The organism is Capnocytophaga periodontitidis (assembly GCF_016126015.1).
Classification (GTDB): domain Bacteria; phylum Bacteroidota; class Bacteroidia; order Flavobacteriales; family Flavobacteriaceae; genus Capnocytophaga; species Capnocytophaga periodontitidis.
Genome location: NZ_JAEFDB010000001.1, coordinates 173,015 through 230,685, shown reverse-complemented (window position 1 = coordinate 230,685; position 57,671 = coordinate 173,015). Strand labels below are relative to the sequence as shown.

Sequence of the window (57,671 nt, the reverse complement as noted above, 5' to 3'; positions counted from 1 at the left end):
TTTCTAGGGAAGAAGTAGGAATCATATAAGGCTGTATGAAATAGGTGTGAATACCCGAAGCTGCTACCACAGCAAAGAGTACAGCACTTACCCACGACGATACATTTTTCTTGATTACCTCTACATCCTTACCTACATATTGTGTAGAGGGCAAATAAGTTACATAGGCAGCAAACAAGCCTAAAGTAACTACTGAAAGCAAGGTATAGCGTTTTTTGCGATAGTTAAACACGTGTAACCATTCGTAGGTCATCACTACTACCATAATATTGCCTATTACAGGTAAGTACAACAAGAAGACCCACCACCACGGACGTGAGATGATACGCAAAAAAATGACAGTATTATAAAAAGGTACAAAGGCTTGCCACGCTCTGTAACCTGCTTTTTCATAACCTTTCCAAAAAAATAGCCCATTGATGAGTTGTGCAATAATTAAAATGTATAAATATATCATCTTTAATCGTTAATTATTAATTATTTAATTGTTTTAAAAATTCGGCTACACCATCTTTTGAGTGGTGTAATGTTATATGTTTGGCAACGGCTTTCACCTCATTGCGTGCATTATCTACTGCTACGCCACAGCCAACGCCTTCTAACATTTCTAAATCGTTGTAGTTATCACCAAAAGCAATTGCTTCACTCAGCGGCAAATGGTATATTTCGTCCAAAACTACTTTTACCCCCGTGAGTTTAGAAATACTGATATCTGATAGTTCGATATAAGTTTCTTTTCCACGATAAATTTGCATTACCTTAGTATATTTCTCATTTAATAGTTGGAACATACGCTCAATAAGAGTTTCTTCCCCCATTAGCATCAGTTTGTGAGCTCCGTGCCCTGCTTGTTGCCACATTGTGAGCACTTCTCGGTTAGGACGTACTACAGGAGTTACTTTGGTAATAGTTTCTTCACGTTGTGCCCATTGATCGTATTGAGGTACATACCACTCATCGTTGTAATAAAAACTAATATGTATTTCTGAAGCAAACTCTTTTTCGTTGAGAGTAACCACCTCTTCCAATATCTGAAGAGGAATTGCTACTGAGTGCAGTACTTTTTCACCATTGAGCACTAATCCTCCATTATAAGCGATAAGGGGTAAACCTGCTATACCTAAATCTTTTTGTATGTGATACATTTGCTGAGGCATACGTGAAGATACTAAAATGAAAGGCATTTTGTCTTTCAGTTTTTTCACTTCGTGAATGGTATTTTGAGTAAGAGTACGTGAACCGCTTAAAAGAGTTCCATCAATATCAGAAAATATAATTTTATACATTCTTTAGTTATGAGTTAAAAAATTATGAGTTATGAGTTTGCAAAGATAATGCCTTTTTCTTAAAGAAAATAAGTTTCTTGCATTTTAGTTATGTAATGTTGTTGCTTGAACTAGATAAAAATACTGATTACTATATTCTATAATCATCATTTTCAATTGCTAAATCCAAGTACATCACTCATCGTGAAGACCCCTTGTTTATCTACAATCCACTCCGCTGCCATCACAGCGCCAAGAGCAAAACCATTGCGATTGTGAGCAGTATGTTTAATTTCTATAGTATCCACCTCACTGCTATAAGTGATGATGTGAGTACCAGGGGTATTATCAATGCGTTTGGCTACGATGGGAATTTCGTTTTCCCCAGCGGTATCTAAATGCCAGCCAGCTTTATCTGTCTCTGCGATGATACCTTCAGCCAAAGTAATTGCCGTACCACTAGGAGCATCGAGTTTTTGGGTATGATGGATTTCCTCAATAGCTACCTCATACTCCTTAAGTCCTGACATTAGTTTAGCTAAAGTTTTATTGAGAGCAAAAAATACATTCACCCCTATACTGAAATTAGATGCATACAAAAAAGCGGTTTGTTGTGCTTTACACAATGCCACCGCCTCGTTATATTGGGATAACCACCCTGTAGTACCTGCTACCACAGGTACTTTATGTGTCAAACTATTGCTGATATTTGCAAAAGCACTATTGGGCGTGCTGAACTCTATAGCAACATCGGCTATAGTAATGTTGTAAGGAGTTTCGGCATTATCTATTTTCAAAACAATCTCGTGACCACGCGCAACAGCTATTTGTTCAATGGTTTTACCCATTTTACCATATCCTAATAAAGCAATTTTCATATAATTAATAAATTAATAGTCAATGTTTTATTTTCTTATTTCTTATCAAATACAACTCTTTTTAAAAGTCGCAACTGATGTGTATAGTTTCTAAGTTCATTATTGAATATTCCTATATGATCCAAACGATCAATTCGCACTTTCCCAAAAGAATGAATAATTTTATTATCGCCTAACAGAATTCCTACGTGAATGATATTTCCTTCTTCATCATCAAAAAAAGCCAAATCGCCTGCCTCACATTCTTCTATAAAACTAATGAGTTCCCCGCATTTTGCTTGTTTCTCAGCAGTGCGAGGTAGATGTATATTGTTGAGTTTAAAGACCATTTGTACCAAACCAGAAGCATCTATGCCAAAAGGAGTTTTTCCTCCTGCCAAAAAAGGTACATTGAGATATTCTAAAGCGGTGGAAACTACGCCTTGATGAGAAGTTCTTTGGGTAGATTGAAAAGTATGTAAAAGATGATTATGAGAGAAAGTTGCCCCTTTGGGTATGTGCAAAAAGAGATCATCTCCTGTTTTCAAACGGAGTTTAGTAAGCCATCGATGTGCGTATTTCTCTTTCTTCTTAAGACATTTTTTGTAGTCCTTATCCGAAATTTCTGTAAACTGACTGTTATCTACCCAGCCTTCTACATTGTCGAATAACAAGCGCACATAGCTCCAATGTTCTTCTTTATCAATCACTTGCAGCAATTCACCGAATAGTAATTGCGTAATCATCTCGGCTCCTTCAAGGGGCTCTAAGCGTACTGGAACAACGCTCAAATGGCATATTCCATAAGGGGTTTCTAATATTTTCATACTCATCACGCGCGCAAAGATACGAATAATTTGTCAATTAGCAAATTAGCAAACTATAGAATTAGTAAATATGATGATTCTACTACAAGAGTTCACCTTCTCTATCAAATATACTATTTAAGTTAAAACACACAATTAACAAAATTTTAACATCAACCATTTGGTTAATACAAACGTTTAATATAATTTTGCCCCCGAAATCAAACAACAATGAGTAACACTAAAGACACATCCACCGAAGAACGCATCAAAGCCGCTGCTCGCAAAGTCTTTCACCAGAAGGGCTACGCAGGCACTCGCACCCGTGATATTGCTGAGGAAGCAGGTATCAATCACGCGATGCTCAACTATTATTTCCGCAGTAAAGAAAAGCTTTTTGAGATTGTAATGATGGAAACAATGGGGCAATTCTTTAAAGGTGTAGGTGTTATCCTCAATGATGAAAGTACCTCTTTAGAGGAGAAAATAAAGCAAGTTGTGGCTAACTATATTGATTTGCTCTTGGAAGAACCTGACCTGCCGACCTTTATACTCAACGAGGTACGTCCTAACCCGCAATTTTTTGTAGAGCAAAGTCCTATAAGGGAAGTACTTACTAACTCGGCGCTCACCCGTCAATATGCTGAAGCTGTAGCCCGCGGTGAAATTAGCGAGCCTAACTTAATACAAGCTATTCTCAATGTCATTGGGTTGGTGATATTCCCTTTTGTTGCCAAGCCTATATTAAGTGCAATTACCAACCTACCCGAGGAACAGTATAAAGCCTTAATGCTTCAGCGCAAAACCCTTATCCCACAATGGATTAGAGCGATATTGTTCCTCCCAAATAGGGCTGAATAAAGAGGAGATATATTTTTTATCCACAACCTAACCAAATGGTTAAACATATTGTATAAAATAAACAACAATTATATATGAGATTTATAGCATTACTTTTACTCTTCCCCATAATAGGTATCGCACAAGAAACGATTACCTTGGAGGATTGCTATCGATTGGCACGAGAGAATTACCCTGCTGTCAAAAAGCTCGATTTGGTAGCCAAAACCGAAGGCTATACCCTTACCAATGTCAATCGTGCTTACCTTCCACAGGTCTCTATCCTAGGGCAAGCCACTTACCAGTCGGAAGTAACCGACCTCTCTAAAACCATTGTAGGAGCACTCCCACTGCCTCCTAATGTCTCTTTGCCTACGATTGACAAAGAGCAATACAAGGTCGTGGGCGAGGTAAGCCAGCTTCTCTACGGAGGTGGTACGATTCACAGTCAGAAGGCTATTGCCAAAGCTCAAAGTGCCGTGCAAGCACAAGCGGTCGAAACCCAATTGTACACCCTGAAACAACGCGTGAGCAACCTATATTTTGGGGTGCTCCTCATCAATGCGCAACTCTCTCAAAACCGCCTCAATATCGAAACGCTTGAGTCGCAACTTAAGAAGGCGGAAGTAGCCCTAAAAAACGGTACGACCTTCCCCAGCAATGTAGACGAGCTTAAAGCCGAAATCCTCCGCGTGACAATGCAAACCACTGAGTACGAAGCTACTCAAGCTACCTACTTGCAAATGCTGTCTACTTTCATAGGTAAAGAGCTCTCCAACGCTTCCCAGCTTGCACAGCCTGCGTCCCAATCCCAGTCTCAAACCCTAAGTACCGAAATTTTTCGTCCTGAACTCAAAGGATTTCAGCTACAGGAATCGTTACTTAAAGCCCAAGAAAAACAGCTCAGTAGCGAATATATACCTAAGCTCAGTGCGTTTTTTCAAGGTGGTTACGGGCGTCCCACACTCAATATGCTCAGCAACCAAGCGGATTTCTACTACATCACAGGGCTCCGTTTGCAGTGGAATCTAAGTCCGCTATACAACTTATCGAGCAAGAGACACATTTTGCGCCTCAATCGAGAAAGTCTCACAACCGACCGCCAAGCCTTCTTGCTCAACACAAAACTCGAACTTACCCAACAGTCCGAGCAACTCAAAAAGCTACAAAAGCTCATAGAACAAGATGAAGCATCGGTAACTTTGCGCCATTCCGTCGCCAAAGCAGCCGAAGTACAGTTGGACAATGGGGTCATCACCACCCACGAATACCTGCAGAAAGTCAATGCTTGGCATCTTGCCCAGCAAACTCTTATCCTGCACCAAATACAACTCTTGCAAGCACAAGAGAACCAAAAACTAATTACTGGACAATCCTCCCCCAGCCCCTCCCAAGGAGGGGAGTTATAGCGAGGCTAACAATAAAACAGAACAAGAATACCATTTATTGGATAATAACTGAACAACAAAACAGAACAAGAATACCATTTACTGAATAATAACCCAATAAAAAACGCCCCTATTGCCTTTATGGCTTGCCCCCTCTCCCAAGGAGAGGGGGCAATGGGGGTGAGGAACTAAAATGAAAAAGATAACACTTATTACCACATTGATAGCTTTAATAGCTTGCAATAATAAGAACAAATTCGACGCTTCTGGCAACTTCGAAGCCGACGAAGTCATTGTTTCTGCCCAACAGACGGGGCAACTCATCGACTACGATGTAGAGGAAGGCAAAACTCTTACCGAAGGTCAAAAGGTCGGTCAGATAAACGTCGCCCTTCTCAAGATACAGAAAGAGCAAGTGGAAGCCACTATCGCCTCACTCAAAGAGAAAACCCAAAACCCTGCCGACCAGGTGGCACTCATTCGTAGCCAACTCGAAGTACAGCGCGCACAACTCGCCCAACAGGAACGTGAGCTTATGCGTACGCAGAACTTAGTACGTGGTGGGGCTGCCACACAAAAGCAATTGGACGACCTCTCCGCCCTCATCGACCAGCTTCGCAAGCAGATAGCTGTAACCGAGAACCAACTCAAGGTGAGCCTGACCAATATCAACACCCAGAACCGCAATGTGCTCAGCCAAGAAGCTCCTCTGCAAAAGAATGCCGAAGCCGTTCAAGAGCAAATTAATCAGGGTGATATTATCAACCCCATTGCGGGCACTGTGCTTACTAACTACGCCCTAAAAGGAGAAATGCAGACGTTCGGGAAGCCACTATACAAAATCGCCAATACCGATGTACTAACTCTAAAAGCCTACATCACCGGTGACCAACTATCCCAAATCAAATTAGGACAGCAAGTTACCGTGCGCACCGATGCCGGAAAAGGCGAATACCGCACCTATCAAGGCGAAATTATCTGGATATCTCAAAAGAGCGAGTTCACCCCCAAAACAATTCAAACCAAATCTGAACGCGCTAACCTTGTATACGCCATCAAGATAAAGGTTAAAAACGACGGCTATCTCAAGATAGGAATGTACGGTGAAGTACTATTCAAATAACCTCGCTCTACACCCCCCCGCTGGCGCGAACCTGTGGCTTGTGCCTATTAAGAACAGAGCTTGTAACTCATACTCTTAGCACATTTTTTGTAGCTTACTAACAAATACAACCCTATGTTAAAGAAATACGACAAAGTAATAGCAACGGTTTTCGTCCTGCTTACCATAGTTTTTATAGTAGTCTTTCTCACTAATGACTCCTTTTTTGAGTGGACTTTTGCACGGCATCACAATATATTGAGCTGGTATGTGCGCCCGCTCTTTATCGTGCCTATGGTGTATTTTGCTTTGAGGAAATCGTATGCAGGAGTGTCATTGAGTATCTTTTGCCTATTTACTAGTATGTTTTGGTTCTCCATCCCACAACAAACCGACCCTAAAGTGCTCGGCTTCTTAGCCTACGAAATGGACTATCTCAAAGGCACGTGGGACACAAAAAAGATACTTTTCTCACTAACGGTACCGCTCTTTTTCTATCTGCTGATAGTCTCAGCGTGGAAGAGAAAATGGCGCTTATTGCTCTACACCGTAGTGTTAGCAGCGCTTTTAAAACTGTTATGGAGCGTGGTGAGCAGTGGTGCAAGCGGTTGGTCAGTAGCCAAACCCGCTCTTGTAGGACTGGTAATATGCGTAGTATTTATTTTGATAACAAGAAAAAAAGAGGAAAAATAAAAAGAAAATCAGTGTCCGCTCGCTTTTGAAAAAAGGTTGATAACCAACACCCCTGCGATAATAAGCAGGGAACCCAATACAAAAGGCAAGTCTATTTTGTTCTTAAAAACAAGAATACTCACAATAGCAGTCAGTACAATCCCTACCCCCGACCAGATAGCGTAGGCTACCCCCAACGGAATATTCTTGAGGGCTAAGGATAAAAAATAAAAACAAACTCCAAATGAAAATAGAGAGCCAACGGTAGGTAACCATTTAGAAAACCCTTCCGATTTGCCCAAAAGAGAAGTGCCCAGCACTTCAAAAACAATAGCTAAGGTTAAATACAAATAGTGCATATAAGTATATTATTTATTAATTTGCGGCAAAAATACAACTTTTTTAACAATAAAAAAAACAGCCTGCGTGGCTCACACCTAATTAATAAAATGACAAGCATCACTATACATAATCTCAGCAAGTCCTACGGCGATATCCACGCCGTCCAACACCTTTCCTTAGAAGTTAAAAAGGGCGAACTCTTTGGGCTTATCGGTCCCGATGGGGCGGGCAAAACCACCGTCTTTCGTATGCTCACCACTCTCCTCTTGCCTGATGAGGGTACAGCAAGCATCGAGGGCTGGGATATCGTCAAAGATTATAAGGAGATCCGCAAGCACGTGGGCTATATGCCTGGGCGCTTCTCTCTCTATCAAGATCTCACTGTCGAGGAGAACCTCTCCTTCTTCGCTACTGTTTTTGGTACGACTATTTCTGAGAATTACGACCTTATCAAGGATATTTACGAGCAAATAAAGCCGTTTAGCAACCGTCGCGCGGGCAAGCTCTCAGGGGGTATGAAGCAGAAGTTAGCCCTTTGTTGTGCCCTCATTCACAAGCCCAAAGTCCTTTTGTTAGACGAGCCCACCACAGGGGTAGATGTGGTTTCGCGCAAAGAGTTCTGGGAGATGCTGAAAAAACTGAAGGCGCAAGGCATCAGCATACTCGTTTCCACCCCTTATATGGACGAAGCCAGCCTGTGCGACCGCATTGCCTTAATACAATCAGGCAAGGTGCTTTCCACCAGCACCCCCGAGCAAATCATAGCCCAGTACCCCACTGCACTCTATGCTATCAAGGCTCCCAATTTGTACGCACTGCTCCAGCACCTGCGCGAGCACCCCAACATTGATAGCTGTTACCCCTTTGGCGAGTACCTACACATTACTGTCAAGGAAAACACCAACATTCCCATATTCGAGCAACAGCTGAAAAACACCTTCCCCCACCTCGAATGGAAAGCCATTGCCCCCACCATCGAGGACAGTTTTATAAGATTAATGGAAGCAAATTGAAACAATATTTATCACCTTTCCAGATTGTCCCCCTTCGGAAAGGTCTGCGACAGCAGAGTATGTGTGGGGGTAATTTGCTAATTTAATAAGATGTACGCAATACACTGTCATAACCTAACAAAGCAATTCGGCGATTTCAAAGCCGTAAACAACATTTCCCTTACCGTTGAAAAAGGCGAAATCTTCGGCTTCCTCGGTGCCAATGGTGCGGGGAAAACCACCGCTATACGCATCTTCTGCGGACTCTCCTATCCTACCTCGGGCGAGGCACAAGTAGCAGGCTTCGATGTCTATCGAGAGCAAGAGCAGATAAAAAAGCACATCGGCTATATGAGTCAGAAGTTTTCGTTGTATGACAACCTCACCGTGCAGGAAAACATCACCTTCTACGGAGGCGTCTATGGCTTGAGTCGCAAGGAAATCAAAACCCGCAGTACCCAGCTTATCACCAAGCTCGGCTTGGAGGCTGAAGCCAACAAACTCGTAGGGTCGCTACCTCTTGGCTGGAAGCAGAAGCTCGCCTTTTCGGTGGCTATCTTCCATCGTCCCGAAATCGTATTCCTCGACGAGCCTACCGGTGGTGTAGACCCGATAACGCGCCGTCAGTTCTGGGATATGATATACGAAGCCTCCGCGCAGGGCATCACCGTATTCGTTACCACCCACTATATGGACGAAGCCGAGTACTGTCACCGCATCAGCATAATGGTAGACGGCAAAGTGGAAGCAATGGATACGCCCACTCGCCTTAAATCACAGTTTAATACCCATTCAATGGACGAGGTGTTCTACCAACTCGCCCGTAAAGCAAAACGTTCAGCAGACTAAACAATGAAACAGCTTATCGCCTTTATACGCAAGGAATTCTATCACGTATTCCGCGACCGTCGCACGCTACTGATACTCTTCGGTATTCCCATAGCGCAGATTATCCTTTTCGGTCAAGCCCTCAGCAGCGAGGTCAAGAATATCGGTATCGCTGTATTAGATCAGGCAAACAATACCTATAGCCAAGAAATCACACACCGCTTGCAGGCAAGTCCGTATTTTAAGCTGAAAGACCCTTTGTTTCGTTACGATCAAGTAGAAGACCAATTCAAGCGTGGCACCATAAAAGCTGCGCTCATCTTCCCTCTCGATTTCGGCAAAGACCTCTACACACCCAGTGGCACCTCGCTACAACTCATCACCGATGGGAGCGATCCCAACACGGCTAAAACGGTGCAAAACTACTTCTCAGCTATGGTAGCCAGCTATCAGCAAGAGCTGAACCCTACTGTGCAACTACCCTACCAGATAACCGTTGAAAACCGAATGCTGTATAACGAGGAGCAGAATGGCTCTATGAACTTCGTACCTGGGGTGATTGCGCTCGTCTTTATGATAGTGAGTACTGCCCTCACCTCGGTAGCGGTGGTGCGCGAAAAAGAGTTAGGCACTATGGAAATCCTTTTGGTATCGCCTTTCAAACCTATAATGATACTCATTGCCAAAGCTGTGCCTTACCTTATTCTCTCGCTCATCAACTTCACCGTGATACTCCTGCTATCGGTCTATATGCTCGATGTCCCGATACGTGGCAATCTGCTGTTGTTGTACGCCGAAAGCACCTTGTTTATCATCATCTGTTTGTCGTTGGGGCTACTCATATCCACCATTACCGCTTCACAGCAAACGGCTATGCTCATCGCTATGATGGGAATGATGCTCCCTACGGCTTTCTTTACCGGCTTTATGTTCCCCATAGAGAATATGCCTCTTATCTTTCAGGGGATATCTAAAGTCTTCCCCTCAAGTTATTACTACAGTATCGTGAAGAAAGTAATGCTCAAAGGATTGGATTTTACTTATGTATGGAAAGAAACGCTGATATTAATAGCAATGGCAGTAATTTTCTTAAGCCTTGCAATGAAGAAGTTTAAGATTAGATTACAATAAAGAAGAAATGAAAACCTTATCATTTATACTCCAAAAAGAATTTAAGCAGATATTCCGAGATAAGACCATCTTGGCAATGATGCTTGTGGCGCCTATGATGCAGCTGATTATATTGCCCTTAGTTGCCAATTTCGATGTGAAGAACATTAACCTTGTGTATATCGATCACGACCAAAGTACCTATTCTCACCAACTGATACAGAAGATTACTGCCTCGGGTTACTTTAAACTCGTAGAGGCTCCTTTCTCTTACAAAGAAGGCATCGCCCTGATAGAAGACGGTAAAGCTGATGTAGTTTTAGAAGTCCCCGAAGGTTTTGAGCGCAACCTCGTACGCGAAGGAAAGCAGACACTTGGTCTCTCTATCGATGCGATTAATGGGAGCAAGTCGTCTTTAGGAGGAGCGTATTTGCTTTCGGTAATACGTGACTTCAACACTCAGCTCGATATAAATGTGAAAACACCCCAACGGATAAGCAATATAGCCAAATTCAGTGTGGCGAATACACACTGGTACAACCCACAAATGGAGTACAGATATTACATAGTTCCAGGCATTTTAGCCTTATTACTCACTATTATTGGGGGATTTCTCTCTGCTTTGAATGTAGTCAAAGAAAAGGAAATAGGCACTATCGAGCAGATTAATGTAACGCCTATCAAGAAGTGGCAGTTTATCTTAGGCAAGCTCATTCCCTTTTTGGTAGTGGGGCTCATTCTCTTTACCTTGGGGCTTGTGGTGATGTATGTAGTATATGGTATCTTCCCCGCAGGCAGTTTGCTCACCTTGTATGCCTTTGCGATAATGTACCTCATCGCGATTCTCGGCTTCGGACTTCTGGTCTCCACTTATGCTAATTCGCAGTTGCAAGCTATGTTCATCGCCTATTTCTTTATAATGATATTCCTATTGATGAGCGGTTTCCTCACCAGTGTAGACAGTATGCCCGCTTGGAGTCAGCAAGTGAGTAATGCTATTCCGGTAACCCACTTTGTCAATGCAATGCGCCTTATTGTGCTCAAAGGCAGTAGTTTTGCACAACTCAGTACTGAGTTCTTATATTTAGTAGGCTTTGCAATACTGCTGAACAGCTGGGCAATTTGGAACTATAAGAAAACGAGTTAATTACGAATAACGAATTACAAATGACGAGTATACTTTTCATACTCAAATAGGTAATATTCTTCATCTGAAAAATACTGATAACATCCTTTAGTTTCGTTGCTATAACCTATATCCCAACCTACAAATTCAGCTTCACATTGGGCTATTTCGTTAAGAAAAAATGAAGACACTTCAGTTAAGCACAATCTTATACCAAAATCGAGGAATGGAAGTATAATTACATCCCCTACTGTAGTAATAGATTGTATTTTAGAGAGTATCCATTCTTTCTTTTTAACTGAAGTTAGTTCTTCATTTAACAACAACCTATCATTATAGGGGGTATTGTTCTCATATCGTATAGCCTCCCGTACAAAATCATAAAAAGACATTAGTGCTTCGGTATTTACCAATCCTAATACTTCACAGTAAGGATTAGCTTTATAAGAAATTATTTTTGCTTTTTGAGCAAGTTCTATTAGCTTTTGCTCAATACGATCTTGTAACATCTCAATATATCAATTTTAACTAAAAAAAAGGAAGAATTATACGACAAACAATAAAGATAATGCCATAAAATAAAGGAGGAATGAACATCAATAGAAATCCTTTTTCTGTTTTAAAAATTCTTTCATAATAGTTTATCACAAGCACATTTAACAAAAACACAGCATAGTTGACAAAAGTTTCATAAAACTCCATAATTTCCACGAAGAGGTGATGGTAACTTACGGGCTTCCCTTCTGTAGCAACACCTATGAGTTTAGGCCTATCAGAAAGACTTGTCTTATAGACAAAATCATCTTCTAACTCGTAATAGGTAATTTTATCTCTAAACTTTATTTCAGGGATGTCTACAAAGTTGAACTTCTTTAACCTTAAACTAATGTCCGCATCACCCTCTCTGCTAGGCTCTTTCATTTGTTTTACCTCCTGTTCTGAAGCCAAATAAATATTTAAATTTTTCTTTTTCCCCATTCCCCAGTACTCATATCCCTTTACCCAACCTGTTTTTTTAGGTAGGGAATCAAGGTTGTCTAACACATTAAAAGTCTTATAAAGAATGAAAATATTGGGCAAACAGAAAATAATAACAACAAGATAGATAAGTAGTTTTTTCATTCTTATTTTTAACTTTTGAAATTACTCATTCCACTTTCTAGCATTGATGCTATCGAGTAGCGGTTGGAAACCGTCAACAAGGTCGAATTGAGTGCCTATGGCATCAAAAATAGCATCTTGGGTGAGTACCCATTGTGGTACCTCATCTGGCATTTTACCGTCGTTGCTATCGAAATAGTCTTCGCGCCATTGAGGGCTGTCGTAATACGCCTCCAAAGCCTCATACTCGGGTTGTATGGCTTTCCATTCTTCTAAAAGAGTTTCAGCTTTGCTAAGAATACCCTCTAATCGTAAGAGGATATCGTTCATTTTCTTGATGTTTTCGTATCGTTTATTCATTTTAATATTATTTTTAGCTATATTCTACTTCAAACTTATTATTTCTATATCACAGAAAGACTATTTAAAAAGTCTCAAAATCGTATTTGTATCGCTACACTTTGCCAAAATTTTTAGACTTTGGCAAAGTTAAACCTAAAAAGAACACATTTTCTTATTAAACTCATATTAAAGACTAAATTTCAGGAAAAATAATCTCTTTAGGAATGAAACTATAGTCTTCTTTATTGATAACTTGAACCTCTTTTAAGTAATTTTCTTTAGAAAACTTAAAACAATAAGGTTTGTCCCTCAAAAAATCCCATTGAACAATAGCTTCTGAATGTACTACCTTAATTGTTGCCCATCCTCCATCGTCTGCAACACCACAAGCACAAGTAAACAATAGATATTCACCACTTTGTAAGCTACTTTTGTATAATTCAGTGGGGACTATCAGTATATCTTCAAAATCAGGATAAGTAGCTATATCCTCATCGTCAATGAAAAGCTGTAGATAACTACAATTTTCAAAACGAATACTATCGCGAATAAGGTATTCATCTTCTTTTAGTGTAACTACATTGATTTTGAGTCTATTCATTGCTATTTTTCAGCAAATGTATATTCTGATATACCTTTCTAATCTCGTCTCTTACTTCCATTAGCGCAAAGCCCAAGAGGTTCTTGCCACGCCACGAGGCGATGTTATGTGCTTTCTCATTGTCTTTCCCCAAGCCTATCCCCCAAATAGTATCCATCGGACTTGCCTCTACTAATATTTTATCACCAGTAGAGAGCAAAAAGTCCATCATTTCCTTATTCTGAGTGAATTTGTAGTAATTTCCATTCAGCACGATGCTGTATTTGAGTTTGTCCCACACCTGAGGGTCAAAGTTGCGCACTTTCCTTCCCAAGGCTTTCATCAGTTTAGGGTCAGAAGTGTTCATTATCTCCTTTTCTACTTCTTCATCACCAAACAAACGCGCTTTTTCAGCCATCATATACTGTTCAGCACAAGAATAGTGATAAGCATTCAACTGAAAAGGAGAAGGTTGCCATTGCGAAAAACAAGATTCATCTATCACCTGAGCATTAGGTTTCCAAAAGAATAGAAAATTGAGTTCTTTTGCTGAGTTTAAAAAAAATGTCAGAGAGTATCTGTAGGTTCCTTTAGCCTGCCAAAAGGGAATACGATTATCCCCATAATAGTAATCATTCTTCCCAGAACTTAATTCTTCTATCGTAACTCTTGGCTTCCAAGTATTTAAATGCCAAAAGCAAGGACGAGGATATAGCTCTTGATACTCTTGCTGTTGTGCAGGGGTAAGTGCCCTATACCATTTCCAAAAATCATAAGCATAGGCTTCACCATAGCCCATACGCCAGCCTATGGTAAACTCTGAAAGCTCTGGAAACTTAATCCAAGGAGGGGTCTTAAGTTCAAATGTAGGTTTCATTTTTTCTTCTCCCAATTTTTGCCATATACGGCATAATACATCGCCTCTTGGTAGTAATCCTCTTTGTCTTTCAAAAAGTCGTTGAGGAGTGCTTTGTTTTCAGGATTTTTCATCGCCTCTGTAAGCGACTTGAATATCACATCATCTTGTGAAGAAATCACTCCCTCATATATCGTAGGCAAGGTCTCTACGTTAAACCCATGCCTTTTTATTAGCGCATTCACAAAATTTATGTGTATCATCATCTGGTCCTCATCATCTACTAGCTTAAAGTATTGCTCAACCAAAGGAAAATACTTCTTGCTGGTGAGTCCTAAGCCAAATATGGCATAACTTCCTGTTACACAACTATTTTCAATATATTCCGTATCGGTATACCATTCAAGCTCTTTTATCGCTACCTTCGCATATTCCTCTAATTTAGGATGCAAGGTCTCATATTGCAATGCCTGTGCAAAAAAGCGATGAGTGCTTGATTTTACAAGACCTTTTATATCCAAAAACTGTTTAGGAGCTTTAGAACTCAGCTTGATTTGATAACTATGGTGGAATCCTGCTTTAAGCAGCGCAATGATAAAATCCAATGCCTTACCATAAGCCTCAGCAGTCTCTTGCTTGATTTTAAGGCTAATGGTAGCAAATACATCATTGGCATCAGCTTCCAATTGGCTATCTTTGTAGTGAATAAGGTCATCGGGTATCTCGCCCGTACCTTTTTTAAGGTATTGCTTAGCTTTCTCCGACCCCAGTTCATTAGCAGCTCGTTCTAAATCTTCTTGAGCAGACTTTACATCCCAACTGTATTGTTTGTATTTGATTTTCCAAAGGGCTTGTTGTATATAGAGGTTTAGTTTGTCTGTATCAATTTTTTCAGGGGTGATACCTTCTTTGAGTGTATATTTAGTATTCCATTGAGATCCTTTTTCATCATAGTACAATGGATAGAAAACTTCATACTTCCAATATCTAGCCTTAAAAGTAAGCCATCTTGCATTTTCTTTTAGCCAATCTTTTTTACCAGCATAAAGTTTTAATGTTTTTTCAGCAATAGCTATGATTTGGCTCGCTGTATAGCCATTGAGCTCTGTATCAAATAACTTATCTAAAAAGCTAACTATCTCTCCATCCTCCATTTCTCTACTGGGGTGGTTGATTACCTCTTCCATAAAAGTATCAAAACGATTCTTAAGCTCTGCTTTGCGTGCTTCGTGTACCAGTTTGAACTGTAGTGTGTAATCTTCAAATTCAATATTTACCGATGTTTTGTACCTAAACTTTCCAAAAAAAGCTTCTGTAAAAAATATCTTAGTAATTTTCTCCTGCAAAGTATTAGCAATAGTTTTCTTTTCTTCTTTAGAAAGTGTAGAGGAATTGGTAATAACTATTTCTTGAGGGGTACTATACCTTTTGAGTGAAGTATAAAAGAGGATGCTATTATCACGATTTTCATCTTGCTCAATTAAAATATAGTTAGCAGAGCCTTCCACAAGGTAGCGATACTGATAAGGAGTTTTTATTTCACTTCCTATCTTTTCTAATATGCCTTGTAGAATTTCTTTAGCGTATTTTTCTGCTGTATTCATTTCTATTTTTTCAGTAAATGTACATTCTGATATACTTTTCTAATTTCATCCCTTACTTCCATTAGCGCAAAGCCTAAGAGGTTCTTGCCACGCCACGAGGCAATGTTATATGCTTTCTCATTGTCTTTGCCAAAGCCTATTCCCCAAATGGTATCCATCGGACTTGCTTCTACTAATATTTTATCACCAGTAGAGAGCAAAAAGTCCATCATTTCCTTATTCTGAGTGAATTTGTAGTAATTCCCATTCAGTACGATGCTGTATTTGGCTTTGTCCCACACCTGAGGGTCAAAGTTGCGCACTTTCCTTCCCAAGGCTTTCATAAGTTTAGGGTCGGAGGTGTTCATTATTTCTTCCTCCACCTCTTCATCTCCAAACAAACGCGCTTTTTCAGCCATCATATACTGCTCAGCACAATAATATTTATCACCATCTACAGAAAAAGGTGAGGGTTGCCATTGCGAAAAACAAGATTCATCTACTACCTCTGCATTGGGTTTCCAAAAGAAAACAAACTTGAGCTTCTTTGCCGAATGGATAAAGGTCGCTTTAGAATACTTATAAGCGCCTTTGGGTTGCCAAACCGGAATTCCTTCGTAGTAATAATCCTCCTCGTCATCTATATCTTGGTCATCCTCTTCCCATCTGTTGTAATGCCAAAAACAAGGATACGGAAAAAGTGCTTGGTACTCTTTTTGTTGTGCTGGGGTAAGGGACTCATACCAGTCCCAAAACTTGGATTTATAATCTTCGCCAGCGCCCATACGCCAGCCTATCGTAAATTCAGTATAAGCAGGGAATGCAATCCACTGCGGTGCCATATAATTCATAACTAAACTATTAATTATTAATGATTAACAATGGGGCAAAAATAACAATAATTAGTCAATTAGCCAACTTTCTGATTAGCAAATTAGTAAAAATTTGTCATTCGTTATTCGTATTTCACAATTATTTTCTACTTTTGCCTCACCTAAACCCTAATACCTGAAACTTAACACCTAAACTATGGCAGCACATAATGATTTTGGAAAAGAAGGCGAGCAAGATGCTGTAAACTTCCTTATAGAAAATGGTCATACTATTTTAGAACGCAATTTTAGATTCGGTCACGCCGAGATTGATATAATTTCTCGAAAGGACAATATTTTGCATATTGTAGAGGTAAAAACTCGTAATTCAAGTGCTTATGGCGAACCCGAATCGTTTGTGAACCAACAAAAAATCGACCTTTTAGTAAGAGCAACCAACTACTATATGCAAAAAACCGATTTAGATTTAGAGGTTCAATTTGATATCATTTCAATTGTAAAAAACAATGTTGAGTTTACTATCAACTATATTGAGGATGCTTTTTACCCATTCTAAAAATGTTAAATAAATATAATTTTTTGCCCTATATTGTTATAGAATTATTTTTTTTAGTACTTTTGTAACAATTTTAAACCTCAGCAAAATGAAAACAGTAGCCTCAGCCGTTGAACAATACATCAAATCAAAACCTTTTTTGCAAACTGCCCTCTCTCAAGGGATTATCAACCTCACATCGCTCGCAAGGGTGATTCGCAAAGATATACAAAGCGAAACTACCACACGCGAAGTCCGTAATGGGGCTATAGTAATGGCTCTCAAACGATTATCGGTAGATATGGAGTTCCGTTCTACGCATCGTATCGTAAAAGTATTAAAAAATATAGGCGATATTATCGTTCGATCAAACCTTATTGACTATACTTTCTTACTATCGGATACTTTTATGAACAATCAGGCTGAATTGCTTCAAAAGATTCAAAACAACAAAGATGTGTTCTATGCTGCTACTCGTGGGGTAAATGAAACAAATCTCATTGTAAGTAGTACAATGGAGAGTATTGTGGAAGATATTTTCAAGAAAGAACGCTTATTGCACAAGTTTCCTAATTTAGGGGCTATCAGTGTGAAATTACCTGAAGAAAATATTTCGGTACCAGGAATTTATTATTTCATCTTCCAGCGTTTGGCGTGGGAAGGTGTGAGTATGAACGAGGTAATTTCTACTGCAAATGAGTTTACTATAGTAATTCCTGAATACCACGTGGACATTGCTTTTAAAGTGATTAAAGATTTAAAATTATTATAAAAATAAATGGTTAGAGTTAGATTTGCTCCAAGTCCTACAGGAGCATTGCATATCGGAGGCGTACGTACCGCCTTATTCAATTATTTATTCGCCAAAAAACACGGTGGCGACTTCTTACTTCGCATTGAAGATACCGACCAAAATCGCTATGTACCAGGCGCTGAGCAGTACATCATCAACTCACTGAACTGGTTAGGGCTTACTTACAACGAGGGAGTAGGCAAAGAGGGCAAACACGCTCCCTACCGCCAAAGTGAACGCAAGCCGCTCTACAAACAATATGCCGATGCTCTTATTGAGAATGGTTGGGCGTATTACGCTTTTGATACTGCTGAGGCACTTGATATTGCGCGCAAAGAGGCTGAAGCCAAAGGAGAAACCTTTATATACAATTGGGCAACACGCGATACTTTGCAAAACTCTCTATCGCTGAGTGCTGAAGAGGTACAACAACGCCTGCAACGAGGTGATGAGTACGTAATTCGCTTCAAAATGCCCCACAACGAACAGTTGAAAATGAACGATATGATTCGTGGGGAAGTAACTATCGATACGAGTACCTTAGACGACAAAGTGCTCTTCAAAAGTGACGGAATGCCTACTTACCACTTAGCAAACATCGTAGACGACCACCTAATGGAAATTACTCACGTAATACGCGGTGAAGAATGGTTGCCTTCTATGGCTTTGCACCTAATACTCTACCGCGCTTTTGGTTGGCAAGCTCCTGCTTTTGCTCATTTGCCTCTTATCCTCAAACCTGTAGGGAATGGCAAACTCAGCAAACGCGATGGTATCAAACTCGGTTTTCCTGTCTTCCCAATGGATTGGACAGAGAATAGCGAAACGCTAAAAGGATTTAGTGGAGAAGGTTATTTTCCTGAAGCTCTTATCAACTTTTTAGCACTTTTAGGGTGGAATCCAGGGAATGATGAGGAGATTTTTTCAATGGAACAACTCATTCAACTATTTGATTTAGAAAAAGTACACAAGGCTGGGGCTCGTTTCGACCCTGAGAAAATCAAATGGTTCAACCACCAATATTTACAAATGAAACCCAATGATGAATTGGCTACCCTTTTCCAAAAAGACCTTACCGAAAGAGGTGTAACTGCCCCAATTGCTACAGTAGAAAAAGTAGTTGGACTCATCAAAGAGCGCGCTTCCTTTGTAAGTGATTTCTGGGAACTTAGCAAATTCTTCTTTGAAGCACCTACCCAATACGACGAAAAGGCAATTAAAAAACAATGGAAAGAACAAACTCCTACCATTGTGAAAGAAGTAGCTGAAGTACTCCAAAATACTGCTAATTTTACTTCAATTGCCTTAGAAGAGGCGGTAAAGCAATATATGGAAACAAAGGGCTTAGGCTTTGGTCAAGTAATGCCTCCATTGCGCTTGGCATTAGTAGGTGAACTCAAAGGTCCTCACATATTTGATATTATAGAGGTTATAGGTAAAGAAGAAACACTATGCCGTTTGGACGCAATTCTTTCTGCTGAAAAATAAAAAAATGAAATAATTTTTCACTTTTTATTTGGTAGTTAGAAAAATATTCTTACCTTTGCCCCATCAAATAGAACAATATTATATGACATTGTACACTTTAAACATAATGACGATGTGTTGCACACTCAATTTGAGCAGTGCAAGGCTCGTTATTTCTTAAAGATATGTCAGTTACTATATTTTAACAAATGAAATAACAACCCCCACCGCTTTATAAAGGTAGTGGGGGTATTTTTTTATAACGATGACAAAAATAAATTGTACTGAGAGTCTTATTAATGAACTCTATCACGAAAGTAAAAACATCAAACACCACGTAAGCAAACAGCGTATTACACGCTTTGTAAACGACCTTTTTCAGTTCTTATTTCTTATTGATGAACGCACTTGCTTATCAAAAGTGAGTATAGAAGCCCGCTATGAGGAATTGCGTTGGGATTTTATCAATATTGTAGACGATTTTCTGCTAAACGAATCTCAAAAAGCAAAAACAACCGATTATTACGATTGTATTTTGCCTAATATCTATCAGCAATTGCGAGAAGATGCTCAGTATTTTATTGATAGCGACCCTGCAGCAACTTCTATCAGAGAAGTACAAATCACCTACCCTGGTTTCTTTGCTATTATGGTATATCGCATTGCTCACGAATTGTGGTTGCGCAAAGTACCTCTCTTGCCGCGTATGCTCACTGAATACGCTCATAGCAAAACGGGTATCGACATTCACCCAGGGGCAAGCATTGGAGTCCCTTTTATGATTGACCACGGTACAGGTATTGTAATTGGAGAAACTACAGTAATAGGTAACTATGTAAAGATATATCAAGGAGTTACCTTGGGGGCTCTATCGGTATCAGTAGATAAGGCTCATACCAAGCGCCACCCTACCATTCAGGATAATGTGGTGATATACTCTGGTGCTACTATTTTAGGTGGTGAAACCGTAATAGGACACGATAGTATCATCGGCGGGAATGTATGGCTCACCAATAGCATCGAACCTTTTACTAAGGTTTTCCACAAAAGTCAGATTATTGTAAAGGACAACGAAGTATATGAAGAACCGATTAATTTTGTTATCTGATTCCTAAACACGTAACTAATAAATAATTTATATAATGGCGTACAAAAATGTTTTAGAAGTCATCGGGCATACTCCCGAGGTAAAAATCAACAGATTGTTTGGCAATGATGCCAACGTATTCATCAAATTAGAGCGCTTGAACCCTGGCGGTAGTATCAAAGACCGTATTGCGCTCGCTATGGTTGAAGATGCCGAAGCTAAAGGCATCCTTAAAAAAGACAGTGTGATTGTAGAGCCTACCTCTGGCAACACGGGAGTGGGCTTGGCATTAGTAGCGGCTGTAAAGGGCTATAAACTCATCGTGGTAATGCCTGAATCAATGAGTATTGAACGCCGCAAGTTGGTAGCCGCTTATGGCGCCGAAGTAGTACTCACGCCTAAAGAAAAAGGTACGGGGGGAGCGGTCGCTAAAGCTCTGGAAATAGCTGAAGGCAAACCTAACTATTGGGTACCTCAACAGTTTAAAAACCCTGCTAATCCTGATGTACACGAAAAAACAACTGCTCAGGAAATACTAAAATCTTTCCCCGAAGGTTTTGACTATTTCGTAACGGGAGTAGGTACTGGCGGACATATCTCTGGGGTATCAAAAGTGCTTAAACAACACTTCCCTAACCTCAAAACTGTAGCTGTAGAACCCGATCAATCGGCGGTGTTGAGTGGTGGTGCTCCAGGTCCTCACGCCTTACAAGGATTGGGCACTGGCTTCATACCCGATAACTATAACCCTGCTGTAGTAGATGAAGTTATCCCTATCTCTAAAGAAGAAGCCTTTGATTACGCTCGCCGATTGGCTAAAGAAGAAGGTATTTTAGGAGGTATCTCTACTGGTGCTGCTTTAGCTGCCGTTGCTAAAGTACTCAAAAAAGACCCCAAAGCGCGTATCCTCACCATAAATTACGACACAGGAGAACGCTACTGGTCAGTAGAAGGACTTTTTTAGTGAAATGTGAAAAATGAAAAGTCTTAATAATTAAAAAGCAGTTGGATAAAATAAGTATCCAACTGCTTTTTTGTAACTCATCATTCGTATTTCGTCATTACAAATTTCCGATTACTTCATTCTTAGGGTATTTTACCTTATAGCTAATGCGGAATTTCTTAGTTTCACCTGCTTTGAGGTTGGTATCCCAAGTGAGTATACCCGTTTCCTTATTCACTTCAGCTTTTGAGGTATCTAAGAGTTCTATTTGTATCTTATCATCAGTGGTAAGTGGGTATTGGTCTTTTAGTTTCAGGTCTATAGCCTCTTTTTTATTGGCTGAATTCAAGTTCCAAATGCAACGGAATTCATATTAATAATTTGTTTAAATTTTTCGTTTGGTGTGAGGTATCCAAGTCTTTTACGAGGTCTATTATTTAGATTGTTTTCAATCCATTTAATACGCTTGTTGGTTACTTCACTAAAGTCCGTACCCTTTGGGATATACTGCCTGATAAGACCGTTAGTATTTTCATTGGCACCACGCTCCCAAGAGTGGTATGGCTTACAAAAATAGAAATTAATATCTAATTTTTGTGCTATATCCTCGTGTTTTGCAAATTCTTTTCCATTATCAGCCGTTATTGTGTGTATTAAGTTTTTTACTTTTCGTAATGCCCATACTGTAATCTTTGCTACAGGGATGGCTTCTTTCCCTGATAGCTTACGTATCCATACTCTGCTTGTTGCTCTATCATTAATGGTTAGAATAGCACCTTTGTGATTCTTTCCAATAATTGTATCTATCTCTAAATCACCAAATCTTTCTTTTTGCTCTACAATTGAAGGTCGCTGATCAATCTCCACTCTATTCGGAATAAATCCTCTACCTGCGTTTTTAGAACCACGCTTTGAATATTTGCGTCCTTGCCTTCTAAGAGATTTATGAAGATCCCCACCTTGTCGTTTATCTTGCCATATCCAACAATATATAGTTTCGTGAGATACCATAGCTATATTTTCTACTTGGCTTCTGCCCACTATCTGCTCTGGGCTCAAGTCCTTTCGTAGAAGCTTTTTTACACGCTTCTTCATAGCTTGTGTAAATACCTCCTTTCGCTTCTTTTCAACCTTACGTTTATCTGCCTTTCTTTGGGCAAGATCAGGGTTGTATTTTCCACTACGACTATCGCAATTGCGTTTTATTTCTCTATAAATATTACTCCTATCAACTCCAATAGCTTCAGCTATATCTTTTTTACTCATCGGAACTTGCAACATCTTAGAAATTGCATACCTTTGCTTTTCGGTTATATGTTTACTCATCTACAACTTTTATTTCTTTGGACGGACAATAAAAACAAAGATAGTAACATTTATCCATTCAGCAGAGAACAGAGGGAATTGTCTCTCTTTTCTCTCTGAAAAAAATATTACTTATGCAGCTATTAATCCTTTTCTTTAAAAGTTGCATTTATAACTTGAACTCAAGAATGAATAAAATTTAAAGGAGACAAAAATGCCACAAATTCTTATAGACAGAAAAACATGTTCTAAATGCAATACTTGCGCAACTGTATGTGTAATGGGAATCATTGATAAATCGACAGCCTTAAATTATCCAACCATACCTGAAGAAAAATTGGATTATTGTTTAAAATGTGGTCATTGTGAGTCTTTTTGTGCACAGAAGGCTCTTACCTTAGATTTCCTTCTTGACGAAAAAATTAATACGTCTTTTTTGGATAGTCAGATTGAACCACAGAATATAGCATTGTATATAAAAAGTCGACGTTCTGTGAGACATTATTCTTCAAAGACAGTTAATAAAGAGTTAATTGCTAAAGTTATTGATATAGCCCGTTATGCTCCATCTGGAGGGAATGGACAACCAGTAAAATGGATTGTTATTCATAAACCATCAGAGGTAAATCGTGTTGCAAGTTTAACCGTTGATTGGATGCGAACTATTCAAAACACATCACATCCTCTAGCAGATTATGTACCTGCAATAATTTCAACTTGGGATAGTGGTTTGGATTTGATTTGCCATAATGCTCCCCATTTACTTTTTGCACATGTTCCTATTGAGCCAATTGATGACCCTACCGAAGCAATTATTGCTTTGACTCATTTTGATATTGCTGCGCCCGCTTTTGGTATCGGTACATGTTGGGCTGGATTCGTAAAGTTGGCTATAGACAATTATAAACCATTAAAGGATTTGTTATCAATACCAGAAGAACGTAAAGCGGCTTGTCCAATGCTATTTGGATATTCAAGTTATAAAATAACTTCTATTCCGAGACGCAATCCTGTGGATATTACATGGAAGTAAAATAGAAGTTACTTAATGACTAAAATGGTGTATTAAACAGTTAATCTTGATTCAGTAAAAAAAATAATTTTGTTTTACTGAATCAGACTCTAATCAACTAACAATTAAGAGGGATGGTTTTTTTCAGGAACTCTCTCCAACATTTCCAAAAAACAACATTCCCATTGTTTTGCAGCCAAACTAACAATTTGACAATTAAGATTTATTCCATATTTATCAGCAATAACTCTGACTTGACTTTTTCTGAATATTGTCTTTAATACAGTTCTGGCTGGCAAATCGGGTTTTTGCAACAAGAAAGTGAGAAAATTCAGATATTTTCTTTTCAATTCATAACTTATTGACATTTTTTTTCTTTCAATCTTTAAAAGTGCTGACTTGACTTTTGGTGGTGGCAAAAAACTCTCATGAGATATTTCATACATAAGTTTTAAATCAAAAAAAGTATGATAAAACACAATATATGGATTGAAAACTTTTTTTGAAAATAACTTTTGGGCAGGTTCAAGTTGCATTATCAATGAACCACCCATAAAATGCTCAACACTATCAAACATCAAGGATTTTAAAATTTCAGAAGTTATTCTGAAAGGGATATTAGACACAACTTTAAAATTTCTTTTTGGTATGGTGTAACATCTAAAATCACAATCAATAATTTTGACATTCGTGTTGTTAGAAAACTTGTTTTTTAGAATGGACAATAGCGATTTATCATTCTCTATTGCAATTATATTTGTGCATTGACGAACTAAATGAACAGTCAAAAATCCTTTTCCGGCACCAATATCTATAACAGTGTCGGATTCATTTATTTTCGCAATTTTAATTGCATCATCTATCAGCACTTTATCTATAGTAAAATGCTGTCCCGTGTATCTTACGGGCAGTTTATTTTTTATCATTACTTATTTCTTGCTGAATTCAAGTTCCAAATGCAACGGAATTCATATTAATAATTTGTTTAAATTTTTCGTTTGGTGTGAGGTATCCAAGTCTTTTACGAGGTCTATTATTTAGATTGTTTTCAATCCATTTAATACGCTTGTTGGTTACTTCACTAAAGTCCGTACCCTTTGGGATATACTGCCTGATAAGACCGTTAGTATTTTCATTGGCACCACGCTCCCAAGAGTGGTATGGCTTACAAAAATAGAAATTAATATCTAATTTTTGTGCTATATCCTCGTGTTTTGCAAATTCTTTTCCATTATCAGCCGTTATTGTGTGTATTAAGTTTTTTACTTTTCGTAATGCCCATACTGTAATCTTTGCTACAGGGATGGCTTCTTTCCCTGATAGCTTACGTATCCATACTCTGCTTGTTGCTCTATCATTAATGGTTAGAATAGCACCTTTGTGATTCTTTCCAATAATTGTATCTATCTCTAAATCACCAAATCTTTCTTTTTGCTCTACAATTGAAGGTCGCTGATCAATCTCCACTCTATTCGGAATAAATCCTCTACCTGCGTTTTTAGAACCACGCTTTGAATATTTGCGTCCTTGCCTTCTAAGAGATTTATGAAGATCCCCACCTTGTCGTTTATCTTGCCATATCCAACAATATATAGTTTCGTGAGATACCATAGCTATATTTTCTACTTGGCTTCTGCCCACTATCTGCTCTGGGCTCAAGTCCTTTCGTAGAAGCTTTTTTACACGCTTCTTCATAGCTTGTGTAAATACCTCCTTTCGCTTCTTTTCAACCTTACGTTTATCTGCCTTTCTTTGGGCAAGATCAGGGTTGTATTTTCCACTACGACTATCGCAATTGCGTTTTATTTCTCTATAAATATTACTCCTATCAACTCCAATAGCTTCAGCTATATCTTTTTTACTCATCGGAACTTGCAACATCTTAGAAATTGCATACCTTTGCTTTTCGGTTATATGTTTACTCATCTACAACTTTTATTTCTTTGGACGGACAATAAAAACAAAGATAGTAACATTTATCCATTCAGCAGAGAACAGAGGGAATTGTCTCTCTTTTCTCTCTGAAAAAAATATTACTTATGCAGCTATTAATCCTTTTCTTTAAAAGTTGCATTTATAACTTGAACTCAAGTTGTTCTTAACGGTAATTTCGTAAGTAAAAGTCTGCTCTTTATAGCTGGAAATAAACTTAGTTGCCGATTTATCAGCTATTTTTTCGCGTTTTACACTTATCTTCTTATCATTACCCATAGTGAGTTGCATACTCTCTGAGGTTTGATTAGGATCTATCAGTGTTTTACCTACATACATATCTTCAAAAATCACATTTGCCTGACCTGTAAGCAGGTTATACTGCGAATAATCGTCAACGGAAGCCACCAAATACACTCCATTATCTATACGCGGTGCGGTGTAATACTCATATTTAGCTTTGATTTTAAGCTCTTTGAGTGATACACTATGCTCTTTGTTGTTAGAGAGTATATCATAAGGCGTAGTAATCTCAAACGAGGTATTGAGTTGATTTTCGTTTAGATTTGTATAATCGGAAATAGTAGCTTCTTCTTGTATCTGTTCTACCATTGCTTCTTTTTTTACTGCTTCTGAACGATAGACATTAGCTCTCACGTAGTTGTCGTCGCTATCATATCGCCTGCCAAAATAGAGATACCACGCTTTTAGTAGCGTAAACTGATTATTCTGATTAGGATTACCACTAGAAAGACTCAGTTTGATATGCTTCCAATCTACCCCAGTATTTTGTCGCACTTGCGCCTTATACACCAAATTGATAGGTTGAGAGATATTGTCAGCACGCAAGTCATAAAAAGGCACCCACGACGCATTGGGGGTTATATAACTCACACTGAAATCAGCTTTAACAGGAGCATCAACCATTACTTGCAACACCAATTTGCCATCAGAAAGCGTTTCTTCTTTAGTAACTTCTCCTTTAAGACGTTGTTCCAAATTGTAACGAAGACTGCGCAATTTGTTTTGCTTATCAGTCATCGTATCTATTTTGTCGAGAGAAGTGGTCATCTTATCCTTTGAATAGTCGAGAAACTTAGCGTACTCAGCTACATTAAGTCCCGTACCACCTCCTAACACCGATTTGTTTTCTTTAATCAAATCTACTACTTGCTTTTCAGCAGCAATCTGGTTATTGAGCTTATCAATTTGAGAAGTCAGCAAGTCGATACTATCTTTCACTTGTTTCGATTTGGGCAAGAGGTTCTCACCATCAGTAGTATACTGAGTGGTAAATTGAGCCGAAAGTACCGTTACATTTTTAGGAGCTACAATGCGAAGTGTATTCTCATTTAGTCTATTAGCAACGTTTTTCACTACAATTTCATTCGTACCCTTGTTGAGGTTCGCACTAAAATAATGAGTAAGTTCAGCCGAATTGAAATATACTGTAGCTGCATCGAGTTTAGCATTAGCAAATTGTGCTTTTTGCGCTAACACAAAAGCTGAACTAAACAATAAAATATAGGTAATAAACTGTTTCATCTACGCATTATTTGTTTTTTGTTTCTCGTCATTCGTAATTCGTCCCTCGTCATTCGTAATTTGTTTCCCTTCTTTAGCCAAGTAGGTAGGGAGGTTCAATCCTGCCATATTGAAGAGGTCGTTGAGAGGTGGGACAGTTTTCATCATCCCCGATACGAAATTGGCAGTAGAGTTATTGCCATCTTCACCTTTGCCAGAATCCCATACTGTAATCTTATCGATTTTGATATTCTTAACGGCTTCCACTTGGGTTTTAACGAGTTCAGGCAACTTCTCGATAAGGAGCAATTGGAATGCTTTGGTAGGGTCGCCCCCTGCTGCACTAACCACATCTTTATAACCTTCAGCTTGTTTGGTAAGGATTTGGAAGAGACCTTTTGCTTCAGCTTCCATTTTAGCGTAAATAGCATCGGCTTCCCCTTTAGCTTTCTCGCGAAGGCGTTCAGCTTCGGCTTGTGCCTCGATAATAGCGCGCTGTTTGTCAATTTCAGCAGGGACAATGATATTTGCCACCTGGGTAGCACGTTCGCGTTCAGAACGAGCAGTTTCAGCTTTTTCTTCAGCTGAATAGGCTTCTTCTAAAGCTTTAGCTTGTTGTACTTTTTCAGCTGAAATAGCAATACGCAACGATTCGGCTTCTTTTTCACGACGTAGCGCTTCAGAGTTGGCAATCGCAATTTTAGCCTCGTTTTCCCCTTTGATAGCCAAGGCATTAGCTTCTGAAATTTTGATACGACTATCACGGTCGGCTTCTGCTTTACCAATAGACTCAAACTTCTTAGCTTCGGCAATCCCTACAGTTTCATCTTTCTTAGCCTCGGCGATGCTAATCTCTTTATCTTTTTGAGTGATAGCGATTTTCACATCTCTATCGCGGTGTGTTTCGGCTATTTGGGTATCTTTCTCACGGTCGGCAAGGGCTTTACCAGTTTCCCCTATTTTCTCTTGTTCAGCCACACTGATTTTTGCCTCGTTGATAGCTTTCGCAGCCGCTTCTTTACCAAGAGCTTCAATATAACCCGACTCGTCTTTGATATCGGTTACGTTTACGTTGATGAGTTTTAAACCTATTTTTTTGAGCTCACTATCTACGTTTTTAGAGATGTTTTCGAGGAATTTATCACGGTCGGAATTGATTTCCTCAATAGTCATAGTAGCGATGACCAAACGCAACTGACCGAAAAGAATATCTTTTGCCAACTCTTGAATTTGCTCAGGTGAGAGCCCTAAGAGGCGTTCGGCAGCTGCATTCATATTCTCGTGTTCGGTAGAAATCGCAATCGTAAAGCGACAAGGTACATCTACCCGAATATTCTGACGGCTCAGCGCATTGGTAAGGTTTGCTTCGATAGAAAGCGGACGCAAATCTAAATAGGCATAATCCTGAATCACAGGCCATACAAAGGCACCACCCCCATGGATACACTTGGCAGATGAACCACCGGTTTTACCGTAGATTACGAGAATTTTGTCGGACGGACAGCGTTTGTAACGCGCCACAAGCGATGAGATAGTAACAAAGAGGACAACCGCCAAAATAACGATAAGTCCAATTGGTGAAGTGAATGTTTCCATTAAAATATTGTTTTAAATTAATAATTAACAAATGTTGCGACAAAGATAAAGAATAAGTTACGATTTACCAAATTTTCTAAAGGCTTGAATGGTTTGGTAATAGCCATAACCTATAAATATACGACCTATGAAAAGTAGTAAATATGGAAATCCTTCTAATCTTATATCAATAATCTTTAAATCACCCCACTTGGTTAGATTAAAAACATCAACTAATGAGGTTATGAAGTTTGAAATTCCTTCTGTATTTGTATCAAGTTCTATATCATTATTCATAAATAAAAGAACCATAAAATATGTTATAAACCCTACTAGTATAGAAAAATTAACCCCTGCGATCCAATTAGTGTCAAACTTATTAGAGTTTTTATTAAACCATAGTGTAATTTTGTCGTGTTCCCTAAGTACTACGATAAACAGCATAGCAAAACTCATTAAAGCAATGATTATTACAATGCTTAATCCGAGTTGATCATTTAATATTTTTGAAATTTGTAATAAAAACCAATGAATAGTTTTATATGCCCAATCATTTTTAAAATCTTCTTGTCCATATATAATTACAAGAAAAATTATTGTCATAATAAACAATAATAAAGGAGATATATAATTATTTTGCTTTACAATTTCTCTTGTACTTTTTCTATTTTCATAGAATTTTAGAAGAACTAATAAAATCAATGCTAATGCTAATAGCCAAAACCAATAATAGCTTTTTTCAATCATATATAAGGAAAGAGATACTACACTAAAAAAAAGTAATACGTATTTTATTCCCATTCTTGTTTTTCTGTCAATAATTACAGGAATAGTATACACAAACAGGTTTGAGATTATTATATTATTTTTGAGTTTAGTAAAAAATGGCTGTAGATTGTAGGATGCTTTTTTAATTTGATCTTTAATTTTTATTACTTTAGTAGATACATCACTAAAAAAACCTTCTGTTTTTTCATCTTCAGCACGTTTCTCTTCTAAGTAAACACTCATTTCTTTTTCATAAAAACGAAGTCCTTCAACCTTATTATTTTGTTTGTAAAAATTATCTTTAATAATGCGATAGGTCTCACGAATTTGGTTATAAATAAGTGGCGTCTTATCCTGAACTTCAAAGTCATTTTTATATTTTACATTATCACGATTATTAAATATATATAGAACTCCCTCTTCTTCTATTTTTATATCCCAAAGGTTGATATTATTGTTAAAATTACTCCGAGATATATCTAACCCTCTTCTAAAAATTGTACTTTCAAATCGTATATAGGACACTCTTGTCTCTACTCTACAATGTAGAAATTGAACTTCTTCATCAAATTCTGTATTTGAAAAAATTGCCCTATCCAAAAAATCTGTAAAGTGAAACTGCTGCGCTTTATGAAAATGAGCACTATAAAAGTCTGCTAATTTATTGAATGAGGTATTTTCAAATCGAACAGTATTATGAAACTTACAATGGTGAAAACGTACTTTTTTACAAAACTGAGCATTTTCAAAATTGATAGATTCTTTTTTATACTCTTTTATATCAGTACAAAACTCTGTTTCTGAAAAATAAATAGTATCATAAAAAATAGCTTGAGAGAAGTCTATTTCTTTTTGAAATTTAGCATTTTCAAAAAGAAATTTAACTTCTGAATTATTCTCATTTAAATTGTCCTCTTGCTTGATCCCAAATTTTGCACCTGAAAAATTAACAGTTTCTTTAAAAATAGCCTTAGAAAAGTTTACTCCCTTTTCAAATATAGAAGCTTTAGCAATTATTTTTTCTTGATTGTTTTTAATATATGAAAATGAAATTTTTTTATTAAATGTACAACCTGAAAAATCCACATCTTTCTTAAAAATACAACCTGAAAAATCCACATCTTTCTTAAAAATACAATTTGAAAAGTTAACCTCTTTATCAATAGTTTTCCCTATAATATTAATCTCTTCTGTAAAAACTAAGGTTTCTTCCTTATAAACTTCTCGTAATTTATCAATAACATCAAACAAAGTTTCTTTTTTTGGCAATTTGTGTAGCCAAATTTTCTTACCATTGCTTTTAGATCGATTGATGTATTTTTTTAAATCCATAGTGTTTTTATTTTCTAAATTAAAGTTTTCTACTGAAAGCGTCCGAAAAGTTCTATCTGTGAGGGCGTTTGCAAAACGCCCCTACATAACATACTCTAAAAGTAATTGATTTTTAGAGTAATCAACTTTGGTAAAGTGTGAAACTTTGCCAAAGTGTAGCGACTCATTTTCTCTTACCATAGTGCTTTTCATAGTAATCTCTAAATTCTTTTACTTGATCTTCAGTATAATGAAATAAACCATAACCTTCTTTTAGAGGGCGTTCTACTATGTAATAGTAGGTGTTTTTATCTAAATCTTTTACTAAATGAACTGAAATAAAAAAATCATTACTCCCTGTAATACATATTTCATAGTTCGTGAGTTTTAAGTATTGCGAAGCGTAGTTATCAGCGCGCTGTTGCCAAGTCAGCGTAGAAGGCAGTGTTATATTTCCAAGACTACTATAGTTTTTGTTAAGGATTATCTTAAAGTAATCGGCTAATACTTTTGCATAAGTAGCTTTTTGTAAATCTTTTGAATGGTCGCCTGTAGTTTTGAGAAGATGGATTTCACTTTCTGATTTTTTATACACATAATAAGTGTTAGTCTCATTCTTTTCTACCTCCCCTTCATCACGGCAATCACCCCAATGTTCTACTTTTTGAATGTGAAAACTAATATATTCCTCACTGATTTTTTTATAAGTACCATAAGAGGTGGTAAAACAATCATTCCCACACGGGGCTGAATACCACGATTTAAAATTTCCATCGGTAGATAACTGTAGGTGATTACCATAACTCCAATCGGGATTTTCGGGTTTTGTAAGGATATAAAAATCTTCCTTATTAACATTATCTCCTAATATGTTGTTAATCTCCCATTTAGCACCTATAAGGTCTTGGGCGGAAACCATTCCTATACAGAGAAAATTGAGTATTATAAAAAGTGTTTTCATCATTGTTTTTTCTTCTTTGTTTTACAATTAATTTCAAATACTCCCCAAATGCCCTTGAGTCCGTATTTTTTTATAGCTTTAGCACCTTCTGAATAGTAGGCTTTGAATTTGCCTTTATCATATTTTTCCAATAGATTTTTTATTTCCTCATTATCTTCACTGAGTAACTTGCCATTCAGATAGAACAAGCTCCATATTCGGGGATAGTCGTTGCCAAATACTGCTTTGATAGCACTCTCGGAATAATAAGGTCGGTCTTCCCCCGTTAGTCGCAATTCATCTTTGGAGACAACTTCAATAGGGTGATCGAGAAAGAGCGCTACAAGTTCGTTGTTATGTAGCTTTATCCCTACTACTTTATCAGGTTGAGATTTATTGTCGTTGTTAAGCAAGCGTATTTTCTTCCCTTCTTTTACATAAGGAAAACAATAAGTTCGATCGAATATTAATGGTTCTACAATACATAAGGTATCTTGCTTTAACACAAGTTGGTGAGGGCTATTGATCACTTTCCTTTGCTCTTTTTTGTCTCTAATAACATAAGTGTAATAAGTCTCTCCCTTAGATTGCGAAAAAGTGTAAAATGGCAAAAAGAATAGCAAAAATAGATATTTCATTGTATTATTGTTGTTTTTTCTGTTCTTTAGCACGTTGTTTTAAGTCTTTTTCAGTAAAGTAATAAACTGTTACTTTATCTTTATAATATTCCTCTCGCAAGTAGTAATAAGTATTGGTTTTCAGGTCTTTCACAAGGTAAAGAGTGCTATCATCGGTAGGGTAACCTTTGAGGATTTCGTAAGAGATAAGGTGAAAGAGTTTGCGCACAAGTTTGCCAATGCGCTCGTCCTTAGGCACATCACTTTTCAGTTGGAAAGAAGGATTGGGCGATTTACCATTTCGGCTATATATTTTCATAAAACGTGCTAAAGCCTCCGCATTTTTAGCCTTTTGTTTATCGGTAATGAGGTTTCCTGTACTTTTGATAAGATAAAATTCATCATTAGATACTTTATGAATGTAGTAACTGCCAATAGCTACCTTCAGATAGTTTTCTCCTACCATTTGGTATTGACCATCATAATGATCTTTATCTATTATACAAGGTGGAAAAAAAGTACTATCAGGGCGAAATAGAATCGTATTATCAGCTACACAAGGATTTTTCTGGCGTGGTTTTTTTAGAAAATAAACATCCGTTACATCGGGGAATTCTCCTAAGAAATTATCAATATCCCAATCCTTGCCTATAAATTCTTGAGCTGAAAGACAAGTGATAGAAAATAAAGCGATTAAGAGTGTTTTCATTTTTAGATTTTTTAGTAATCAAAATTTGTAATACAAAATGCTCATCGTGCCACGATTGTACTATGACCCTGTGCGAATGGCTTCTACAGGATTGAGTCGCGCTGCTGAGGAAGCAGGAATGATGCCCGAAAGCAAGCCTACTACAAACGAGATACTCAAACCTATGGCTACATTTTTAAACGATAGTATAAAAGTAAAACCTTCTTCACTGCTTGGGATTACAAAGGTGAGCAACCATACGAATAGCAACCCAAAAAGTCCGCCGATAATCGCCAAAAGTACTGCTTCAAACAAAAACTGAAATAAAATAAACTGATTTTTAGCGCCTAACGACTTTTGTACCCCGATGAGGTTGGTGCGTTCTTTCACGCTCACAAACATAATGTTGGCAATCCCAAAGCCCCCTACCAAGATAGAAAAGCCCCCAATAATCCAACCTACTACATTCATCATTCCAATGGTTTCGTCTATCATATCAGTAAACGACGAGATTTTGTTGAGGAAAAAATTGTCGATATCCTCAGGTTTGAGTCCGCGATAAGTACGGAATTTCTGGCGCAATACGGCTTCATATTCTGCCATATCCACTCCTTTTTTAGGTTTGAGTACGACCCCACTGGGCATCCCTTGTGGACCTGTATTCATAAAACTGCGGACGAAATTAGCTGTTACATAGGCATTATTATCAGGACCTCCCCCTAATTCTCCGTATTTTTTCAGTACTCCAATAACCGTGAGTCGCCTGCCAAACACGCGTATTTCTTTATCGAGAGGATCTTCTTCTCCAAAGAGTTGTTCGGCAGCTTCATAGCCTAATATCGTTACTGCCGTTCCTGCATTAGCTTCCGCATCGTTGTAAAAACGCCCTTTGCCCATACGAATGTCGCTAATCTGTTCCACCCCCGCTGAGGTAGCCTGTACCGACATTGAGGGAATAGTTTTACCGCCGTACTTCACCGCCGAATTGAGTCCGAATAACTCGTACACCACTGCTTCGGTATTAGGTAATTCACGTTTGAGAAATTCGTATTCCTGATAGGTAACTTGCGGAAAGCTCAGGCGTTGCCACTGAGGCACAGAAGAAGGCGCAAAAGAATATTTGGAAAGGTTGATCATATTCTTATCCAAACCCGAAAGACTCTCCTGAATACTCCTATTCAATGAATCAACCGCTGCTAACACCGAGATAATAGAAAAGATGCCCACCGTTACACCTAATAGCGATAGGAAAGTGCGGAGCTTGTTGTCGCGCAGTGACTTGATAGCAAAGTTAAAACTCTCTTTTAATAGTTGTAGATAAATGAACATATCGTATTTTTTACATTAATTTCTAAATGTCTTGTTTTTCAATAGAGGGATAGGAGCGTATAAAACTGCTTTCTTCATAGGATATAGGATTGATTTAAGAATTTGCCAATTTGCTAATCTGCTAATTAACAAATTAGCTCATTAACAAATTTTAATCTCTTTTGTTTGCTTCGTATTAGTAAAAAGTAGTATTTTTGTAGCCAAAAATAAAACTTTTTTTTCAAATGAGCACTACAAAACAAGCAAAATCTGCTTTAATATCTGTTTTTGACAAGACAGTATTAGAACCTATCATTCACAGAATGAAAACTTTAGGTATTACTATCTACTCTACTGGGGGTACTGAAGATTTTATCAAAAAATTGGGTGTAGAAGTGATTCCTGTGGAAAGTATTACCGATTATCCCTCCATTTTTGGAGGACGTGTGAAAACGCTCCACCCTAAAATTTTTGGAGGCATCCTCAACCGTCAGGACAATGTGCAGGATACTGAAGAAATGAAACAATATGCTATCCCTCAAATTGACATAGTGATTGTGGATTTATATCCTTTTGAAAAAACAGTAGCAAGCGGTGCTAATGAACAAGAGATTATTGAAAAAATTGATATAGGTGGTATTTCGCTCATCCGCGCTGCTGCTAAAAACTATAAAGATGTGCTTTGTGTAGCCTCAGTTGATGAATACAGTGACCTTTTGCAAATTTTAGACGAACAACACGGCAGCACGACTTTAGAACAGCGCCGCCACTTTGCTGCTAAAGCCTTCCGCGTATCATCTCACTACGATACTGCTATCTTCAACTACTTCAACCAAACCGAAGAAATTCCTACTCTGGCTATCAACGAGTGCCACGGACAAGTGTTGCGCTATGGCGAAAACCCTCACCAAAAAGGAGAATTTTACGGTAATTTCGATGCCCTTTTCGATAAATTACACGGCAAGGAGCTCTCGTATAATAACTTGTTAGATGTAGATGCTGCTGTGAATCTAATGGCTGAATTTGTAGGCGACGATCCTACTTTTGCTATACTAAAACACAACAATGCTTGTGGCGTAGCAACTCGCAAAACGATACACGAAGCCTATAAAGATGCGCTCGCCGGCGACCCCGTTTCAGCTTTTGGAGGTATCCTCATTTCTAATACAAAAATTGATTCGGCTACTGCCGAAACCATTCACTCACTTTTCTTTGAGGTAATCATTGCACCTTCTTATAGTGATGAAGCTCTAAAAATACTCGAACAGAAGAAAAATCGTATTATTTTAGTACAGAAAAAAGCCAAAATGCCTACAACAAGTGTGCGTTCGTGTCTCAATGGCTATTTGGTGCAGGAAAAAGACCTCAAAACCGATAGCATAGCCGATGTACAATACGTAACTGCTGTTAAACCTTCAGCTGAAGTGCTCGACGACCTTTTCTTCGCTTCTAAAATATGTAAAAACACCAAATCGAATACCATTGTATTAGCTAAAAACAAACAGCTCATCGCCAGTGGTACAGGACAAACCAGCCGCGTTGATGCACTCAAACAAGCTATCGAAAAGGCTAAAGAATTCAAATTTGATCTCAACGATGCCGTAATGGCAAGCGATGCCTTCTTCCCCTTCCCCGATTGTGTGGAAATTGCTCACAACGAAGGTATTCGCTCTGTAATACAACCTGGTGGCTCTATTAAAGATCAAGCCAGTATCGACTATTGTGATGCTCACCAAATGGGAATGGTATTCACAGGAATACGACACTTTAAACACTAATTAAACGCTATTTAAACAACGTATGAAACACATTGCAGCCGTAGGAGGCTATTTTATAATGCTTTATGATATCTTTCGCAAACGCACCCGCTGGTCGATTACTAAAGACCTCATATTGCGTGAGATAGATGACCTCATCTTTGGGTCTATAGGTATCGTAGCTTTTATCTCTTTCTTCGTAGGAGGGGTAGTAGCTGTACAAACCGCTTTGAATATCGACAACCCTTTTATCCCCAAATACCTTATAGGTTTCGCTACTCGACAATCTATTGTATTGGAGTTTGCACCTACCTTTACAGCAGTAATTTTAGCAGGGAAAATTGGTTCGTTTATCACTTCCAGCATAGGTACAATGCGCGTAACCGAACAGATTGATGCCCTTGATATTATGGGGGTAAACTCAGTGAATTATTTGATATTCCCCAAAATAGTAGCCCTAATGTTAATGCCGTTCCTCATCGCCTTAGGTATGTACTTAGGGGTATTAGGAGGTTGGGCTTCTGCGGTAATGAGTGGCTATACCACCTCTGCCGAATTTGTACAAGGAGTGCAGTACGACTTCAAACCTTACAGTATGGTGTACGCCTTCACTAAAACGGTTGTTTTTGCATTTTTCTTGGCTACCATTCCGTCCTATCACGGTTATTATATGAAAGGAGGCGCTTTAGATGTTGGAAAAGCCAGTACGGTTTCATTTGTATGGACGAGTATAGTGATTATCCTTGCTAACTCAGTGCTTACGCAATTGTTCTACGCTTAAAATGTATCAAGAAAACAAACCACAATATCGCATTTTACTACTGATAGCTTTAGCACACGGACTCAATGACCTCATACAAGGGGTCATTCCGTCTATTTACCCCACCCTACAAAGCAAATACGCTCTCACTATGACGCAAGTAGGGGTAATTACACTCTGTTACCAACTTTCAGCCTCTATATTACAACCCTTAGTAGGCAACTACACCGATAAACACCCCAAACCTTACTCACAAGTATTAGGAATGGCGTTTACCACTATAGGAATTGTGAGTTTATCGTTGGCGAGTAGTTATGCAGCTATACTGTGCTCGGTAGTGTTTATAGGGGTAGGTTCATCGGTATTTCACCCCGAAGCATCTCGAGTAGCCTTTTTAGCCTCAGGTGGTAGACGCTCATTTGCTCAAGCTATCTTTCAATTAGGTGGGAATTTTGGCACAGCCTTAGCCCCTCTGTTGGTGATATTGTTGTTATTGAGTAAAAAAGTAATCGATGGGAAAGTTGTAGAAGAGAGTCATCAAGGTAATTTGATATGGTTTGCGAGCTTTTCTATTTTTGCGATGTTCATTTTGCTTCTCATAGGCAAATGGCGCAGCATCTTGCTTAAACTACTCAAAAAGAAGGTTAAAAAACCAGTAGTTTTGCCCAATCTCACCCGTGCGCAAATACGCAACTCTATGATTATATTGATGTTGCTGGTATTCTCCAAAAACTTCTATACAGCAGCTATCAACAATTACTTTCAGTTTTACACCATTAAAAAGTTCGGATTTAGCAATGCTGAGGCACAGGTATACCTATTTTACTTTTTAGGAGCAGTAGCAGCAGGTTCACTTATTGGAGGATTTTTGGGTGATAAAGTAGGAAGAAAATTTATCATTTGGTTTTCAATCTTAGGGGCTGCCCCCTTTGCGCTTTGGTTGCCTTACGCCGATGCTACCACTACGGCAATACTCATCGTACTGATAGGCTTCATCATCTCATCAGCTTTTGCTTCTATCTTAGTCTATTCACAAGAATTATTACCCCAGAAAATAGGGATGATTTCAGGATTTTTCTACGGTTTTGCCTTTGGTATGGGCGGCTTAGCCTCAGCTGTATTAGGCAAATTGATAGACATAACCGATATCGATTTTGTTTATAAACTCTGTTCATTCCTCCCCCTAATGGGACTTATTGCTTATTTCTTACCTAATTTATCAAAAAAAGTTAGGAGTTAGTAATTAGAAATTTAGACAGTGATGAAATATAGTCTATTGATTCTTTACTTTTGGGTGTTTTCTATAAACGCACAAGAAGCGCTTACTGTTGCTCAATGGCGCGATATACTTTCGGGAAGCATACCTACTTATAAAAGGCTTTCCATAAAAAATATTGCGCTTTATCATCAAGGACAATTATTATATACTTACCAACTTTTATCTACTCCCGAAGGCTATTTAAAAATTACTACTCCTGAAAGAGAATGTTCGTATGATGATAATGGTAAACTGCTCTCAGCCTATTTTTTGCAGATATAAAAAGGGTATGAGGCTACTTATAACTCTTATGGAAAGATTGCTTCTTATACACTTACTGTAGACAAAGATTCAGTGATTGAAAAGAAAACTTTTAGCGATTTGTTTTATAAAGAAGAGTTTTTGGATAAGAATGGTAAAGAAAAGAGTAGTTACATCAGTAGAAAGAGTGGACTCAAAGAAGAAACTGTTTTTACACAAGGTAATTATCAAGTAATACATTCTTACTACAAAAATAATATTTCTGTTCATAAAGAATTGAAGAATGAGGTCATTCATAAATACGATTCTGTTGTGAGAAACCAAGATAGAAAAGAGCTTTATAGGCTTTTTTACTATCGTTACCCTGATTCACTTTATAAAAGAGAATCTTTTGGAGAGGTGGATTCGATACGAGAATACGTATTTAAAAAAGACCTTCTTTTTTCTGAAAAGTTCTATTGCAAAGGGCTTGACCCTCTTCAAAAGGGATATATCCCTTTTTTACAGTATTTTTATACTACTGAAGGGAGCCTTGAAAAGAGTATACGATGGTTCTATTATCCTCAGAAAGAAAGTAATTACTTAGTATTAGATAAAATTTTGTATATAAACCATCTCACAGGTGCTCAAAAAATAAAACGTGTAAAAGGTAAAGGAAGAATAAAAGCCATAATAGAGGATATAGGTACTTGGAAATTTTGGAGAAAGATAGAATTTAAAAAGAAAATTACACCCTTGAATTGCGGTACACCTTCTAATAATAGAAAACATTACCACTACAAGGCTTCTTTTTTGTCTCCTTCAGTGCTTATTGACAATTCGTCATTAAAAACTGCTTTTTTTGAAGATGAGCTTTTAGAATATTTTACAGGTTGGGAATTTAAAGATAACCCCATATCACTTCATATTTCTCTTAAGAAAGACACATTTACAGTTTCAGATAAAACCATCATACCCGAGAAATATTTAGAAAAATTGCACCAATATTATCAGAAAGAACTCTTCAAAGATAAAACTGCTATTGTTACTTTTGCTGATGGAAGAAGTGAAACACTTAATTTGAATATTATAGAAGTAATACCTTTAGAGATAGATTACTTAGAAATACCTGATGACATGTAAACAAGAGCTTTAACAACAAAAAATCCAGTATAGTGAGTTACTATACTGGATTTTTTGTTTAGTAAATGATATCAACATCTCCTTTGCCTTCCCGCAGCACAACAGGAGTGTCACCTGAGAGGTCGATGACGGTGGAGGCTACATTGTCGCCATAACCACCATCAATAACGATATCCACGCGGTTTTGCCATTTCTCGAAGATAAGCTCTGGATCGGTGGTGTACTCAATCACATCGTCGTCGTCGTAGATAGAGGTAGAGACTATAGGGTTACCTAACTTTTCTACAATAGTACGCGCAATAGTGTTATCGGGGACACGTATCCCTACGGTTTTCTTCTTTTTAAAATCCTTAGGAAGATTGTTATTTCCTTGCATTATAAAGGTATAAGGACCTGGTAAAGCGCGCTTCAACAGTTTGAAAGTGCTCGTATCTATCTGTTTCACATAGTCAGATAGATTTTTTAAATCGCAGCACACAAATGAAAAGTTTGCTTTTTCGAGTTTTACCCCTTTGATGCGAGCAATTTTCTCAAGGGCTTTGGTATTTGTAATATCACAGCCCAAACCGTAAACGGTATCAGTAGGATAGATAATGAGTCCGCCGTGGCGAAGCACTTCCACTACCTTAGCAATCTCCTTTTCGTTGGGATTTTCGTTGTATAATTTAATAAAATCAGCCATTGTTCTAAGTGTTAGGGTTAATTCTAATCGTGGTGAATTTGCAATAAGAAATGAGTTTTTCCTCCTGATTTGTTACTTTTATTTCCCAAAGTTGGAGCGTACGTCCTGCATTCACACATACAGCTTTGGCGTAAAGGGTATCCCCTACTCTACCCGCTCTCAAGTGATTAGCACTGAGTTCAATACCTCGAATCTGTTCATCATCATTGCGGTAAAGTAAATACGCCCCTATGCTACCTGCTGTTTCAGCTAAAGCTAAAGTAGCCCCTCCGTGTAACACCCCATCTACCTGAGTAACTTTCTCGGTAACAGGCATCGTTATAGTAACACTATCTTCGGTTACTTCGGAAATTTCCATTTGCCAATCGCGCATCAAGTTGTTTGGAGGTAGCGCCTGCCACTTCTGTAATAAAGTTTCTTTGTTGAACATAGCATATCCTTTTTGTTATTTCAACCCACGTGCTTTGAGTAGTGGCTCAATAGCAGGAGCTTTCCCTCTGAAGGCTAAATACATTTTTTCGTAATCCATTGTATTGCCTTTGGAGAGTATCAAATCTCTGAAACGTTGCCCATTAGCGCGAGTAAGCCCTCCATTTTCTTCAAACCATTGGTAGGCATCGTGGCAAAGCATCTCTGTCCATTGATAAGAGTAATAACCAGCTCCATAACCTCCGCCAAAAATATGTGCAAAGTAAGACGAACGGTATCTTGGAGGTACTTCTTTCACCCATAAACCTGTTCTTTCAAGGGCTTTTTTCTCAAAATCACTTACATTATTGATGATAGTATCCGAAGGGATAGTATGCCATTGCAAGTCTAAATTGGCAGCAGCCAAAACTTCGGTAAAAGCATACCCCTCATTGAAGGTACTCGCTTTTTTTATCTTATCAATAAGTGCTTGTGGAATAGGTTGTTTGGTCTCGTAATGTACTGCATAGTTTTTAAGTACCTCAGGATACAAAGCCCAATGCTCATTGAATTGCGAAGGAAACTCCACAAAATCGCGTGCTACTGCTGTTCCTGATAAACTTGCATACTGTTGGTTAGCAAAGAAACCGTGCAATGCGTGACCAAACTCGTGGAAGAGCGTAGTGAGTTCATCGTAAGTAAGTAAAGCAGGTTTACCTTCGGCAGGTTTCACATAATTGCACACATTGTAGATAACAGGTTTAGTGCCTAATAACTTCGATTGGTTTACAAAGTTGCTCATCCACGCACCACCGCGTTTGCTTTCACGAGCAAAGAAATCGCCATAGAAAAGTCCTAATGGCGTACCGTCTTCTTCAAAAAGCTCATACACTAATACATCGGGGTGATATACGGGTATATCTTTGCGTTCTTTGAAGGTAATGCCATAAAGTTTGGTAGCTGCATAGAATACACCATTTTCAAGAGCATTTTTCAATTCGAAATAAGGTTTGATTTCGTTCTCATCGAGGTCGTATTTAGCTTTGCGAACTTGTTCGGCATAGAAGTTCCAATCGTAAGGCTCTAAAGTAAAATTACCTCCCGTTTTGGCGATTTGCGCTTGTATTTCTTTAGCTTCTGCTTTGGCTTTACCTACTGAAGCGGGCACTAAATCTTTAAAGAATTGAGCAATAGCAGCAGGTGTTTTAGCCATAGTGCGTTGCAAGCTCCATTCGGCATAGTTTTTAAAGCCTAAGAGTTCAGCTTTTTTAGCGCGTAGTAAAGCAATGCGTTTTAAAATATCATTGGTACTATGAGCTCCCCCATCGGTGCGATTCCAGCTTGCTTCAAACAATTGTTTACGAGCGTTGCGGTCGGCTAATTCACTAAGGAGCGGTTGCTGAGTAGTATTCACAATCGCTACTTTCTGACCATTGATAGTTTGAGCGGCTGCCAACGATCCTTCTAAAAGCGTTTGGTTAAAATCAGTTTCTAAAGAAGCTAACTCACTATTGTACTTTTTAAGAGTTTCTTTATCAGTAGCCGATAGGTTAGCACCTGCTACTACAAAATCTTCGTAGTAATTTTCTAACAATTTAAGCGATTCAGCATCTAATTTCAAGCTATCACGTTTATCGTATAAGGCTTTGATACGCGCAAAGAGTTTTTCGTTCAGGTGAATGCAATCGGCGTGCTCGGCAAACTTAGGTGATAATTCTTTTTGCAATACTTTTAAGGTATCATTAGTATTTGCCTCAGTTAAAGCATTGAATACCGCTGAAGCACGTTCCAATTCTACTCCACTTTTTTCTAAAGCGATAATTGTATTCTCAAAAGTAGGCGCTTCGTTGCTATTAGCAATAGCTGCAATACGTTCGTTTTGCAAAGCCATTCCTTTGAGCAAGGCGGGACGGTAATGCTCATCTTTAATTTTTGAGAAGTCGGGAGCACTATAAGGTAAAGTGCTTTCTACCAATAGCGGATTGTTATCTGTATTCTCTGTCATTTTTGAAGTCTTTGAGTCGTTGCAGGCTACCAAAGCAGTGAGCAATATAGCTGCTGAAAATAAAGGTAATTTCATAGTTTTTAGGTGATTATAAAAAGGGTGTTCGAGGAAGAAGTTCCTCAAACACCCCTTTTGAGGTTATATAGTAACTAAAATACTGTTATTTAGCAGTCAAACGTATGTCGATACGTCTGTTTTTAGCTTTGCACTCAGGAGTATCGTTAGCAGGACAAAGAGGGTGTTCTGCACCATAACCTTGAGCGCTCAATTGAGCTTTGTTAGCACCCAATGCTACCAATTTGTTTAGCACTGAATTAGCACGTCTTTCTGAAAGTTTTTTGTTACCTTCAACACTACCCGTATTATCAGTATAACCTCCTAAACGAATAGCAGCTTTAGGATAAGCTTTCAAAATAGCTACAATGTTCTTTAATTGTTGTTCAGAACCTTCAGTAAGTTCATCGCTACCTGTTTTGAAGTAAGTTCTATCCAAAGTAATCCAGTTATCTTTGAACTGTTCTGGAGTAGTAAGGTTTTTATCTTCTATCAATTTCACGAGGTGTGCTTCAGATGAGTTCTTTCCTACTTCTAACATTGTATTGTCAAAAAGGCTCAATTGGAATAAATCACCTACATTGTACTCGAAGTCACCATCGGCGTTAAGCTTACCTTCTTCAATAACTACTACTTCTTCCACAGGCATCACTCCCTCACCTTCACCTTGACGAATTTGAGCTTCTATAGGAGTACCTGAAGCATCAGCGGTATGTCCACCCAAGATAGGAGCAATTACCAAACCTACCAAGCAAGTGAGTTTGATAAGGATATTCATTGAAGGTCCTGAAGTATCTTTGAATGGGTCACCTACAGTATCACCAGTAACGGCAGCTTTGTGAGCATCAGAACCTTTGTAAGTCATTTGTCCGTTGATTTCAACACCTGCTTCAAATGATTTCTTAGCATTGTCCCAAGCACCACCAGCGTTGTTTTGGAAGATAGCCCATACAACTCCTGATACAGCTACACCAGCCATATAAGCGCCAAGAGCTTCAGCACCCATCACAAAACCGATGATAATAGGAGTGATGATTGTAATAGCACCAGGTAACATCATTTCGCGCAAAGCAGCTTTGGTAGAAATATCTACACATCTACCATACTCTGGAGTACCTTTACCTTCCATAATACCAGGGATTTCACGGAATTGGCGACGTACTTCGTTCACCATATCCATAGCAGCTTTCCCTACTGATTGCATTGCCAAGGCTGAGAAAATTACTGGAATCATACCTCCGATAAACAAGGCAGCTAATACGTTTGCTTTGAAAATATTGATACCAGAAATGCCTGTAAAGGTCACATAAGCAGCGAACAAGGCTAAGGCGGTAAGAGCTGCTGAAGCAATAGCAAATCCTTTACCTACAGCTGCAGTAGTATTACCTACTGAGTCTAAAATATCAGTACGTTGACGCACTTCTTTTGGCAATTCACTCATTTCGGCTACACCCCCAGCATTATCAGCAATAGGACCAAAAGCATCAATAGCCAATTGCATAGCTGTAGTTGCCATCATTGCTGATGCGGCAATCGCTACACCATAGAAACCAGCTAAAGAGTAAGAACCCCAAATAGCTACAGCAAAAAGCAATACAGAACCAAAGGTAGATTTCATACCTGTAGCCAAACCTGCAATAATGTTAGTAGCAGCTCCAGTAGATGAATTGCGTACGATATTCAATACTGGTTTTTTACCCAAAGCGGTAAAGTGTTCAGTAATAGCAGAAATGAGTAAGCCTACTGCCAAACCTACGATAGTTGCATAGAATACATTGATACTTGCAATCTCTTTTACTCCTTCGCCAAAGAAACTCATTTGGATAGTTTCGGGTAACATATATTTGATAAGAAAATAGCAAGCTACTAAAGTAAGTGCTAAAGCTACATAGTTACCTGTATTTAGTGAACTTTGTACTTGTTTTTCTTTAGCATCGTTGTTTTTGATACCTACACAGAAAGTACCAATAATTGAAGCAATGATACCTACACCAGCAATTACTAACGGCAATAAGATAGGGCCTAAACCACCAAAGGCATCGGTGAAAGCACCACCATTGGCAGTTGCCATATCTTTAATCACGTAGTTACCCAATACCATTGAAGCGAGTACAGTAGCCACATACGAACCGAACAAGTCAGCTCCCATACCAGCTACGTCACCTACGTTATCACCTACGTTGTCGGCAATAGTAGCAGGGTTACGAGGGTCATCTTCTGGGATACCAGCTTCTACTTTTCCTACGAGGTCAGCCCCTACGTCGGCAGCTTTGGTATAAATACCACCACCCACACGAGCAAAGAGTGCGATAGACTCAGCACCGAGTGAGAAACCTGCTAAGGCTTCGAGTACAAGAGTCATTTCGTCATAGAAAGGTTTGCCTCCTCCTACAAAAGTGTTTACAAAGAGGATAAAGAACAAGCTCAAGCCCAATACAGCCAAACCTGCCACTCCTAATCCCATTACAGTACCACCTCCAAAGGATACTCTCAAAGCTTTTGGCAAGCTAGTGCGAGCTGCTTCGGTAGTGCGTACGTTAGCATTGGTAGCAATACGCATCCCGATATTTCCCGCTAAGGCAGAGAAGAAAGCTCCACACACAAAAGCTACTACAATAAGCCAGTGAGAAGTTTCTACCATACGAGAAACAATAAACAGAGCAATAGAAGCAATAATCACAAAAATACCTAAAATGCGGTACTCAGCATTGAGAAACGCCATTGCCCCTTCTTTGATACTTTTGGAAATACTTTGCATTCGATCGTTGCCTGTGGTTTGTTTGTTCACCCACGAAGCTTTCGCAATCATAAAGATAAGTCCAAGAATAGCAAGGACTAACGGTAAATATAACATCATTTTATCCATACAAATATTATAATTAGTTAAATTTAGGGCGTAAAAGTACGAAAGATAATTGTAACGAAAAAATAATAGTTAAAAAAACATTAATTTTTTTAGGATTAAAAGATAGAAGTTAGGAGTTAGGAGTTAGAATGTGATGCACAATCATCGATATACTGTTGTTTAAATTCAGAAAAAGAAGAAGCTATAAGTTCCGTTTCTTCATACATAGGTTCATACCCGCGATAAATATTACCAAAATTATGTTTAGCAATCCCTATAGCCAGATATTCATACCCATTTTTAACTGATATAAGGAAAGGTAAATGAGCTTTCCAAAACTCACTTACCTTATTTCTTTCGTTGTCATTTTCTGCATATTCTAAGCTCTGTTTTTCAAACTCATTCCAAGCAAAAGCAGATTCATCAGTATTTTGGTAATCTTTAGCTGATAGAAACCATACTGTATCTTCTTGATTAGCACACACACTGAACAAGTTTATAAATTCTTGAAATTCTTTGGGGGTATATTGCATTCTTCCATTAGCTATATCTTCCACGCGAAAATTATCAGGTAATTTATCTGCGGAAATGTTCCATTGTAATGCTTTTAATGCTTCTAAAAAAAAGTAAATTTTCCATTTTTTTAATCTAACCAATTCCAAATTTTGTGAGTCAAATCATTATCTATTTTCTCTCCTATCAATATTTCTTTTTGAATATTATCTTTAATAGAGAGTTCAAAACTTATTTAAAAGAAAACATTTCGGTATTCTCACAGATATAAACATCTTTTAGTTGGCAATCTATATAGCCCCATTTTTGCCAATTTTCCTTTAGCCAATCTGCTCTTAGTCCGAATTTGTAACCTTCAGGTATAGATTCTTTAGGGAAACGCACATAAACTAATCCTGCTTTATAACCCGAAATTACCATTAAACCGTAACTATCACCTAATTCACACAATAGAAAGTACACAACTTCTTCATAAGGATATACTCCTTTACATTTAAATATCGTTCCTCTTGGAATAGATGTTTCTGTATAATCTATCAATTTTTCCATTAATAACTATTGTAAGAAACCTATAAAAGTAGTCAAGATAAAGGCGTTGATAAAATCTATAAAGAACGCTCCTACCATTGGCACAATTAAAAAGGCTTTGTGTGAAGGTCCAAAACGCTCGGTAACCGACTGCATATTAGCTACTGCCGTAGGGGTAGCTCCTAAACCAAAACCACAATGTCCTGCACAGAGTACCGCTGCATCGTAATTAGCTCCCATCAAGCGGAAAGTAACAAAATAGGCATACGTGCACATCACAAAAGTTTGTACGACTAAGATAATGAACATTGGTACAGCTATATGAAATAGTTCCCAAAGTTTTAAGTTGATTAGAGCGATGCCTAAAAACAGACTGAGTGAAGCATTGCCAAATACATCTATAGCACGGTCGAACATATTCACTTTGAAGGCGTTGGTGAGTATATTGCGCAAGAACACCCCGAAAAATAAAGCCCATACAAATTGTGGAATGGTGAATTTTTCAGGCAACCAAGCCGTTACGGCAGGAGAAACCATAATAGCCGAAAACGACAGACAAGCGGCAAACAGCGCCATTGTTTCTATTGCCGATTTTGAAGTAATCAAACGCTGTTTACCCGCATTTTCAAATACTTCTACTACAGCGTCAACAGTATTGTCATTTTGTTTTTCTACAGGTTTTTTTCCTAATTTGTTCACTAATTTTCGTGCTACAGGACCTCCTATAAGTCCGCCGAGTATCAACCCAAAAGTAGCCGAAGCCATACCGAGGCTCGTTGCCCCTTTAATACCATAGTCAGTCTCTAATATTTTGCCCCACGCCCCTGCTGTGCCGTGTCCGCCCGTAAGTGTGATAGAACCTGTAATCAAACCCATAATAGGATTTTGTCCTAAACTTGTAGCTAATGTAACTCCTACTGTATTCTGTACTACAATAAACAGCGCTACTACTCCTAAGAAAATGATAAGTCCTTTACCACCAGCTTTTAGTCGGGAGAAATCGGCGCTGAGCCCAATAGAAGAGAAGAAAAAGAGCATAAAAGCGTCTTGTAGGTTTGTATTGAAGTCTAATGAAATCTCGTATTTGATATACAACAGATAGATGATAACAGCAGCCAAGAGTCCGCCTGCTACGGGTTCAGGGATATTGAAATCACGCAAGATTTTTATTTTTGTTACTAATAAGCGTCCTACCAGCAATACAAGAGTAGCAATAATTAGGGTATAATAAGGGTCGATGATAATGGATTTCATTATGTTGGGTTTTAAAAAAGTTTTTTATTCTGTGAAAAGGACTTTATAAGCAAGCATTCCCACCCCTAAGTACAGTAAAAGGGTGGGAATGCCAAATTTAGAGGTTAAACTCATTGTTACTCCTCACTTTCTTTCATAGTGTGATATACATTTTGGACATCCTCGTCTTCTTCGATTTTTTCCAAAAGTTTCTCTACATCAGCCTGTTCTTCAGGGGTGAGTTCTTTGGTTACTTGTGGAATACGCTCAAATCCTGAGGATAAGATTTCAATACCTCGGCTTTCCAACTCTTTTTGGATAGCTCCAAAACTCTCAAAAGGAGCATAGATAAGGATACCATCTTCATCTACAAACACTTCTTCAGCCCCAAAATCTATCATTTCGAGTTCCAATTCTTCAGGATCTATACCTATAGCATTGATACGGAAGTTACAAGTGTGGTCGAACATAAATTCTACAGAACCTGAGGTACCTAAAGTACCATTACACTTGTTGAAGTAACTGCGGATATTCGCTACAGTGCGGTTATTGTTGTCGGTTGCGGTTTCGATAAGCAAAGCAATACCGTGAGGGGCATAACCTTCAAAGAGTACTTCTTTATAGTTAGCAGTATCTTTTTCACTTGCTTTTTTAATAGCACGCTCAATATTTTCTTTGGGCATATTGGCGGCTTTGGCATTTTGTATTACGGCACGCAAGCGTGAGTTAGTTTCAGGGTGAGGTCCGCCTTCTTTTACTGCCATTACGATGTCTTTCCCTATGCGGGTAAATGTCTTTGCCATTGCAGCCCAACGTTTAAATTTACGGGCTTTTCTAAATTCAAATGCTCTTCCCATTTATATTACTTAGTTTTTAGTTATTAGTCGTTAGGGGTTAGGAGTTATTAGGAGTTATTAGGAGTTAGTTAGTTATAGTTTTTAGTTGTATTTTGTCGTTTTCAAAGTGCAAAGGAGTTTCAGGAAAATCGAGTTTGGTAAGGCGTTTCATCTCTTCAAATACCTTACAATCATCGTCGAGTAACAATCCATTGGCTTTAGTTTGCTTTACAGAGAGTACATCGGCATACAGAAAGTCGCCTTTACGATTGATTTTAATATTTAGCAAAGGGGCAATTCCATTAGGGCCTTGCAAGCTAAATCGTCCGTAGGTGTTGAAATTTCCCATACTATAAGCAATAAACTTACCGTTGTACACTTCTACAGCACGTGTTACGTGAGGACCGTGCCCCAATACAATATCAGCACCTGCATCGATTACTGAGTGCGCAAATTTATAGACATTTCCTCTATTTTCACCAAAAAAGATCTCATTGGCACGTGGTACACGGGTACTTTTAGATCCTTCAGCCCCTCCATGAAATGATACAATCACAATATCTACTTGCGAGCGTAATTCCTTTACTAAATCAGTAGCTTGGTCGATATTGTTCACCGATAACATATTGCTATTAGGCGAGAAAGCACAAAAACCGTATTTCACTCCATCTTTCTCAAAGATAACCGATTTATTTTCTACGGGGCCTGCGTGATATATACCCACTTCATCTAATATTTTAGCTGTATTGTGTCGCCCTTTCTCACCAAAGTCATTAGCGTGGTTATTCGCAGTACTCATCAGGTTAAAACCTGCCTCTTTGATAATTTTGCCATAACGGTTAGGCATCCTAAAAGCATAACAAGTTCCTTCAGCTGAGTTTTTACATTTATCAGAAGTACCTGTATCAAGAATCGCTCCTTCTAAATTGCCGAATACAATATCTCCTTTTAAATAAGGTTTTACATATTTAAAGCTCTCAACAGCATCATCTTTTGGGAGATATCCTTCAGGAAATCCTGAACCTATCATCACATCACCTACTGCCACTATACTGAGAGTATCCTTAGTAGTGGCAACTGCAAGACTATCTGTTTGTGCCGAAATATAAGAAGTTATTATGAGAGCTATTGAGAAGAAATATTTTTTCATAGTAATATAGTTCTATTTTTCAGCAATTACTTGCACGCCTCCTTTTACCTTGTCGCCCAACTTTACTTTTACTTTAGTTCCTAAAGGCAAATACACATCTACACGTGACCCAAATTTAATAAATCCAGCATCCTCTCCTTGTACAGCGGTATCGCCTACTTTAGCGTAATTTACAATGCGTTTAGCCAAGGCACCTGCTATTTGTCGGTATAACACTTCACCAAACACAGGATTATCTACCACTACAGTAGTACGTTCGTTTTCTTCTGAAGCCTTCGGGTGCCACGCTACTAAGTATTTACCTGGGTGATACTCACTATAAGTAATTTTACCCCCTAAAGCATAACGTGTTACGTGCACATTGATAGGCGACATAAAGATGGATACCTGCAAGCGTTTATCTTTGAAATACTCTTTTTCAAACACTTCTTCTATCACCACCACCTTGCCATCTACAGGGGCTATGATGTATTGGTCATTTCGAGGTGTTATGCGTTTAGGATTTCTGAAAAACTGCAAAATAGCTATGAGAAATACAATAGCTAAGAGTTGTATACCTTTCTTAAGCCATAGTATATCAACAAAATAATGTGCTATTAGTGATACTCCTATCACTATAAATAGCGTTACGAGAATAATCTTAAAACCTTCTTTATGAAACATTATTATTTATTTTAGGGGGCAAAGATAAGAAAAAATTGACAATTAACAATTAATAATTAACAACTGACAATTAACAATTAATAGCTATGGATAACAACTCTTAGCTCTACACGTCGTGCTTCGGCAGGTGTAACCTGTGGGTCTATTCCTTTAAAAGCAGTTAGTATACGTTCGCTACTTATTCCTTTAGCTTTTAATATTTGAGCTACATTTACAGCACGTTGCATCGACAATACATTGTTATATGCAACACTTCCTACCTCACTTGCGTACCCTTCTAAGAGTATTGATAACTCGGGATGTGTTTTTAGCATTGTTACCATCTCATCTATAGTAATAGGGTCGTAACTTAAGGGCACAGACTTGTTATTAGCAAAATAAAGTACAGCTTTTTTATGTCCATACGCGGCTAATAATTGCTCCAATTCACTTCGTCTTTCAGCCGAAATTTGCATAGGTACTCCAGTAGCTGTCACATTTTGGACTACTATAGGAGTTTGAGATGCTGTTGTAGGTGTAACTGTTGTTGCACGTGCATTTTTTGTAGCTATTCCTACTCCTGTATTGGCAGCTAAAGCAGCTAAGAGCAATTGTTGCTGTTTGCGTAACTGATCTACACTTTTCGACAATTGTGCCACCTGTTGTGCGATAGCAGTAGTACTACTTGCTGTTTGAGATACTGCCATAGGAGCCACTGTAGTGTGAGGCATTACACGAGAGGTTGTAGTACTTGCGGTGCGAGGTATTGCAGTGTTACGTGCGATAGCAGTGTTGGTAGCTGTACGCGCAATAGCTGTATTAGTTGCCGTACGTGCTACTGCAGTATTACTTGCTGTTCCTGCTACTATTGTTGGGCTTTTGGTAGCAAATTTACTTTCTTCAGCTACTGCCGAAGTGTAAGGCATCTCTTTTTGTTTATATTTTACAGCCGATAGCATACTGTCCAACTCCTTATCTCTGAGATTAGTGAGTTCTGCTCTCCCTATTTGTTCTAATAAGTATTGCAGTTCATCTACGGTCATTACTATCTCTGTTTTTGTTTTATTAGGGGCTACTTGTGCATACATACTATGTACACACAATAATAGCACCCCTATAATGCAATAGATATACTTCATAGTTATTTTGATGCAGGTATTTCTATTTTCCCTTCTTGAATTTCACCTTTTGAATCTTGCATTTCCAAAAGAAGTTTTTCTAATCGGTCGATACGTTGTTCAGGACTTTTTACTTCTCCCTCTCTAATGCGTTTTACTACATCATTTATTAGCTGTTGTAGCTCTTCAGGAGTCATACGCACTAAGCGCACTTGCTCTGAGGCAGGATAAGGCAAACGCTCAGCTACATAGGTGTTTCTAAGATTTTCCCACTGTTGTTTTTCTTTTAACAAACGGTTAGCATTTGCAGTATCACCATTTTGGTAAGCCATTTGTAGTTGCTTTTCAGTGGCAGTTATCTGGCTGTTGTAGTAAGCTAAGTTTCGTTTTTCAGGAGAAATAGTAGATGCAACATTTGTTGTAGTTGTAGGGGTAGCAACCCAAACTTTATCAGCTTCAGCTGCACCTAATTCTTGTTCATACAATTCTTTTTCTACTGATTTAGCCAATTTAATTCTTACCCCTGCATTATAAAATACATTGCTTTGCAATTTATGTACTGAACTCAAGGCAGAAGATACATCTTCATTACGAGTAGTATACATCAAATTAGCTACCCCAAAAAGCTCAACACGTTTTCCTAAAGGTATTGCTAACCCTACACCTCCTTTGGCAAAAATACCTGAGGTATTGGTATTGCTAACTACCTTACCTACATAGTCATCACCTACTTTCATATAGCCCACACCTATTTGCAAATAAGGAACTACTCCTTTGGCTACATTCAATCGGGCTAAGAAATCTCCCCCATATATGGATAGTTTGTCAAACTCAGCAGAGAATTTCTCATCTTTCATAGCACGGTGATAGTAACCTCTAACACCTATGTACTCAGTGAAATCTACTCCCAATGCCAAACCTCCAAAGTAGGCATCGCGCAAATTGCTGTCTTCGTTGAAGTTTAAGTAACCCAAAGTAGGTTCTATCACTACTTTAAAACCTTTTAGACTTGTATATACTTGGTCTAACTCGGTTAATTCATTAGGATTGCGACCTCCTAAGTAAAGTTCTAAACCTGCACCTACACTCCAGAGCAAATGACTTTTATCTTCTACATTACTGTTTATCCAACTATTGTAAGCCGATGTGTTAGCTTCTGTTGGTTTATAAAGTATATTTCTAGAGTCTAATGAAAAGTGAGTAGCTTTAGCCTCTATATTCAAAGTAAGACGGCGGGCAAGATTAAATTTAGAACCTATTCCTAAACCAAAATATACTTGGTTTTGACTCAAATCATTAGCTTTGATAGTTTGCACACCTGAACCTAAAGTAACATAAGGCTGAAAAGAATAAGCCATTGGGATATTTCCTTTTAGCTCTCCACCCCAGCGATATACAGATACATCTTTAGCTTCAAATACATTGCTAATAGCAGCAGGAGCATCATAACCATCAAGAGTTGATTTCAACCCTATTGAATGCTTATAAGAGCCCAATAACTCTAAATTTCTACCAAAACCAAAACCTACATAACCCCCCGCCATAAAGCCATTGGTCACAGCTGTTTTCTTTGGCAACCATACATAATCAACAGTAGGTGCTACTGCAAAACTAATGTCCTTTACTTGTGCAACAGCCGAAACTGATAAAAGCACGAAAGCGCTAACGCTTAAAAAAGTTTTTCTCATTTCTTTTTAAATAATTTTTATAGTATGTTTTTTAGTTATAAAACCTAATTTTTAAATTTAGGTTAATTTTCAATTGCAAAAGTACAAACTAATTAGTTAATGAACAAATTTTCAAACTCTTAATTTGAAAAATATTTTGCTATTCAAAAAAAACTTTGTACTTTCGCAACCTAATTAATTTATTTCATCAAATCGCAATGAAAAAACTATTTATTTTGTCGTTAGCCTCTTTAGGCTTTGTAGCTTGTGGTGAACGAGCTGATTACATCGTGCTATCTGGTAAAATTGATAGCTATAACGGTCTGCCTCTCAAAATTACAGGAGGTGATTTCAAGTCCGATTTACATATCAATCAAGACGGGACTTTCCGCGATACTTTGAAAGTAGATACTAACTACTTCTATTACACTATTGGTAACCCTATGTACGGCGTTCAAGTGCCTGTTTATTTGGAAAAAGGAAAAGAAACAGCTGTGAATATCAACCTCAACAGCAATCCTATTGCAGCCACTTTCACTGGAGCTAATGTAGATATCAACAACTATTTACAAAAGAAAAACGCTCTTTACTTTCAAGTGCAAAACGGATTGGAAAAAACTTTCGCTCAAAAACCTGAAGACTTCAAAAAGAGTATCATAGCAATAGGGCAACAATACCTCAACCTCCTCAATGGAGAAAAAGAACTCTCTAAAAAATTCGTAACTACGGAAGCTAAAGCCATCAATTATGAATTGCTTTATATGAAAAGCCTTTACGAGGGCGCTCACCAAGAACTTACAGGTGAAAAAGTTAAACTACCTAAAGAAATAGCCGATGAATTAGGACGTATCAACTATGATCTTTCTCAAGACTTTGATGTCTATGCCTATTACAAAGCTTTAGTTATAAGCAACTTCTACGAAAAATACCAAAGTGCCAAAGAGAATGAAAATCCTTGGGATAAAGTCATCAAACACTTTGAAACTCTCAAATCTGAAAACATCAAAAAAAGCCTTTCACGCTCACTTATTAGTGGTATTTCAGTAGCAAATACTCCAGAAAACAACAAAAAACTCACTGAAATAGTAAAGGCTAATGTGAAAGATGCTGAAGGTGTTGCAGAAATTAACAAACGCTTGGCTAACCTCGAACGCCTAAAAGACGGCAATCCTTTTCCTGCTTTTGAAGCTCAAGATATACAAGGCAATACTGTTACTTCTGAAAGCCTCAAAGGTAAATTACTTTATATTGATATTTGGGCTACTTGGTGCTTACCTTGCCGTAAAGAAATACCTGCACTCAAAGCACTACAAGAAGAGTACAAAGATAAAGATATCACTTTCGTAAGTCTTTCTGTTGATGATGATAAAGAGGCTTGGAAAAATGCAGTAACCACTGAAAAATTAACTGGTGTACAATTGCACAAGAATGTACAAATGTCACCTGATTTTGCTGAAAACTATGACCTTACAGGTATTCCACGTTTTATCTTGGTAAGCAAAGACGGAAAACTTATTAGCATCAATGCTCCTCGTCCTTCTGAAGCTAAGATAAAAGAACTTATCAACGCTAATCTATAACAGAGACTTTTTTCATATTGATTGTAACTTTGCTAAGGCTATAAAGGCTTTAGCAAAGTTTTTTTCTGATTAACTCATTGACAAATTAACTATGGCTCAATCTCTTATTTTTGAAGAATACGACCTCCCTAATGGGTTACACGTGATTCTTCACCCTAACAACGCTGCCCCCGTAGTAACTATAGGGGTAATGTACCACGTAGGTGCTAAAGACGAAGACCCTACTCGCACTGGCTTTGCCCACTTTTTTGAACACCTCCTCTTTGAAGGTTCTCAAAATATCGCACGTGGCAAATGGTTTGATATTGTATCGGCAAATGGCGGGCATAACAATGCTTTTACTACGCAGGATAAAACGTATTATTACGAAGTTTTCCCTTCTAATAACCTGCAATTAGGCTTGTGGATGGAAGCTGAACGTATGTTGCACCCTGTTATCAATGAGATTGGAGTAAGTACTCAAAATTCAGTGGTAAAAGAAGAGAAAAACCAACGTATAGACAACGCTCCTTACGGCAGAATAATGTATCGCTCAGCTATCAATCCTTACCTTTTTAAAAAACACCCCTACTCTAGCACAGTGATTGGTGAAGTAGAACATTTAGATGCTGCCAGCTTAGAAGAATTCATCGCTTTCAAAAAGAAATTCTACAATCCTAACAATGCGGTATTAGTAGTAGCTGGCGATTTTGATACCCCAACTACTAAAGAATGGATAGAGCAATACTTTGCAACGATTCCTAATACGGGTAATGTGATACAACGCAACAAAATAGAAGAAGCTACTATCACTAAAACTATTGAGGTAACCGAATACGACCCTAACATCCAAATTCCTCTTAAACTATATGCCTATCGCACTCCTGCTATGACGGACAAAGATTCGTATACTATTGACTTGCTTTCTAATATCCTTACCGATGGTAAAAGTGCTCGCCTCTACAAAAAAATGATTGACGAACATCAAACTGCTTTACAGGTATTAGCATTTTCGGATGCTCAAGAAGATTATGGCGTTTATATAATGGGAGCGCTCCCTATGGACGGTGTGAGTTTGGAAACTTTAGCACAAGAAATGGACGAAGAAATTACAAGACTACAAACAGAACTCATCAGTGAGCGAGAATATGAAAAGTTACAAAACCAGATAGAGGCTAACTTTGTAGCTCAAAACAGCAATATGGAAGGAATTGCCCTCTCTTTAGCTGATAACTATACTTTCTATAAAGATACAAACCTCATCAACAAAGCAATAGACCACTACCGCGCTATTACTCGTGAAGATATTAGAGAGGCTGCTCGCAAGTATTTAGACAAAAACCAACGTTTAGACCTCAATTATTTACCTTCAGTTCAATAAGTAAACAAAAATGACACATATAGACCGCTCTATACAACCTACCCCGGGAGCTGCTCCTATTATCAATTTAGGAACTCCTATTACACATAGTCTTCCGAACGGACTTACGCTATTGATAGTAGAAAACCACCAACTCCCTCAAGTAGGCATCCGTCTCTCTTTAGACGAATGTCCAGAATTAGAAAAAGAAAAAAAGGGAATTTCCGACCTTATTTCACTAATGGCGGGCAATGGGTCTACCTCTATCAATAAAGACGATTTTAACGAGGAAATAGACTATCTCGCTGCAACACTCTCTATCGCTCCTAATGGCGCTTATGCTCAAGTACTCTCTAAATATTTTCCGCGAGTATTAGCACTCATTGCCGATGCTGCCCTGCACCCTAACTTCACTGAGGAGGATATGGAAAAAGAAAAAGCACGCATTATCCAAAGTATCCGTGCTAACGAAAGCAATGCTGAAGTGATTATGAAACGCGTACGGCAAACCTTGCGCTACACTACGGCTCACCCTTACGGCGAATACATTACTGAAACCCAGATTGCTGCCCTCACCTTAGACGATGTAACCAACTATTACCGCAAGCGTTTTGTGCCTAACAATGCCTATTTAGTAGTTACAGGTGATGTAAATCCCGAAGAGGTAATTACTTTAGTAAACGAACATTTCGCTGATTGGCAACCTTATTCAGAAGAAACTCCTGCCTTATATATCCCTGAGAATGTGAGTGAAACACAAATCAACTTTATAGATTTGCCCAGCGCAGTACAATCGGAAATACAAGTTACAAACCTCATCGACCTCAAGATGTCTCACCCTGATTACTTCCCTCTATTAGTAGCCAATAGTATTTTAGGTGGAGATTTTGGTAGTTATATCAATATGAATTTGCGCGAAGAACACGGCTATACTTATGGTGCTTTTTCTACTTTTAAAACTGATAAATGGACAAAAGGCAGTTTCAGTATCAAGACTAAAGTAGGCAATGCCGTAACAGCTCCTGCCATTGTTGAGATACTCAAAGAAGTAAAACGCATACAAACTACTATAGTGAGTGAAGAGAAGTTAGCGCAAGCTAAAGCACAGTATTTAGGTCAGTTTGTATTAGCTACTGAGCGTCCGCAGACGATTGCCAATTACGCTATCAATATAAAAGTGCGCAACCTACCCGAAGATTTTTACAAGAACTATATCGCCAAGATTAATGCAGTAACCAAAGAAGACGTACAGAGAGTTGCTAATAGTTATTTTCTATTAAAAAACTTCAGAATCATCATCGTAGGCAAAGGTAGTGACATAGCTGATGAACTTAAAAATATCAACTTCGATGGAAAGAAAATCCCTATGAAGGAGTTTGATAGTTATGGAAATGAGAAGTGAGAAGTGAGAAGTAAAAAGTAAAAAAGGCTTTGCTATGAGTTTGCAAAGCCTTTTTTTATTTCTTATCCTTAAAACTGGAAGTA

At 38.2% G+C, this 57,671-nt stretch carries 57 protein-coding genes and 1 pseudogene (2 of these 58 running past the window's edge); 22 read left to right on the top strand and 36 right to left on the bottom strand.

The window, feature by feature from the left end:
• The 4 genes from lepB to I7X29_RS01065 form a co-directional block, all read right to left on the bottom strand.
• Positions 1 to 457 carry the beginning of a signal peptidase I gene (lepB, locus tag I7X29_RS01080; RefSeq protein ID WP_198472513.1) on the bottom strand. Its footprint begins 1,097 nt before the window's first position, so the window shows 457 of its 1,554 coding nt (coding positions 1–457); the start codon lies at positions 455 to 457; its stop codon lies beyond the left edge, outside the window.
• Between the two features lie 16 nt (positions 458 to 473).
• The gene (locus I7X29_RS01075; protein WP_198472512.1) at positions 474 to 1,286 is read right to left on the bottom strand and encodes an HAD family hydrolase; all 813 of its coding nucleotides are present in this window, start codon (positions 1,284 to 1,286) and stop codon (positions 474 to 476) included.
• A gap of 152 nt (positions 1,287 to 1,438) precedes the next feature.
• Positions 1,439 to 2,143, bottom strand: coding sequence for a 4-hydroxy-tetrahydrodipicolinate reductase (gene dapB / locus I7X29_RS01070; protein ID WP_198472511.1), 705 nt, complete (start codon positions 2,141 to 2,143; stop codon positions 1,439 to 1,441).
• A gap of 35 nt (positions 2,144 to 2,178) precedes the next feature.
• On the bottom strand, positions 2,179 to 2,955 hold the full coding sequence (locus tag I7X29_RS01065; protein ID WP_198466455.1) for a C40 family peptidase: 777 nt from the start codon (positions 2,953 to 2,955) through the stop codon (positions 2,179 to 2,181).
• A 204-nt stretch (positions 2,956 to 3,159) separates the two neighbouring features.
• On the opposite strand from I7X29_RS01065, the gene I7X29_RS01060 reads away from it, so the two are divergent.
• From I7X29_RS01060 to I7X29_RS01045, 4 genes are all read left to right on the top strand, one after another.
• Positions 3,160 to 3,789, top strand: a complete 630-nt coding sequence (locus I7X29_RS01060; protein ID WP_198472510.1) for a TetR/AcrR family transcriptional regulator — start codon at positions 3,160 to 3,162, stop codon at positions 3,787 to 3,789.
• A gap of 74 nt (positions 3,790 to 3,863) precedes the next feature.
• Entirely contained in the window at positions 3,864 to 5,177 is a 1,314-nt protein-coding gene (locus tag I7X29_RS01055; protein ID WP_198472509.1) for a TolC family protein, read from the top strand.
• Positions 5,178 to 5,349: 172 nt separating this feature from the next.
• Complete coding sequence (locus I7X29_RS01050; RefSeq protein ID WP_198472508.1) at positions 5,350 to 6,279, top strand: HlyD family secretion protein; 930 nt, start codon at positions 5,350 to 5,352, stop codon at positions 6,277 to 6,279.
• Between the two features lie 114 nt (positions 6,280 to 6,393).
• Complete coding sequence (locus I7X29_RS01045) at positions 6,394 to 6,951, top strand: hypothetical protein (RefSeq protein WP_198472507.1); 558 nt, start codon at positions 6,394 to 6,396, stop codon at positions 6,949 to 6,951.
• A gap of 8 nt (positions 6,952 to 6,959) precedes the next feature.
• Here I7X29_RS01045 and I7X29_RS01040 read toward each other — a convergent pair whose 3' ends face one another.
• Entirely contained in the window at positions 6,960 to 7,289 is a 330-nt protein-coding gene (locus I7X29_RS01040) for a DMT family transporter (protein WP_198472506.1), read from the bottom strand.
• A gap of 90 nt (positions 7,290 to 7,379) precedes the next feature.
• Here I7X29_RS01040 and I7X29_RS01035 point away from each other — a divergent pair, with 90 nt between their 5' ends.
• The 4 genes from I7X29_RS01035 (at position 7,380) to I7X29_RS01020 (ending at position 11,349) form a co-directional block, all read left to right on the top strand.
• Positions 7,380 to 8,285, top strand: coding sequence for an ABC transporter ATP-binding protein (locus I7X29_RS01035; protein ID WP_198472505.1), 906 nt, complete (start codon positions 7,380 to 7,382; stop codon positions 8,283 to 8,285).
• A 90-nt stretch (positions 8,286 to 8,375) separates the two neighbouring features.
• A complete protein-coding gene (locus tag I7X29_RS01030) occupies positions 8,376 to 9,113 on the top strand; it encodes an ABC transporter ATP-binding protein (protein ID WP_198472504.1) in 738 nt (245 codons plus the stop codon).
• A gap of 3 nt (positions 9,114 to 9,116) precedes the next feature.
• Complete coding sequence (locus tag I7X29_RS01025) at positions 9,117 to 10,223, top strand: ABC transporter permease (protein ID WP_198472503.1); 1,107 nt, start codon at positions 9,117 to 9,119, stop codon at positions 10,221 to 10,223.
• A 7-nt stretch (positions 10,224 to 10,230) separates the two neighbouring features.
• A complete protein-coding gene (locus tag I7X29_RS01020) occupies positions 10,231 to 11,349 on the top strand; it encodes an ABC transporter permease (RefSeq protein ID WP_198472502.1) in 1,119 nt (372 codons plus the stop codon).
• Positions 11,350 to 11,363: 14 nt separating this feature from the next.
• Here I7X29_RS01020 and I7X29_RS01015 read toward each other — a convergent pair whose 3' ends face one another.
• From I7X29_RS01015 to I7X29_RS00985, 7 genes are all read right to left on the bottom strand, one after another.
• The gene (locus I7X29_RS01015) at positions 11,364 to 11,837 is read right to left on the bottom strand and encodes a hypothetical protein (protein ID WP_198472501.1); all 474 of its coding nucleotides are present in this window, start codon (positions 11,835 to 11,837) and stop codon (positions 11,364 to 11,366) included.
• 19 nt (positions 11,838 to 11,856) lie between these two features.
• Entirely contained in the window at positions 11,857 to 12,450 is a 594-nt protein-coding gene (locus I7X29_RS01010; protein ID WP_002681539.1) for a hypothetical protein, read from the bottom strand.
• Between the two features lie 21 nt (positions 12,451 to 12,471).
• On the bottom strand, positions 12,472 to 12,789 hold the full coding sequence (locus tag I7X29_RS01005) for a DUF4298 domain-containing protein (RefSeq protein WP_198472500.1): 318 nt from the start codon (positions 12,787 to 12,789) through the stop codon (positions 12,472 to 12,474).
• A gap of 175 nt (positions 12,790 to 12,964) precedes the next feature.
• Positions 12,965 to 13,372 (bottom strand): hypothetical protein, encoded by a 408-nt coding sequence (locus I7X29_RS01000; protein WP_198472499.1) that lies wholly within the window; start codon positions 13,370 to 13,372, stop codon positions 12,965 to 12,967.
• Positions 13,365 to 14,228 carry an NADAR family protein gene (locus I7X29_RS00995; RefSeq protein ID WP_198472498.1) on the bottom strand — a complete coding sequence of 288 codons (864 nt, stop codon included), beginning with the start codon at positions 14,226 to 14,228 and terminating at the stop codon, positions 13,365 to 13,367. Before I7X29_RS00995 ends, I7X29_RS01000 begins: the two co-directional genes overlap by 8 nt.
• A complete protein-coding gene (locus I7X29_RS00990; RefSeq protein WP_198472497.1) occupies positions 14,225 to 15,811 on the bottom strand; it encodes a DUF6138 family protein in 1,587 nt (528 codons plus the stop codon). Before I7X29_RS00990 ends, I7X29_RS00995 begins: the two co-directional genes overlap by 4 nt.
• Before the next feature lie 2 nt (positions 15,812 to 15,813).
• On the bottom strand, positions 15,814 to 16,641 hold the full coding sequence (locus I7X29_RS00985) for an NADAR family protein (RefSeq protein WP_198472496.1): 828 nt from the start codon (positions 16,639 to 16,641) through the stop codon (positions 15,814 to 15,816).
• A gap of 178 nt (positions 16,642 to 16,819) precedes the next feature.
• Between I7X29_RS00985 and I7X29_RS00980 the strand changes: the two genes are divergently transcribed.
• The 5 genes from I7X29_RS00980 (at position 16,820) to cysK (ending at position 21,469) form a co-directional block, all read left to right on the top strand.
• Positions 16,820 to 17,179 (top strand): YraN family protein, encoded by a 360-nt coding sequence (locus tag I7X29_RS00980; protein WP_095900802.1) that lies wholly within the window; start codon positions 16,820 to 16,822, stop codon positions 17,177 to 17,179.
• Between the two features lie 88 nt (positions 17,180 to 17,267).
• Positions 17,268 to 17,930, top strand: a complete 663-nt coding sequence (locus I7X29_RS00975; protein ID WP_002681505.1) for a hypothetical protein — start codon at positions 17,268 to 17,270, stop codon at positions 17,928 to 17,930.
• Between the two features lie 6 nt (positions 17,931 to 17,936).
• Positions 17,937 to 19,439, top strand: a complete 1,503-nt coding sequence (gene gltX / locus I7X29_RS00970; RefSeq protein ID WP_198472495.1) for a glutamate--tRNA ligase — start codon at positions 17,937 to 17,939, stop codon at positions 19,437 to 19,439.
• Between the two features lie 244 nt (positions 19,440 to 19,683).
• The gene (locus tag I7X29_RS00965; protein WP_198472494.1) at positions 19,684 to 20,526 is read left to right on the top strand and encodes a serine O-acetyltransferase; all 843 of its coding nucleotides are present in this window, start codon (positions 19,684 to 19,686) and stop codon (positions 20,524 to 20,526) included.
• A gap of 34 nt (positions 20,527 to 20,560) precedes the next feature.
• Positions 20,561 to 21,469, top strand: a complete 909-nt coding sequence (cysK, locus tag I7X29_RS00960; RefSeq protein WP_198472493.1) for a cysteine synthase A — start codon at positions 20,561 to 20,563, stop codon at positions 21,467 to 21,469.
• 97 nt (positions 21,470 to 21,566) lie between these two features.
• Here the strand turns inward: cysK and I7X29_RS00955 are convergent.
• Together I7X29_RS00955 and I7X29_RS00950 are read right to left on the bottom strand one after the other, a co-directional pair.
• Positions 21,567 to 21,785: pseudogene (locus tag I7X29_RS00955) on the bottom strand (DUF4139 domain-containing protein); the annotation flags it as partial.
• Between the two features lie 8 nt (positions 21,786 to 21,793).
• Positions 21,794 to 22,774: an IS30 family transposase gene (locus I7X29_RS00950; protein WP_004343809.1), complete on the bottom strand. Its 981-nt coding sequence runs from the start codon at positions 22,772 to 22,774 to the stop codon at positions 21,794 to 21,796.
• A 259-nt stretch (positions 22,775 to 23,033) separates the two neighbouring features.
• On the opposite strand from I7X29_RS00950, the gene I7X29_RS00945 reads away from it, so the two are divergent.
• Positions 23,034 to 23,786, top strand: coding sequence for a nitroreductase family protein (locus I7X29_RS00945; RefSeq protein ID WP_225883635.1), 753 nt, complete (start codon positions 23,034 to 23,036; stop codon positions 23,784 to 23,786).
• Between the two features lie 104 nt (positions 23,787 to 23,890).
• Here I7X29_RS00945 and erm read toward each other — a convergent pair whose 3' ends face one another.
• The 9 genes from erm to I7X29_RS00900 form a co-directional block, all read right to left on the bottom strand.
• Entirely contained in the window at positions 23,891 to 24,691 is an 801-nt protein-coding gene (gene erm / locus I7X29_RS00940; RefSeq protein WP_004342665.1) for a 23S ribosomal RNA methyltransferase Erm, read from the bottom strand.
• A gap of 19 nt (positions 24,692 to 24,710) precedes the next feature.
• Positions 24,711 to 25,691: an IS30 family transposase gene (locus I7X29_RS00935; protein ID WP_004343809.1), complete on the bottom strand. Its 981-nt coding sequence runs from the start codon at positions 25,689 to 25,691 to the stop codon at positions 24,711 to 24,713.
• 135 nt (positions 25,692 to 25,826) lie between these two features.
• A complete protein-coding gene (locus tag I7X29_RS00930; protein WP_225883634.1) occupies positions 25,827 to 27,242 on the bottom strand; it encodes a DUF4139 domain-containing protein in 1,416 nt (471 codons plus the stop codon).
• Positions 27,243 to 28,817 carry a flotillin family protein gene (locus I7X29_RS00925; RefSeq protein ID WP_095900806.1) on the bottom strand — a complete coding sequence of 525 codons (1,575 nt, stop codon included), beginning with the start codon at positions 28,815 to 28,817 and terminating at the stop codon, positions 27,243 to 27,245. It lies immediately after the preceding gene.
• A 57-nt stretch (positions 28,818 to 28,874) separates the two neighbouring features.
• On the bottom strand, positions 28,875 to 30,896 hold the full coding sequence (locus I7X29_RS00920) for a pentapeptide repeat-containing protein (protein WP_198472492.1): 2,022 nt from the start codon (positions 30,894 to 30,896) through the stop codon (positions 28,875 to 28,877).
• A 163-nt stretch (positions 30,897 to 31,059) separates the two neighbouring features.
• A complete protein-coding gene (locus tag I7X29_RS00915) occupies positions 31,060 to 31,839 on the bottom strand; it encodes a hypothetical protein (protein WP_198472491.1) in 780 nt (259 codons plus the stop codon).
• Entirely contained in the window at positions 31,836 to 32,453 is a 618-nt protein-coding gene (locus I7X29_RS00910; protein WP_198472490.1) for a hypothetical protein, read from the bottom strand. The genes I7X29_RS00915 and I7X29_RS00910 overlap by 4 nt, the downstream gene beginning before the upstream one ends.
• Positions 32,454 to 32,457: 4 nt before the next feature.
• On the bottom strand, positions 32,458 to 33,141 hold the full coding sequence (locus I7X29_RS00905; RefSeq protein WP_198472489.1) for a hypothetical protein: 684 nt from the start codon (positions 33,139 to 33,141) through the stop codon (positions 32,458 to 32,460).
• 60 nt (positions 33,142 to 33,201) lie between these two features.
• Positions 33,202 to 34,449: an ABC transporter permease gene (locus I7X29_RS00900; RefSeq protein WP_002681509.1), complete on the bottom strand. Its 1,248-nt coding sequence runs from the start codon at positions 34,447 to 34,449 to the stop codon at positions 33,202 to 33,204.
• Between the two features lie 224 nt (positions 34,450 to 34,673).
• Here I7X29_RS00900 and purH point away from each other — a divergent pair, with 224 nt between their 5' ends.
• The 5 genes from purH (at position 34,674) to I7X29_RS00875 (ending at position 39,586) form a co-directional block, all read left to right on the top strand.
• A complete protein-coding gene (purH, locus tag I7X29_RS00895; protein WP_198472488.1) occupies positions 34,674 to 36,206 on the top strand; it encodes a bifunctional phosphoribosylaminoimidazolecarboxamide formyltransferase/IMP cyclohydrolase in 1,533 nt (510 codons plus the stop codon).
• 22 nt (positions 36,207 to 36,228) lie between these two features.
• Positions 36,229 to 36,966, top strand: a complete 738-nt coding sequence (locus tag I7X29_RS00890) for an MlaE family ABC transporter permease (RefSeq protein ID WP_198472487.1) — start codon at positions 36,229 to 36,231, stop codon at positions 36,964 to 36,966.
• A gap of 1 nt (position 36,967) precedes the next feature.
• Complete coding sequence (locus I7X29_RS00885) at positions 36,968 to 38,185, top strand: MFS transporter (protein ID WP_198472486.1); 1,218 nt, start codon at positions 36,968 to 36,970, stop codon at positions 38,183 to 38,185.
• A gap of 21 nt (positions 38,186 to 38,206) precedes the next feature.
• Complete coding sequence (locus I7X29_RS00880; protein WP_198472485.1) at positions 38,207 to 38,485, top strand: hypothetical protein; 279 nt, start codon at positions 38,207 to 38,209, stop codon at positions 38,483 to 38,485.
• Between the two features lie 72 nt (positions 38,486 to 38,557).
• Positions 38,558 to 39,586 (top strand): hypothetical protein, encoded by a 1,029-nt coding sequence (locus I7X29_RS00875; protein ID WP_198472484.1) that lies wholly within the window; start codon positions 38,558 to 38,560, stop codon positions 39,584 to 39,586.
• Positions 39,587 to 39,644: 58 nt separating this feature from the next.
• On the opposite strand, the gene I7X29_RS00870 is transcribed toward I7X29_RS00875, so the two are convergent.
• The 12 genes from I7X29_RS00870 to I7X29_RS00815 form a co-directional block, all read right to left on the bottom strand.
• Positions 39,645 to 40,268 carry an L-threonylcarbamoyladenylate synthase gene (locus tag I7X29_RS00870; RefSeq protein WP_198472483.1) on the bottom strand — a complete coding sequence of 208 codons (624 nt, stop codon included), beginning with the start codon at positions 40,266 to 40,268 and terminating at the stop codon, positions 39,645 to 39,647.
• Between the two features lie 4 nt (positions 40,269 to 40,272).
• Complete coding sequence (locus tag I7X29_RS00865; protein WP_198466484.1) at positions 40,273 to 40,698, bottom strand: PaaI family thioesterase; 426 nt, start codon at positions 40,696 to 40,698, stop codon at positions 40,273 to 40,275.
• Positions 40,699 to 40,713: 15 nt separating this feature from the next.
• Positions 40,714 to 42,756 (bottom strand): M3 family metallopeptidase, encoded by a 2,043-nt coding sequence (locus I7X29_RS00860; RefSeq protein ID WP_198472482.1) that lies wholly within the window; start codon positions 42,754 to 42,756, stop codon positions 40,714 to 40,716.
• 85 nt (positions 42,757 to 42,841) lie between these two features.
• Positions 42,842 to 45,601 carry a sodium-translocating pyrophosphatase gene (locus I7X29_RS00855; RefSeq protein ID WP_198472481.1) on the bottom strand — a complete coding sequence of 920 codons (2,760 nt, stop codon included), beginning with the start codon at positions 45,599 to 45,601 and terminating at the stop codon, positions 42,842 to 42,844.
• A gap of 116 nt (positions 45,602 to 45,717) precedes the next feature.
• Positions 45,718 to 46,137, bottom strand: a complete 420-nt coding sequence (locus I7X29_RS00850) for an SMI1/KNR4 family protein (RefSeq protein WP_198472480.1) — start codon at positions 46,135 to 46,137, stop codon at positions 45,718 to 45,720.
• A gap of 187 nt (positions 46,138 to 46,324) precedes the next feature.
• Positions 46,325 to 46,642 carry an Imm45 family immunity protein gene (gene imm45 / locus I7X29_RS00845; RefSeq protein WP_198472479.1) on the bottom strand — a complete coding sequence of 106 codons (318 nt, stop codon included), beginning with the start codon at positions 46,640 to 46,642 and terminating at the stop codon, positions 46,325 to 46,327.
• Between the two features lie 6 nt (positions 46,643 to 46,648).
• The gene (gene gltS, locus I7X29_RS00840) at positions 46,649 to 47,875 is read right to left on the bottom strand and encodes a sodium/glutamate symporter (protein WP_198472478.1); all 1,227 of its coding nucleotides are present in this window, start codon (positions 47,873 to 47,875) and stop codon (positions 46,649 to 46,651) included.
• A 116-nt stretch (positions 47,876 to 47,991) separates the two neighbouring features.
• Entirely contained in the window at positions 47,992 to 48,711 is a 720-nt protein-coding gene (locus tag I7X29_RS00835) for a YebC/PmpR family DNA-binding transcriptional regulator (protein WP_198472477.1), read from the bottom strand.
• Positions 48,712 to 48,775: 64 nt separating this feature from the next.
• Positions 48,776 to 49,840 (bottom strand): CapA family protein, encoded by a 1,065-nt coding sequence (locus I7X29_RS00830; protein ID WP_009414035.1) that lies wholly within the window; start codon positions 49,838 to 49,840, stop codon positions 48,776 to 48,778.
• A 12-nt stretch (positions 49,841 to 49,852) separates the two neighbouring features.
• Positions 49,853 to 50,503 carry a phosphatidylserine decarboxylase family protein gene (locus tag I7X29_RS00825; protein ID WP_198472476.1) on the bottom strand — a complete coding sequence of 217 codons (651 nt, stop codon included), beginning with the start codon at positions 50,501 to 50,503 and terminating at the stop codon, positions 49,853 to 49,855.
• Between the two features lie 77 nt (positions 50,504 to 50,580).
• Positions 50,581 to 51,621 carry an OmpA family protein gene (locus I7X29_RS00820; protein WP_198472475.1) on the bottom strand — a complete coding sequence of 347 codons (1,041 nt, stop codon included), beginning with the start codon at positions 51,619 to 51,621 and terminating at the stop codon, positions 50,581 to 50,583.
• A 2-nt stretch (positions 51,622 to 51,623) separates the two neighbouring features.
• Positions 51,624 to 53,288: an outer membrane beta-barrel protein gene (locus I7X29_RS00815; RefSeq protein ID WP_198472474.1), complete on the bottom strand. Its 1,665-nt coding sequence runs from the start codon at positions 53,286 to 53,288 to the stop codon at positions 51,624 to 51,626.
• Between the two features lie 197 nt (positions 53,289 to 53,485).
• On the opposite strand from I7X29_RS00815, the gene I7X29_RS00810 reads away from it, so the two are divergent.
• The 3 genes from I7X29_RS00810 to I7X29_RS00800 all read left to right on the top strand — a co-directional run bounded on the left by I7X29_RS00810 (position 53,486) and on the right by I7X29_RS00800 (position 57,588).
• Positions 53,486 to 54,847, top strand: coding sequence for a TlpA family protein disulfide reductase (locus I7X29_RS00810; protein ID WP_198472473.1), 1,362 nt, complete (start codon positions 53,486 to 53,488; stop codon positions 54,845 to 54,847).
• A gap of 91 nt (positions 54,848 to 54,938) precedes the next feature.
• Positions 54,939 to 56,207: a M16 family metallopeptidase gene (locus I7X29_RS00805; protein WP_198472472.1), complete on the top strand. Its 1,269-nt coding sequence runs from the start codon at positions 54,939 to 54,941 to the stop codon at positions 56,205 to 56,207.
• A gap of 10 nt (positions 56,208 to 56,217) precedes the next feature.
• Positions 56,218 to 57,588 (top strand): M16 family metallopeptidase, encoded by a 1,371-nt coding sequence (locus tag I7X29_RS00800; RefSeq protein ID WP_198472471.1) that lies wholly within the window; start codon positions 56,218 to 56,220, stop codon positions 57,586 to 57,588.
• A gap of 68 nt (positions 57,589 to 57,656) precedes the next feature.
• Here I7X29_RS00800 and I7X29_RS00795 read toward each other — a convergent pair whose 3' ends face one another.
• On the bottom strand, positions 57,657 to 57,671 hold the end of the coding sequence (locus I7X29_RS00795) for an MBOAT family O-acyltransferase (protein ID WP_198472470.1). Its footprint extends 1,674 nt past the window's final position; 15 of the gene's 1,689 nt are visible here — the last part of the coding sequence; its start codon lies beyond the right edge, outside the window — the gene reads right to left on this strand; its stop codon occupies positions 57,657 to 57,659.

Bases quoted from the DNA above. Each gene is read 5' to 3' on its own strand.
- I7X29_RS01075 (WP_198472512.1), bottom strand. From the start codon at position 1,286: ATGTATAAAATTATATTTTCTGATATTGATGGAACTCTTTTAAGCGGT.
- dapB (WP_198472511.1), bottom strand. From the start codon at position 2,143: ATGAAAATTGCTTTATTAGGATATGGTAAAATGGGTAAAACCATTGAA.
- I7X29_RS01065 (WP_198466455.1), bottom strand. From the start codon at position 2,955: ATGAGTATGAAAATATTAGAAACCCCTTATGGAATATGCCATTTGAGC.
- I7X29_RS01060 (WP_198472510.1), top strand. From the start codon at position 3,160: ATGAGTAACACTAAAGACACATCCACCGAAGAACGCATCAAAGCCGCT.
- I7X29_RS01055 (WP_198472509.1), top strand. From the start codon at position 3,864: ATGAGATTTATAGCATTACTTTTACTCTTCCCCATAATAGGTATCGCA.
- I7X29_RS01050 (WP_198472508.1), top strand. From the start codon at position 5,350: ATGAAAAAGATAACACTTATTACCACATTGATAGCTTTAATAGCTTGC.
- I7X29_RS01045 (WP_198472507.1), top strand. From the start codon at position 6,394: ATGTTAAAGAAATACGACAAAGTAATAGCAACGGTTTTCGTCCTGCTT.
- I7X29_RS01040 (WP_198472506.1), bottom strand. From the start codon at position 7,289: ATGCACTATTTGTATTTAACCTTAGCTATTGTTTTTGAAGTGCTGGGC.
- I7X29_RS01035 (WP_198472505.1), top strand. From the start codon at position 7,380: ATGACAAGCATCACTATACATAATCTCAGCAAGTCCTACGGCGATATC.
- I7X29_RS01030 (WP_198472504.1), top strand. From the start codon at position 8,376: ATGTACGCAATACACTGTCATAACCTAACAAAGCAATTCGGCGATTTC.
- I7X29_RS01025 (WP_198472503.1), top strand. From the start codon at position 9,117: ATGAAACAGCTTATCGCCTTTATACGCAAGGAATTCTATCACGTATTC.
- I7X29_RS01020 (WP_198472502.1), top strand. From the start codon at position 10,231: ATGAAAACCTTATCATTTATACTCCAAAAAGAATTTAAGCAGATATTC.
- I7X29_RS01015 (WP_198472501.1), bottom strand. From the start codon at position 11,837: ATGTTACAAGATCGTATTGAGCAAAAGCTAATAGAACTTGCTCAAAAA.
- I7X29_RS01010 (WP_002681539.1), bottom strand. From the start codon at position 12,450: ATGAAAAAACTACTTATCTATCTTGTTGTTATTATTTTCTGTTTGCCC.
- I7X29_RS01005 (WP_198472500.1), bottom strand. From the start codon at position 12,789: ATGAATAAACGATACGAAAACATCAAGAAAATGAACGATATCCTCTTA.
- I7X29_RS01000 (WP_198472499.1), bottom strand. From the start codon at position 13,372: ATGAATAGACTCAAAATCAATGTAGTTACACTAAAAGAAGATGAATAC.
- I7X29_RS00995 (WP_198472498.1), bottom strand. From the start codon at position 14,228: ATGAAACCTACATTTGAACTTAAGACCCCTCCTTGGATTAAGTTTCCA.
- I7X29_RS00990 (WP_198472497.1), bottom strand. From the start codon at position 15,811: ATGAATACAGCAGAAAAATACGCTAAAGAAATTCTACAAGGCATATTA.
- I7X29_RS00985 (WP_198472496.1), bottom strand. From the start codon at position 16,641: ATGAATTATATGGCACCGCAGTGGATTGCATTCCCTGCTTATACTGAA.
- I7X29_RS00980 (WP_095900802.1), top strand. From the start codon at position 16,820: ATGGCAGCACATAATGATTTTGGAAAAGAAGGCGAGCAAGATGCTGTA.
- I7X29_RS00975 (WP_002681505.1), top strand. From the start codon at position 17,268: ATGAAAACAGTAGCCTCAGCCGTTGAACAATACATCAAATCAAAACCT.
- gltX (WP_198472495.1), top strand. From the start codon at position 17,937: ATGGTTAGAGTTAGATTTGCTCCAAGTCCTACAGGAGCATTGCATATC.
- I7X29_RS00965 (WP_198472494.1), top strand. From the start codon at position 19,684: ATGACAAAAATAAATTGTACTGAGAGTCTTATTAATGAACTCTATCAC.
- cysK (WP_198472493.1), top strand. From the start codon at position 20,561: ATGGCGTACAAAAATGTTTTAGAAGTCATCGGGCATACTCCCGAGGTA.
- I7X29_RS00950 (WP_004343809.1), bottom strand. From the start codon at position 22,774: ATGAGTAAACATATAACCGAAAAGCAAAGGTATGCAATTTCTAAGATG.
- I7X29_RS00945 (WP_225883635.1), top strand. From the start codon at position 23,034: ATGGGAATCATTGATAAATCGACAGCCTTAAATTATCCAACCATACCT.
- erm (WP_004342665.1), bottom strand. From the start codon at position 24,691: ATGATAAAAAATAAACTGCCCGTAAGATACACGGGACAGCATTTTACT.
- I7X29_RS00935 (WP_004343809.1), bottom strand. From the start codon at position 25,691: ATGAGTAAACATATAACCGAAAAGCAAAGGTATGCAATTTCTAAGATG.
- I7X29_RS00930 (WP_225883634.1), bottom strand. From the start codon at position 27,242: ATGAAACAGTTTATTACCTATATTTTATTGTTTAGTTCAGCTTTTGTG.
- I7X29_RS00925 (WP_095900806.1), bottom strand. From the start codon at position 28,817: ATGGAAACATTCACTTCACCAATTGGACTTATCGTTATTTTGGCGGTT.
- I7X29_RS00920 (WP_198472492.1), bottom strand. From the start codon at position 30,896: ATGGATTTAAAAAAATACATCAATCGATCTAAAAGCAATGGTAAGAAA.
- I7X29_RS00915 (WP_198472491.1), bottom strand. From the start codon at position 31,839: ATGATGAAAACACTTTTTATAATACTCAATTTTCTCTGTATAGGAATG.
- I7X29_RS00910 (WP_198472490.1), bottom strand. From the start codon at position 32,453: ATGAAATATCTATTTTTGCTATTCTTTTTGCCATTTTACACTTTTTCG.
- I7X29_RS00905 (WP_198472489.1), bottom strand. From the start codon at position 33,141: ATGAAAACACTCTTAATCGCTTTATTTTCTATCACTTGTCTTTCAGCT.
- I7X29_RS00900 (WP_002681509.1), bottom strand. From the start codon at position 34,449: ATGTTCATTTATCTACAACTATTAAAAGAGAGTTTTAACTTTGCTATC.
- purH (WP_198472488.1), top strand. From the start codon at position 34,674: ATGAGCACTACAAAACAAGCAAAATCTGCTTTAATATCTGTTTTTGAC.
- I7X29_RS00890 (WP_198472487.1), top strand. From the start codon at position 36,229: ATGAAACACATTGCAGCCGTAGGAGGCTATTTTATAATGCTTTATGAT.
- I7X29_RS00885 (WP_198472486.1), top strand. From the start codon at position 36,968: ATGTATCAAGAAAACAAACCACAATATCGCATTTTACTACTGATAGCT.
- I7X29_RS00880 (WP_198472485.1), top strand. From the start codon at position 38,207: ATGAAATATAGTCTATTGATTCTTTACTTTTGGGTGTTTTCTATAAAC.
- I7X29_RS00870 (WP_198472483.1), bottom strand. From the start codon at position 40,268: ATGGCTGATTTTATTAAATTATACAACGAAAATCCCAACGAAAAGGAG.
- I7X29_RS00865 (WP_198466484.1), bottom strand. From the start codon at position 40,698: ATGTTCAACAAAGAAACTTTATTACAGAAGTGGCAGGCGCTACCTCCA.
- I7X29_RS00860 (WP_198472482.1), bottom strand. From the start codon at position 42,756: ATGAAATTACCTTTATTTTCAGCAGCTATATTGCTCACTGCTTTGGTA.
- I7X29_RS00855 (WP_198472481.1), bottom strand. From the start codon at position 45,601: ATGGATAAAATGATGTTATATTTACCGTTAGTCCTTGCTATTCTTGGA.
- imm45 (WP_198472479.1), bottom strand. From the start codon at position 46,642: ATGGAAAAATTGATAGATTATACAGAAACATCTATTCCAAGAGGAACG.
- gltS (WP_198472478.1), bottom strand. From the start codon at position 47,875: ATGAAATCCATTATCATCGACCCTTATTATACCCTAATTATTGCTACT.
- I7X29_RS00835 (WP_198472477.1), bottom strand. From the start codon at position 48,711: ATGGGAAGAGCATTTGAATTTAGAAAAGCCCGTAAATTTAAACGTTGG.
- I7X29_RS00830 (WP_009414035.1), bottom strand. From the start codon at position 49,840: ATGAAAAAATATTTCTTCTCAATAGCTCTCATAATAACTTCTTATATT.
- I7X29_RS00825 (WP_198472476.1), bottom strand. From the start codon at position 50,503: ATGTTTCATAAAGAAGGTTTTAAGATTATTCTCGTAACGCTATTTATA.
- I7X29_RS00820 (WP_198472475.1), bottom strand. From the start codon at position 51,621: ATGAAGTATATCTATTGCATTATAGGGGTGCTATTATTGTGTGTACAT.
- I7X29_RS00815 (WP_198472474.1), bottom strand. From the start codon at position 53,288: ATGAGAAAAACTTTTTTAAGCGTTAGCGCTTTCGTGCTTTTATCAGTT.
- I7X29_RS00810 (WP_198472473.1), top strand. From the start codon at position 53,486: ATGAAAAAACTATTTATTTTGTCGTTAGCCTCTTTAGGCTTTGTAGCT.
- I7X29_RS00805 (WP_198472472.1), top strand. From the start codon at position 54,939: ATGGCTCAATCTCTTATTTTTGAAGAATACGACCTCCCTAATGGGTTA.
- I7X29_RS00800 (WP_198472471.1), top strand. From the start codon at position 56,218: ATGACACATATAGACCGCTCTATACAACCTACCCCGGGAGCTGCTCCT.